The sequence below is a fragment of the Vibrio salilacus genome (genome assembly GCF_002811245.1).
Classification (GTDB): domain Bacteria; phylum Pseudomonadota; class Gammaproteobacteria; order Enterobacterales; family Vibrionaceae; genus Vibrio; species Vibrio salilacus.
The window spans coordinates 1-57671 of record NZ_NIVQ01000010.1; the positions used below are offsets into that span (position 1 = coordinate 1).

At 45.1% G+C, this 57671-nt stretch carries 49 protein-coding genes and 5 tRNA genes (1 of these 54 running past the window's edge); 31 read left to right on the plus strand and 23 right to left on the minus strand.

Annotated features, from left to right (window positions below; all coding sequences use genetic code 11):
• Nucleotides 1–690: 690 nt before the first annotated feature.
• Nucleotides 691–3486 carry a DNA polymerase I gene (polA, locus tag CDZ87_RS08815; RefSeq protein ID WP_100753212.1) on the plus strand — a complete coding sequence of 932 codons (2796 nt, stop codon included), beginning with the start codon at nucleotides 691–693 and terminating at the stop codon, nucleotides 3484–3486.
• Between the two features lie 193 nt (nucleotides 3487–3679).
• Nucleotides 3680–3727: a small protein SpfP gene (gene spfP / locus CDZ87_RS17630; RefSeq protein WP_438356636.1), complete on the plus strand. Its 48-nt coding sequence runs from the start codon at nucleotides 3680–3682 to the stop codon at nucleotides 3725–3727.
• Between the two features lie 499 nt (nucleotides 3728–4226).
• Here spfP and yihA read toward each other — a convergent pair whose 3' ends face one another.
• The gene (gene yihA / locus CDZ87_RS08820; RefSeq protein WP_100753213.1) at nucleotides 4227–4913 is read right to left on the minus strand and encodes a ribosome biogenesis GTP-binding protein YihA/YsxC; all 687 of its coding nucleotides are present in this window, start codon (nucleotides 4911–4913) and stop codon (nucleotides 4227–4229) included.
• A gap of 148 nt (nucleotides 4914–5061) precedes the next feature.
• Here yihA and CDZ87_RS08825 point away from each other — a divergent pair, with 148 nt between their 5' ends.
• From CDZ87_RS08825 to hemN, 5 genes are all read left to right on the plus strand, one after another.
• Complete coding sequence (locus CDZ87_RS08825; RefSeq protein WP_100753214.1) at nucleotides 5062–5679, plus strand: c-type cytochrome; 618 nt, start codon at nucleotides 5062–5064, stop codon at nucleotides 5677–5679.
• Nucleotides 5680–6392: 713 nt separating this feature from the next.
• Nucleotides 6393–7031 (plus strand): class I SAM-dependent methyltransferase, encoded by a 639-nt coding sequence (locus CDZ87_RS08830; RefSeq protein ID WP_172953570.1) that lies wholly within the window; start codon nucleotides 6393–6395, stop codon nucleotides 7029–7031.
• Complete coding sequence (gene yihI / locus CDZ87_RS08835) at nucleotides 7031–7591, plus strand: Der GTPase-activating protein YihI (protein ID WP_100753216.1); 561 nt, start codon at nucleotides 7031–7033, stop codon at nucleotides 7589–7591. The genes CDZ87_RS08830 and yihI overlap by 1 nt, the downstream gene beginning before the upstream one ends.
• Nucleotides 7592–7599: 8 nt before the next feature.
• A complete protein-coding gene (locus tag CDZ87_RS08840) occupies nucleotides 7600–8088 on the plus strand; it encodes a DUF2489 domain-containing protein (protein WP_100753217.1) in 489 nt (162 codons plus the stop codon).
• A gap of 175 nt (nucleotides 8089–8263) precedes the next feature.
• Nucleotides 8264–9652 (plus strand): oxygen-independent coproporphyrinogen III oxidase, encoded by a 1389-nt coding sequence (gene hemN, locus CDZ87_RS08845; RefSeq protein ID WP_100753218.1) that lies wholly within the window; start codon nucleotides 8264–8266, stop codon nucleotides 9650–9652.
• 91 nt (nucleotides 9653–9743) lie between these two features.
• Here hemN and ilvY read toward each other — a convergent pair whose 3' ends face one another.
• Nucleotides 9744–10634, minus strand: a complete 891-nt coding sequence (gene ilvY, locus CDZ87_RS08850) for an HTH-type transcriptional activator IlvY (RefSeq protein ID WP_100753219.1) — start codon at nucleotides 10632–10634, stop codon at nucleotides 9744–9746.
• A 143-nt stretch (nucleotides 10635–10777) separates the two neighbouring features.
• Here ilvY and ilvC point away from each other — a divergent pair, with 143 nt between their 5' ends.
• Nucleotides 10778–12262, plus strand: a complete 1485-nt coding sequence (gene ilvC, locus CDZ87_RS08855) for a ketol-acid reductoisomerase (protein WP_100753220.1) — start codon at nucleotides 10778–10780, stop codon at nucleotides 12260–12262.
• A 111-nt stretch (nucleotides 12263–12373) separates the two neighbouring features.
• Here ilvC and ubiK read toward each other — a convergent pair whose 3' ends face one another.
• The 4 genes from ubiK to CDZ87_RS08875 all read right to left on the minus strand — a co-directional run bounded on the left by ubiK (nucleotide 12374) and on the right by CDZ87_RS08875 (nucleotide 17612).
• Complete coding sequence (gene ubiK, locus CDZ87_RS08860) at nucleotides 12374–12625, minus strand: ubiquinone biosynthesis accessory factor UbiK (RefSeq protein WP_100753221.1); 252 nt, start codon at nucleotides 12623–12625, stop codon at nucleotides 12374–12376.
• A gap of 160 nt (nucleotides 12626–12785) precedes the next feature.
• Nucleotides 12786–15908, minus strand: a complete 3123-nt coding sequence (locus tag CDZ87_RS08865; RefSeq protein WP_100753222.1) for a multidrug efflux RND transporter permease subunit — start codon at nucleotides 15906–15908, stop codon at nucleotides 12786–12788.
• Between the two features lie 11 nt (nucleotides 15909–15919).
• Nucleotides 15920–17026 (minus strand): efflux RND transporter periplasmic adaptor subunit, encoded by a 1107-nt coding sequence (locus CDZ87_RS08870; RefSeq protein WP_100753223.1) that lies wholly within the window; start codon nucleotides 17024–17026, stop codon nucleotides 15920–15922.
• 19 nt (nucleotides 17027–17045) lie between these two features.
• On the minus strand, nucleotides 17046–17612 hold the full coding sequence (locus CDZ87_RS08875; protein ID WP_100753224.1) for a TetR/AcrR family transcriptional regulator: 567 nt from the start codon (nucleotides 17610–17612) through the stop codon (nucleotides 17046–17048).
• 231 nt (nucleotides 17613–17843) lie between these two features.
• Between CDZ87_RS08875 and rep the strand changes: the two genes are divergently transcribed.
• A complete protein-coding gene (gene rep, locus CDZ87_RS08880) occupies nucleotides 17844–19862 on the plus strand; it encodes a DNA helicase Rep (protein ID WP_100753225.1) in 2019 nt (672 codons plus the stop codon).
• Nucleotides 19863–19919: 57 nt separating this feature from the next.
• Here the strand turns inward: rep and CDZ87_RS08885 are convergent, their stop codons facing one another.
• Entirely contained in the window at nucleotides 19920–20333 is a 414-nt protein-coding gene (locus CDZ87_RS08885; RefSeq protein WP_100753226.1) for a c-type cytochrome, read from the minus strand.
• 310 nt (nucleotides 20334–20643) lie between these two features.
• Between CDZ87_RS08885 and CDZ87_RS08890 the strand changes: the two genes are divergently transcribed.
• The 5 genes from CDZ87_RS08890 (at nucleotide 20644) to CDZ87_RS08910 (ending at nucleotide 21508) form a co-directional block, all read left to right on the plus strand.
• A tRNA-Arg gene (locus CDZ87_RS08890) sits at nucleotides 20644–20720 on the plus strand.
• A gap of 34 nt (nucleotides 20721–20754) precedes the next feature.
• Nucleotides 20755–20830 (plus strand) — tRNA-His (locus CDZ87_RS08895).
• 154 nt (nucleotides 20831–20984) lie between these two features.
• Nucleotides 20985–21061 (plus strand) — tRNA-Pro (locus tag CDZ87_RS08900).
• A gap of 79 nt (nucleotides 21062–21140) precedes the next feature.
• Nucleotides 21141–21216 (plus strand) — tRNA-His (locus tag CDZ87_RS08905).
• 215 nt (nucleotides 21217–21431) lie between these two features.
• Nucleotides 21432–21508, plus strand: a tRNA-Pro gene (locus CDZ87_RS08910).
• A gap of 246 nt (nucleotides 21509–21754) precedes the next feature.
• On the opposite strand, the gene CDZ87_RS08915 is transcribed toward CDZ87_RS08910, so the two are convergent.
• From CDZ87_RS08915 to nagA, 6 genes are all read right to left on the minus strand, one after another.
• Entirely contained in the window at nucleotides 21755–22621 is an 867-nt protein-coding gene (locus tag CDZ87_RS08915; RefSeq protein WP_100753227.1) for a TraB/GumN family protein, read from the minus strand.
• 135 nt (nucleotides 22622–22756) lie between these two features.
• Nucleotides 22757–24148, minus strand: a complete 1392-nt coding sequence (locus CDZ87_RS08920; RefSeq protein WP_100753228.1) for a peptide MFS transporter — start codon at nucleotides 24146–24148, stop codon at nucleotides 22757–22759.
• A gap of 281 nt (nucleotides 24149–24429) precedes the next feature.
• Entirely contained in the window at nucleotides 24430–26094 is a 1665-nt protein-coding gene (gene asnB / locus CDZ87_RS08925) for an asparagine synthase B (RefSeq protein WP_100753229.1), read from the minus strand.
• 213 nt (nucleotides 26095–26307) lie between these two features.
• Entirely contained in the window at nucleotides 26308–27891 is a 1584-nt protein-coding gene (locus CDZ87_RS08930; protein WP_100753230.1) for a cation:proton antiporter family protein, read from the minus strand.
• Nucleotides 27892–27977: 86 nt separating this feature from the next.
• Nucleotides 27978–29192 (minus strand): DNA-binding transcriptional regulator NagC, encoded by a 1215-nt coding sequence (gene nagC / locus CDZ87_RS08935; protein ID WP_100753231.1) that lies wholly within the window; start codon nucleotides 29190–29192, stop codon nucleotides 27978–27980.
• 2 nt (nucleotides 29193–29194) lie between these two features.
• Nucleotides 29195–30331 (minus strand): N-acetylglucosamine-6-phosphate deacetylase, encoded by a 1137-nt coding sequence (gene nagA / locus CDZ87_RS08940; RefSeq protein ID WP_100753232.1) that lies wholly within the window; start codon nucleotides 30329–30331, stop codon nucleotides 29195–29197.
• Nucleotides 30332–30810: 479 nt separating this feature from the next.
• Between nagA and nagE the strand changes: the two genes are divergently transcribed.
• Entirely contained in the window at nucleotides 30811–32385 is a 1575-nt protein-coding gene (gene nagE, locus CDZ87_RS08945; RefSeq protein ID WP_100753233.1) for an N-acetylglucosamine-specific PTS transporter subunit IIBC, read from the plus strand.
• 285 nt (nucleotides 32386–32670) lie between these two features.
• The gene (gene glnS, locus CDZ87_RS08950; protein WP_100753234.1) at nucleotides 32671–34341 is read left to right on the plus strand and encodes a glutamine--tRNA ligase; all 1671 of its coding nucleotides are present in this window, start codon (nucleotides 32671–32673) and stop codon (nucleotides 34339–34341) included.
• An 82-nt stretch (nucleotides 34342–34423) separates the two neighbouring features.
• On the opposite strand, the gene fcrX is transcribed toward glnS, so the two are convergent.
• On the minus strand, nucleotides 34424–34870 hold the full coding sequence (gene fcrX / locus CDZ87_RS08955; protein WP_100753235.1) for a ferric iron uptake transcriptional regulator FcrX: 447 nt from the start codon (nucleotides 34868–34870) through the stop codon (nucleotides 34424–34426).
• Nucleotides 34871–35073: 203 nt separating this feature from the next.
• Between fcrX and CDZ87_RS08960 the strand changes: the two genes are divergently transcribed.
• Nucleotides 35074–35574: a DUF4442 domain-containing protein gene (locus CDZ87_RS08960; protein WP_100753236.1), complete on the plus strand. Its 501-nt coding sequence runs from the start codon at nucleotides 35074–35076 to the stop codon at nucleotides 35572–35574.
• A gap of 37 nt (nucleotides 35575–35611) precedes the next feature.
• Here CDZ87_RS08960 and fldA read toward each other — a convergent pair whose 3' ends face one another.
• The 3 genes from fldA to CDZ87_RS08975 form a co-directional block, all read right to left on the minus strand.
• On the minus strand, nucleotides 35612–36145 hold the full coding sequence (gene fldA, locus CDZ87_RS08965; protein ID WP_100753237.1) for a flavodoxin FldA: 534 nt from the start codon (nucleotides 36143–36145) through the stop codon (nucleotides 35612–35614).
• Between the two features lie 41 nt (nucleotides 36146–36186).
• Nucleotides 36187–36408: a DUF2788 domain-containing protein gene (locus CDZ87_RS08970; protein ID WP_038177182.1), complete on the minus strand. Its 222-nt coding sequence runs from the start codon at nucleotides 36406–36408 to the stop codon at nucleotides 36187–36189.
• A gap of 93 nt (nucleotides 36409–36501) precedes the next feature.
• On the minus strand, nucleotides 36502–37266 hold the full coding sequence (locus CDZ87_RS08975) for an alpha/beta fold hydrolase (protein WP_100753238.1): 765 nt from the start codon (nucleotides 37264–37266) through the stop codon (nucleotides 36502–36504).
• A gap of 93 nt (nucleotides 37267–37359) precedes the next feature.
• Between CDZ87_RS08975 and seqA the strand changes: the two genes are divergently transcribed.
• On the plus strand, nucleotides 37360–37899 hold the full coding sequence (seqA, locus tag CDZ87_RS08980; protein ID WP_100753239.1) for a replication initiation negative regulator SeqA: 540 nt from the start codon (nucleotides 37360–37362) through the stop codon (nucleotides 37897–37899).
• A gap of 87 nt (nucleotides 37900–37986) precedes the next feature.
• Nucleotides 37987–39633: a phosphoglucomutase (alpha-D-glucose-1,6-bisphosphate-dependent) gene (gene pgm / locus CDZ87_RS08985; protein WP_100753240.1), complete on the plus strand. Its 1647-nt coding sequence runs from the start codon at nucleotides 37987–37989 to the stop codon at nucleotides 39631–39633.
• A gap of 55 nt (nucleotides 39634–39688) precedes the next feature.
• On the opposite strand, the gene CDZ87_RS08990 is transcribed toward pgm, so the two are convergent.
• Nucleotides 39689–40444, minus strand: coding sequence for a DUF1853 family protein (locus tag CDZ87_RS08990; RefSeq protein WP_100753241.1), 756 nt, complete (start codon nucleotides 40442–40444; stop codon nucleotides 39689–39691).
• Nucleotides 40445–40569: 125 nt separating this feature from the next.
• On the opposite strand from CDZ87_RS08990, the gene CDZ87_RS08995 reads away from it, so the two are divergent.
• A complete protein-coding gene (locus CDZ87_RS08995) occupies nucleotides 40570–41328 on the plus strand; it encodes a Nif3-like dinuclear metal center hexameric protein (RefSeq protein WP_100753242.1) in 759 nt (252 codons plus the stop codon).
• A 98-nt stretch (nucleotides 41329–41426) separates the two neighbouring features.
• On the opposite strand, the gene CDZ87_RS09000 is transcribed toward CDZ87_RS08995, so the two are convergent.
• On the minus strand, nucleotides 41427–42713 hold the full coding sequence (locus CDZ87_RS09000) for a citrate synthase (RefSeq protein ID WP_100753243.1): 1287 nt from the start codon (nucleotides 42711–42713) through the stop codon (nucleotides 41427–41429).
• 395 nt (nucleotides 42714–43108) lie between these two features.
• Between CDZ87_RS09000 and sdhC the strand changes: the two genes are divergently transcribed.
• The 8 genes from sdhC (at nucleotide 43109) to sucD (ending at nucleotide 52804) form a co-directional block, all read left to right on the plus strand.
• Nucleotides 43109–43501, plus strand: a complete 393-nt coding sequence (gene sdhC / locus CDZ87_RS09005; protein WP_100753244.1) for a succinate dehydrogenase cytochrome b556 subunit — start codon at nucleotides 43109–43111, stop codon at nucleotides 43499–43501.
• Entirely contained in the window at nucleotides 43495–43839 is a 345-nt protein-coding gene (sdhD, locus tag CDZ87_RS09010; protein WP_100753245.1) for a succinate dehydrogenase, hydrophobic membrane anchor protein, read from the plus strand. Before sdhC ends, sdhD begins: the two co-directional genes overlap by 7 nt.
• Nucleotides 43840–45606 (plus strand): succinate dehydrogenase flavoprotein subunit, encoded by a 1767-nt coding sequence (sdhA, locus tag CDZ87_RS09015; RefSeq protein WP_100753246.1) that lies wholly within the window; start codon nucleotides 43840–43842, stop codon nucleotides 45604–45606. It begins immediately after the preceding gene.
• Between the two features lie 18 nt (nucleotides 45607–45624).
• The gene (locus CDZ87_RS09020) at nucleotides 45625–46335 is read left to right on the plus strand and encodes a succinate dehydrogenase iron-sulfur subunit (protein ID WP_100753247.1); all 711 of its coding nucleotides are present in this window, start codon (nucleotides 45625–45627) and stop codon (nucleotides 46333–46335) included.
• Between the two features lie 168 nt (nucleotides 46336–46503).
• Nucleotides 46504–49329 (plus strand): 2-oxoglutarate dehydrogenase E1 component, encoded by a 2826-nt coding sequence (gene sucA / locus CDZ87_RS09025; protein WP_100753248.1) that lies wholly within the window; start codon nucleotides 46504–46506, stop codon nucleotides 49327–49329.
• A 28-nt stretch (nucleotides 49330–49357) separates the two neighbouring features.
• The gene (gene odhB, locus CDZ87_RS09030) at nucleotides 49358–50557 is read left to right on the plus strand and encodes a 2-oxoglutarate dehydrogenase complex dihydrolipoyllysine-residue succinyltransferase (protein WP_100753249.1); all 1200 of its coding nucleotides are present in this window, start codon (nucleotides 49358–49360) and stop codon (nucleotides 50555–50557) included.
• A gap of 208 nt (nucleotides 50558–50765) precedes the next feature.
• Complete coding sequence (gene sucC, locus CDZ87_RS09035; protein WP_100753250.1) at nucleotides 50766–51932, plus strand: ADP-forming succinate--CoA ligase subunit beta; 1167 nt, start codon at nucleotides 50766–50768, stop codon at nucleotides 51930–51932.
• Nucleotides 51932–52804 carry a succinate--CoA ligase subunit alpha gene (gene sucD, locus CDZ87_RS09040; protein ID WP_038177165.1) on the plus strand — a complete coding sequence of 291 codons (873 nt, stop codon included), beginning with the start codon at nucleotides 51932–51934 and terminating at the stop codon, nucleotides 52802–52804. Before sucC ends, sucD begins: the two co-directional genes overlap by 1 nt.
• 125 nt (nucleotides 52805–52929) lie before the next feature.
• On the opposite strand, the gene CDZ87_RS09045 is transcribed toward sucD, so the two are convergent.
• Entirely contained in the window at nucleotides 52930–53214 is a 285-nt protein-coding gene (locus CDZ87_RS09045) for a hypothetical protein (RefSeq protein ID WP_100753251.1), read from the minus strand.
• Nucleotides 53215–53995: 781 nt separating this feature from the next.
• Between CDZ87_RS09045 and CDZ87_RS09050 the strand changes: the two genes are divergently transcribed.
• Nucleotides 53996–54514 carry a GNAT family N-acetyltransferase gene (locus CDZ87_RS09050; protein WP_100753252.1) on the plus strand — a complete coding sequence of 173 codons (519 nt, stop codon included), beginning with the start codon at nucleotides 53996–53998 and terminating at the stop codon, nucleotides 54512–54514.
• On the opposite strand, the gene CDZ87_RS09055 is transcribed toward CDZ87_RS09050, so the two are convergent.
• A complete protein-coding gene (locus CDZ87_RS09055) occupies nucleotides 54462–54761 on the minus strand; it encodes a DUF3301 domain-containing protein (RefSeq protein ID WP_100753253.1) in 300 nt (99 codons plus the stop codon). The genes CDZ87_RS09050 and CDZ87_RS09055 overlap by 53 nt on opposite strands.
• Nucleotides 54762–54763: 2 nt before the next feature.
• On the minus strand, nucleotides 54764–55801 hold the full coding sequence (locus CDZ87_RS09060; RefSeq protein ID WP_100753254.1) for a DUF3549 family protein: 1038 nt from the start codon (nucleotides 55799–55801) through the stop codon (nucleotides 54764–54766).
• A 75-nt stretch (nucleotides 55802–55876) separates the two neighbouring features.
• Between CDZ87_RS09060 and CDZ87_RS09065 the strand changes: the two genes are divergently transcribed.
• Both CDZ87_RS09065 and truC read left to right on the plus strand, forming a co-directional pair.
• Nucleotides 55877–56191, plus strand: coding sequence for a YqcC family protein (locus CDZ87_RS09065; RefSeq protein WP_100753255.1), 315 nt, complete (start codon nucleotides 55877–55879; stop codon nucleotides 56189–56191).
• Nucleotides 56191–56913, plus strand: coding sequence for a tRNA pseudouridine(65) synthase TruC (truC, locus tag CDZ87_RS09070; protein ID WP_100753256.1), 723 nt, complete (start codon nucleotides 56191–56193; stop codon nucleotides 56911–56913). Before CDZ87_RS09065 ends, truC begins: the two co-directional genes overlap by 1 nt.
• 74 nt (nucleotides 56914–56987) lie before the next feature.
• Here the strand turns inward: truC and dxs are convergent, their stop codons facing one another.
• Nucleotides 56988–57671, minus strand: the final stretch of a protein-coding gene (gene dxs, locus CDZ87_RS09075; protein ID WP_100753257.1) for a 1-deoxy-D-xylulose-5-phosphate synthase. Its footprint extends 1182 nt past the window's final position; 684 of the gene's 1866 nt are visible here — the last part of the coding sequence; its start codon lies off the right edge, out of view; it ends in the stop codon at nucleotides 56988–56990.

Genomic DNA, 57671 nt, shown 5'->3' on the forward strand with positions numbered 1-57671 from the left:
TCTATGTGCTACCGAAGTTGGACCGACTTGACCAATTAAATAATTAAATTGGTATTATTAAGTCATTTAAACAGTCTTAAAAATTAAATGAGACTTTTTCTCATTTAATGCTTGAATAATTAAATGAGAATGGTTATTATTTATCTCGTCTTAGGGAATGAGAGAAGTTCACAAAGACGTCGAATTACCCAATTCATTATTGAGCTTGGTAATGACACGGCACTTTACGGACTTACCCCAGTTCTTTTTGACACGACATTGCTCACATTGCTTCCAGTGTAATTTATAGCTTTATGGTAAAGCACCTCACTATGTATTTGCTTTAACCCTTTTTGCTAGGCGACATCTTTCGATGTCGCTTTTTTTATGTCTGCGATTTGGTAATGAACAAAAGGACACCACTAGTCTTTTCCACAACTCAAGATCAAAATAAGATCGATCTTAACGGGTTCGATCTTGTGGTTTGTTGTTATATTTCAGTATTTTATGTTTTGGTTCTCCTGCTTTGGACCCTTTTTTATAACCTGTGGGTAAATAGTATAAACAGAGTTATCCACAATGAGTGGCGTTGATCGAGAGCAGAATAAACCAACAAGAGAGCTAACGGTGACGGAGTTAAAATGGATTCACTGACGCAGTCATGGCATTCTAGGCAGATCTTTTTGCATTTTCTTTGGATACGTAAAGACTATGGCTCATATCCCTGATAATCCGTTAATACTCATCGACGGTTCTTCTTACCTTTACCGCGCTTTTCATGCTTATCCTGGCACCATGAGTAATGGTGATATACCGACCAACGCCGTTTACGGTGTGGTTAATATGCTGCGCAGTATGATGCGTCAATTTGCGTCGGATCGTATGGCCGTGGTGTTTGATGCCAAAGGTAAAACTTTCCGTGATGATATGTATCCGGAATATAAAGCCAATCGTCCGCCGATGCCGGATGATCTACGTTGCCAAATCGAGCCTTTACATAATGTTATCCGTGCCATGGGGCTTCCCTTGATTTGTGTTCCAGGCGTTGAAGCGGATGATGTGATCGGTACTTTAGCCCATCAAGCATCTCAAAATGGTGTCCCTGTGCTGATCAGTACTGGCGATAAAGATATGGCCCAACTGGTGGATGAGAACGTTACTTTGATCAACACCATGACGAATGTTGTACTTGATCGTGCAGGGGTGATTGAGAAGTTTGGTATTCCTCCCGAATTGATCATCGATTATCTAGCCTTGATGGGCGATAAAGTCGATAACATTCCGGGCGTTCCGGGGGTTGGCGATAAAACCGCGACGGCTTTGTTACAGGGCATTGGCAGCCTAGAGAAAATTTATCAAAATCTCGATGATATTGCGGCGCTTGGTTTCCGTGGTTCCAAGACCATGGCGAAAAAACTCATCGACAATAAAGACAATGCGATGCTCTCGTATGAGCTAGCGACCATCAAATTGGATGTTGAGCTAGAGCAAGACTACGACGCGTTGCTCAAGAGCGTGCCGAACAAAGACGAGCTGGTTAAATTGTACGGTGAGTTGGTATTCAAGTCATGGCTCAACGAGCTACTTGAAGGTGGCACTGGTGTGGTTGAAGCCGACGAAAAGTCAGGTGCAATGCGTAACTCGGGGTCAGTGACAAACGCGCCTGAGCTCAATGTCTCAGCAGTCAACATCGATCGTAGCCAATACCAAACGATTTTAGATCAAGAGACGTTCAATATTTGGCTCGATAAGCTTAAAGCGGCGGATGTGTTTGCCTTCGATACCGAGACCGATAGCCTCAACTACATGGTGGCTAATCTCGTCGGGGTTTCGTTTGCGGTTGAAGAGGGGATGGCTGCGTATGTACCCGTGGCGCACGACTACCTAGATGCCCCGCAACAGCTTGACCGTGATTGGGTTCTGGCACAACTCAAGCCGATCTTAGAAGATGACTCGCAAGCCAAAGTAGGGCAAAACCTCAAGTATGATGCAAGCGTATTGGCTCGATACGACATTGAATTGAAAGGTATCAAATACGACACCATGCTGGCTTCGTATGTTTACAATAGTGTTGGCGGTAAACACGACATGGACAGCTTAGCGCTGCGCTTTTTGCAACATAGCTGTATTTCTTTCGAGCAAATCGCAGGCAAAGGCAAAAAGCAGCTCACCTTCAATCAAATTGAACTCGACCAAGCCGCGCCTTATGCGGCCGAAGATGCAGATGTGACGCTACGTTTGCACAAGCGCTTAATGGAAAACATCGATCAGGACGAAAAACTCAAAGCGGTTTATGAGCAAATCGAAGTCCCTTTAGTGCCTGTACTTTCACGTATTGAACGTACTGGTGTATTGATTGATGATATGAAGCTGGCCACGCAATCACAAGAGATCGCTCTGCGTCTTGATCAGCTTGAACAAAAGGCTTACGAGGTTGCCGAGCAAGAGTTCAATATGAATTCTCCCAAGCAACTGCAAGCGATTTTGTTTGAGAAAATGGGACTTCCCGTAGTGAAGAAGACGCCATCAGGTACGCCATCGACCAACGAAGAGGTGTTGCAAGAGTTAGCACTTGATTACCCACTACCAAAGCTGATTTTAGAATATCGTGGTTTAGCCAAGCTAAAGTCGACCTATACCGACAAATTGCCGAAGATGATTAACCCTGAAACTGGGCGTGTTCACACCTCATATCATCAAGCGGTTACAGCGACTGGGCGTCTTTCATCGACCGATCCAAACTTGCAAAATATTCCAATTCGTAATGAAGAGGGGCGCCGCATTCGCCAAGCATTCATTGCCCCGCATGGTTATAAGATCATGGCCGTCGACTATTCGCAAATTGAACTGCGCATTATGGCCCACTTATCGGGCGATAAGGCACTGTTGGAAGCGTTCCAACAAGGTAAAGATATTCATACCGCCACCGCCGCTGAGATCATCGGTGTTGATATTGAACAGGTCACCAGCGAACAGCGTCGTCGTGCTAAAGCGGTTAACTTTGGTTTGATTTATGGCATGAGTGCGTTCGGTCTGGCCAAACAGTTGGGCATTCCACGCGGTGAAGCGCAGCACTATATCGATACCTATTTTGAACGTTATCCTGGTGTTATGCACTATATGGAAGACACGCGCAGCGCAGCATCGGAACAAGGTTACGTTGAAACCATTTTTGGTCGCCGTTTACACCTGCCAGAAATTAAGTCACGTAATGGCATGCGCCGCAAAGCGGCTGAGCGCGCGGCGATTAACGCTCCTATGCAGGGAACAGCAGCGGATATCATTAAAAAGGCGATGTTGCTGGTTGCTGACTGGATTGAGCAACATGGCGATGGTCGAGTGAAATTACTGATGCAGGTACACGATGAGCTGGTTTTTGAAGTTAAAGAGTCAGCTTTGGCCGAAATTGAAAGTAAAGTACAACAATTGATGGAGTCTGCCGCACAACTAAAGGTTCCATTGGTGGCTGAGTCAGGCCACGGTGACAACTGGGATCAGGCCCACTAGACATAAAAGTCGTAAAAATAGCGCAATAATATGAGCCAGTGCACAAACACTGGCTTTTTTTACACCTAAAAGAAGTTACGCATCTGCTGGTTGATATGTAGTTTAACAAAACTATCATGAAAAAAAGTTACAAAAGTGGTTTTCATTTCTGACCACTTGTTGTACATTATTCGACGTAGGGTACAGAGGTAAGATGTTCTATCTTTCAGACCTTTTGTTTCACGTTATTGGATTAGGCTGATTCAGCCGCCCCAGTCAGCTTTTGACTGGGGCGTTTTTTATTGGGCCAAAGAAAGCTTTTTATACGACTTTTCACCGCAATCCCCTCTTCTAACGCTACGCTTGCCAACGCTTATTTACTTTTCCTAATATCGACTCCTGTTCTGTGTGAATGTGTAATTTTGCAAAACTTTGTAACTTTATACCAATCACACTTTAGTTATTTTGATTCGAAAATCAAAGTGGCTCAATCGGCAAGAAAAGTCGTAAACCATAAATAAAGATAAATTTATCAGTGGGTTAGTCTACAACTAATGAAGAGGTTATCGTGAGGGGGGGGTAATCTAGGTGATTGATTTACATCGCGAGATGCATAATGCTTAGCAGATAATAACTAATAACGATTATTTCTCTCCCATTGCCCCGCCAGGATGGTGGGGCTCTTTATTTCTTTAGCAATAAACATGAGCAACAAAAAAGCCCCACCAAAATTGGCAGGGCTAAGATTCTATAGCATAGCGTTATTGTTGTTCGTCGTTATCCACTGACTCTGTTCCATCCACTAACTCTGCTTCGATAACATCATCCGTCATTTGCGCAGCAATCGCGGGTGCAAACCAAGTATCAAGCTTATTGCGTAACACATCCACGCCGATGCCTTTAAGTGATGAGAATGGGGCAACGTTGACATCGCCACCAAAGCCGATGGCCTCTTGCTGAATTTTTAGCACCTGTGCTTTACGTGCGCCGCTTTTCAACTTATCTGCTTTCGTTAATAGCACCTGGACTGGAATGCCGCTGTCAACTGCCCAGAAAATCAGCTGTTGGTCGAGGTCTTTCATTGGGTGACGAATATCCATCAATACCACTAAGCCCTTTAAACTCTGGCGCTTTTGTAAATACTCACCGAGAGATTTTTGCCATTTCTTTTTCATCTCGAGTGGGACTTGCGCAAAGCCATAACCCGGTAAATCAACAATATGGCAACCTTCAGTCACTTTAAATAAGTTGATTAATTGAGTACGACCAGGGGTTTTACTGGTTTTAGCTAAGTTGCGCTGATTGGTCAGGCGATTTAGAGAGCTTGACTTACCGGCGTTGGAGCGCCCTGCAAACGCAACTTCGATGCCTTCATCTTCAGGCAAATGACGAATATCAGGTGCGCTGGTGATGAAATGCGTGTTTTGATAATGAATTTTTACGCTCACTGTTAACTCCATCTCGACTTTGTGTAGTCGATTGATTACTTTTTTGTGAAATTGTGTAAAATAACCGTGCTCGGCATAAGGTCGCCTATTGTACCATGAGTGTTAACGCAGAGTGGTACCGGAAGCTTGATAATTATAATGGAATGTCATGAAGAAATTAGCGCTAATCTTGAGTCTTTTAGCCAGCTGCTCTGTGTGGGCCCAAGGCAGCATTGAAGCTGGTAAAGCAAAATCCCAAACGTGTGTTGCCTGCCACGGTGCTGATGGCAACAGTCAACTCGCTATGTACCCTACACTTGCAGGTCAGCATGCTAAGTACCTAGAAAAGCAGCTCAAAGACCTCAAGCTAGGTATGACTAGCAATGGTAAGCAAGGTCGTTACGATCCCGTGATGAGTGGTATGGCTATGCCACTGTCTGAGCAAGATATGCAAGATCTTGCGGCTTATTACGCTTCTTTGCCAATTTCTAGCAACTCAACGCCAGAAAATGTTGTCAAAAAAGGTAAGGTACTCTACACAGCCGGTGATGCAGAGCGTGGTTTAGCCGCATGTATCGCTTGTCATGGTCCTCGTGGTAACGGTACTGAGCTTTCAGGTTTTCCTAAAATCTCCGGCCAACACGCCGACTACATCAAGGCTCAGCTAGAAAAATTCCGCGATGGAAATCGTGGCAACGATATGAACGAGATGATGCGTGATATCGCTAAGAAGCTGACTGATGAAGATATCGATACACTTTCTAAATACGTTGGTGGCCTACACTAAGCCCTACTTATTTGTTCGAGCACAAAGTTGTACTGAAAAAGCCCAAACTTAGGTTTGGGCTTTTTCATGCGTGCTCGCTCACAGTTAGAGAGTTCTCTCGGTGAGGAATCTAGCGATTGTACTTGTAAGAGATCGTCCATAGTTGTTACTTGATACGACGCGCTTTGATTGATAAATAATTGAAAAATAAAGGTCTAAAATTCGGCTGGAAAAAAATAGTGGTTTTTTGCTATTCGTGGATTGTATCAAGTTGCTAACGCGATAAAGTTAAGTTACCGGCAGGGCGCTGATAGAGGAATTCAGACTAGGATGTCTTCAAGGATTGCGAGTCACGGAGATTCGATAGCATTAAAGGATTAAGAGTCAGCAGGAAGCTGTCTCGATACGGATGGTCAACTCGTCTAATGGTTCAGACAGGTAACGGATCAGGCTAAGGGATAGCCCAGGTATCAGGAAGTAAAAGGAAAGCCAAAATTCACCAGGATGGTGGCAAACAACACCTTTTGGCAGGGAAAGCACAAAAAACAAATGGAATATTGGAGCACACCAGTCTGTGCAACACAGTTTTGCCAATCGGCATTTAGGAAGCGATAGAGATACTCTATCGCTTTTTTTATTGCTATTTTTTAATAATTGCTGATTATTTGCGCAATAGTACTCCACTCTGACCTGACTTTCTGGTATGTTTCGCATCCCTGTTTGAGGATGTATTCATGCACAATTGTCCCCTTTGTCAAAGCTTGGACACAGAGCACTATTTTGCAGATAAGCGTCGTGCCTATCTTCAATGTCAGCAATGTGCTTTGGTGTTTGTCAATCCAGAGCAACGTCTTGATGCAAAGCAAGAGAAAGCACACTACGATTTGCATGAGAATGATCCAAATGACGCTGGGTATCGAGGCTTTTTATCACGAGTTGCCGACCCGATATTAACGCGCATTGAGCCACATTCTCACGGGTTAGATTTTGGTTGTGGCCCTGGTCCAGCATTATCGTTAATGTTGCAAGAGCAGGGACACACCATGAGTTTGTACGATATCTACTATCACTCAGATACTGAGGTATTGCAGAAAACGTATGACTTTATAACTGCCACCGAAGTCATTGAGCACTTATATGAGCCCAACAAAGTGTGGCAGCAATGGTTGAATTTAGTTAAGCCAGGAGGCTGGATTGGTCTAATGACCAAGATGGTTAAGGATGTAGAAGCGTTTGCGGCATGGCATTATAAGAATGATCCCACCCACGTGGTGTTCTTTAGCCGAGCAACGTTTCACTTTCTGGCAGAGCGGGATCAGCTCGAGCTTGAATTTATTGGTAATGATGTAATTTTACTGAGGAAAGCCCAGTAATGAGCCGTAGTAAAAAAGCAAGATCAGGCGGTAATGGCGACGTAGTCGTAGTGCGTAACCGCTCGCAATCCGATGTTGAAGGTCGTTTGCGTAAAAAAGATAAAAAGCGCAAAGGTTTAAAAACGGGCAACCGTCACTCCGACGCACAAAGTGAACAGCAGCACTCTGCAGGTCAAAAACGTGACCCACGTTTGGGCAGCAAGAAGAAAATTCCACTGATTGTTGAAGCGGCGAAGAAACCAACTAAGGTTGAGCGTCGTATAAGTGCAGAGAAAGAGCTGGAAGTATTGGAAAACGATGCACAACTCAACGTATTGCTTGATCGTTTAGACAATGGTGACAAGCTCGGTGTGGGTCTGCAGAAGTACGTTGACGAGAAGCTTGCTCGTATCGAAGTATTGATGAGGCAACTTGGTATTTACCAAGAAGAATCACAAGACGAAGTTGAACCAGAAGTCGTCGTACCTGCTGCGGCGAAGAAACCGAGCAAAAAAGCCGACTCTGATGAAGCATTATTGTCTCAGTTCGAGAGTTTAGACCTGAATCAATTTAAAGGGTAAAGAGCACTATGAATGTAACCTTATTAGCCATTGCTGGCGGAGCGATTATTCTCGGTCTGACCGTTTATGCGGGTTACCTTCTGCTCCAGCTTAAGAAGCAAAAGGATTTGCAGTTGCAGCATCACCAGCTTGCCATTGAGAAGCGTAATGCCAATATCTTTGAAAGCGTGAGTGTGCTTTGCTTAGCCGGCATCCAAGAGCAGTGTGACCTGTCGGAAATCAGTATTCGTGTTTATAACATCATGGACTATGTTCAGGGTGAAGACCGTGTCGATTTCGACCAAGAGTTTCCTGCGACTTCAGAGCTGTTCCATATCGTTAAAGATATGCCACGCGGTGAAGAAAGACAGCAACTTGACAAGCAACAGCGCATGAAGCACAACCTTGAGCGCCACAAAGCAGAAGCGCGTCTTCAACAAGATATTATTGAAGAACTTAAGCGCCTGCAGAAAAAGATTCAGCCACTGAACAATCAGATCAACATTCAAATGATCTAAGCGTGTCTCGATCACTCACTCTAAAAGGGTAGTGATCGAGTTATCACTTCTGAGTATTGCTTGTTAAAAAGCAGACTGCCCACCTTCGCGTTCGCATCAGGTGTGGCAAAATAGCCTGCTAATGACATGGCGCCTTGCGCCCAATAAGCACCATAGCCCAAACGGAAATACCAACATGTCGCAGCCTGTCGTCGCAAGCCAGCAAATCGTCTGGGATCAAGCCATCCTAGATAAGTACAACTATTCAGGTCCTCGTTATACCTCATATCCGACTGCCTTAGAGTTTCACGAGGCGTTTACGGTAGCGGACTATGACATGGCATGTGCTCAGTATCCGGACAGGCCACTGTCGTTGTATATTCACATCCCATTCTGCCACCAGCTTTGCTACTACTGTGGTTGTAATAAGGTGATCACTCGTCACGCCCATAAAGCGGATGAGTATTTAGATGCGCTTGAACTTGAGATCCGCACTCGCGCGGCTTTGATACAACAACGCACAGTCACTCAGCTTCATTTCGGTGGCGGTACGCCCACATTCCTCAGTAAAACGCAGATTAGCCGCTTGATGGCCATTTTACGTGGTGAATTCTACTTTGAGGCCGATGCGGAGATCAGCATTGAAGTCGATCCACGTGAGATTGAACTCGATGTCCTTGACCATTTGCGTAGTGAAGGCTTCAACCGCTTGAGCATTGGTGTCCAAGACTTCAACAAAGAAGTGCAGAAGCTCGTCAACCGAGAGCAAGATGAAGCGTTCATTTTTGCCATGGTTGAGCGAGCGAATCAGCTCGGTTTCCGCTCGACTAACCTAGATCTTATCTACGGTTTACCTAAGCAAACCAAGCAGTCATTTGCGAAGACACTAGAACAAGTACTCGAGATGCAGCCAGGTCGTCTATCGATCTTTAACTACGCTCATATGCCGCAACTGTTTGCAGCGCAGCGTAAGATTAAAGATGAGGATCTCCCTGCAACTGATGAAAAAATGGCGATTCTTCAAGATACCATTGCCACTTTGACCAATGATGGTTACCAATTTATTGGTATGGACCACTTTGCTAAGCCGGATGATGAACTCGCGGTTGCTCAGCGTCAGGGTATTTTGCATCGAAACTTCCAAGGCTATACCACCCAAGGTGAGGCGGATTTGGTCGGTTTCGGCGTGTCGGCCATCTCTATGGTGGGTGATGCTTATGCGCAGAACCAGAAAGAGCTGAAAAAGTACTACGCGCAAGTCAGTGAACAGCGCCACGCATTATGGAAAGGGGTCGCTTTAGATAGTGATGACTTACTTCGTCGTGAAGTGATTAAGCAGCTAATTTGTAACTTTAAGCTCGACAAAACGGCGATCGAATCTGAGTTTGGCGTCAACTTTAATGGTTACTTTAAGCAAGATCTCGAGTTGCTGCAGACCTTTATCAATGACCAATTGGTTGAGATTGACGATAACGACATTCGCGTGACGTTGCGTGGACGTTTGTTGATTCGCAACATCTGTATGTGTTTTGATAAGTATCTAAGAGCGAAGGCGAGGCAGCAGCAGTTCTCTCGCGTTATCTAAGTTTTCTTCGTATTTAAACGCTGCAAGTATCATAAGCCACCGTCTTTCTCTATTTCTGAAAAACGGTGGCTCTGTTGTATCTGGCGTGGGCTTATGGCGCGATATAGGTATCGTGGGCGGTGTCCCACAATGCCTTGACCAGCGGGTTATCCAATTGAGATCGTTTGCAACATACCCCGAGACTAAAGGGCTTAATCGACGCCACTTTTAAACGCTCAATTTTCTCTTTTACTGGGCTGTTATTGATCACCACGTCTGGCGCGATGCCAACTCCGCATCCAAGCGCAACCATACTGACAATCGCTTCATGACCAGAGACTTGCGCATAAATATTGGGCTTAATTTTCATTGCCTTAAACCACGTGTTGGCCCGCTCTCGCGCGGTACCTGACTCTGGCACAATAAACGGAATTAATGACCAGTCAGGTTTATCTTGTTGCAGCACTTTGGCGAAATTACTGACTCCAGCTGGCGCGATGACCGAAAGTGGAATTTCGCTAATGGTCTCAAACTCTATTCGCGCGGGAAGTTGTTCTGGCTTCGCCGCTATTGCCATATCGACATCATCGGCAAGCACTCTATCGATGGCTTGAGCCGGGTCACCTGTCGAAAGTTTAAACTCAATAAAAGGGTGCTGGAGGCGAAACTCAGACAGCAATTCAGGCAGATGGCTATAGCTGGCGGTCACGGAACAGAACAGGCGAATTTCACCACGTAATTCCTGCTCATGGCCTTTAATGTGAGCGTTGTAATCTTGCCATTCACCTAAAATGTTGAGTGCGACAGGGAACAGTTTTTTCGCGGCAGGTGTCAGCTCAACACAACGGTTGTCACGCACGAACAGTACTTGCGTGGTGTCCGCTTCTAATTTTTGAATCTGGCGACTGAGCGCTGACGGGCTGATGTGCATCGCAGAGGCGGTTTTAGCAAAGCTTTTACTATCACACAGATGAATGAATAGCTGCAGGCTCTTAATGTTCATAAAAGCGTCATATCCTTGTTGCATTTATTGCAATAACTAATTGTGAATATATCACTTTAAGCAACTTACTGTCTGATTTAGTATGAACTCATTCGGTACAAAGCGACCGACCTTCAATGGACAAATTCTTAAAGGAGCGCCTAATGGCTAACTATTTCAACACGTTAAACCTACGTGAGCAGCTTGACCAACTTGGTCGTTGTCGTTTTATGGACCGCAGCGAATTCGCCACGGAAGCGGATTACCTTAAAGGTAAGAAGATTGTCATTGTTGGTTGTGGTGCTCAAGGTCTAAACCAAGGCCTAAATATGCGTGATTCAGGCCTCAACGTTGCGTATGCATTGCGTCAGGCTGCGATTGATGAACAGCGTCAATCATACAAAAACGCCAAAGAGAACGGCTTTGAAGTGGCAAGCTACGAAACTCTGATCCCACAAGCGGATCTGGTTATCAACCTAACACCAGATAAGCAACACACTAATGTGGTAGAAACGGTGATGCCACTGATGAAACAAGGCGCTGCCCTTGGTTACTCGCATGGCTTCAATGTGGTTGAAGAAGGCATGCAAATTCGTAAAGACATCACGGTTGTGATGGTAGCACCTAAGTGTCCAGGTACCGAGGTACGTGAAGAGTACAAACGTGGCTTCGGCGTTCCAACCCTGATTGCGGTTCACCCAGAGAACGATCCACAAGGTGAAGGTTGGGATATCGCTAAAGCATGGGCTGCGGGTACAGGTGGTCATCGTGCTGGTTGTCTAGAGTCTTCATTCGTTGCTGAAGTAAAATCAGACTTGATGGGTGAACAAACTATTCTATGTGGCATGCTGCAAGCGGGTTCTATTGTCTCTTACGAGAAGATGATTGCTGACGGTATTGACCCAAGCTATGCCGGTAAATTACTGCAATACGGTTGGGAAACCATCACTGAAGCACTGAAGTTCGGTGGCATTACACACATGATGGACCGTCTATCAAACCCAGCTAAAGTGAAAGCCTTTGAACTGTCTGAAGAGCTGAAAGAGCTAATGCGTCCACTGTACAACAAGCACATGGATGACATCATCACGGGTGAGTTCTCAAGCACCATGATGGCTGACTGGGCCAACGACGATGCGAACCTACTTGGTTGGCGTGAAGAGACGGGTGAAACTGCGTTTGAAAATTACCCAGAGTCAGATATCGAAATTTCAGAGCAAGAGTATTTCGATAACGGCATCCTACTCGTAGCGATGGTTCGTGCGGGTGTTGAGCTTGCGTTCGAAGCCATGACCGCATCAGGCATCATTGATGAGTCAGCGTATTATGAATCATTGCATGAGCTTCCACTTATCGCTAACACAGTGGCACGTAAGCGCCTATACGAAATGAATGTGGTTATCTCAGATACCGCAGAGTACGGTAACTACCTATTTGCCAACGTCGCGACTCCGCTATTGCGTGAGAAGTTCATGCCTTCGGTCTCAACGGATGTGATTGGTAAAGGTCTAGGCGAAACGTCTAACCACGTTGATAACGCAACACTCATCGCCGTAAACGATACTATCCGTAACCACCCTGTTGAGTACATTGGAGAAGAACTTCGTGGTTATATGACGGATATGAAAAATATCGCGGTAGGTGGCTAAATTAGTCAACAACTCCAGCTAGGTTGGGGTCAATAAATACACAATAAACACAGCACCTAATAAAAAGGCTTGGTCACCGTTGACCAAGCCTTTTGTTATTCTAGCGTTGCATTACTTATCCGCGACCTTCTCTTCTAGAGCCGCCAGTTTCTGCTCCATCTCTGTCAGCTTTTGGCGTGTACGCAATAGCACTTGAGTTTGTACGTCGAACTCTTCACGGCTTACCACATCCAATTTATTCAGTTGGCCTTGAATAACTTGGCGTACTTTCTGGTCAACATCGGCGCCAAGCTCTTTAACTGGCGCTGGCATTGAGTCATGAATCTGTTTAGCGATTTGTTCTAACTTCTTTGGGTCAAACATAGTGTCTAAAACTCCTTTCAATTTGCTCTAATTCTAAGTAATTGATACGGGAAAGTCGCTACTTGGATAGCAAAAAGTCGAACTAACGTTGAGCAATGAGGTGAGCGAGTTGTGATAGGGATAAAAAAGGCCACCGAAGTGGCCTATGTCGAGCAAGGGATTAACGATTGTCGGCCAAGTCGCGACACGCGGCTTTTGCTTCATCAATTCTTGCTAGCTTTTCGAGGTCTTTATCCTCCACAAATACCGGTAAGGGTTTGTGTTTTTCTGCTAGATAACTGTAAATAACAGGCAATACGAACAAGGTAAAGATGGTACCAATCGTCAAACCCGCCACGATAACAATACCGATGCTGAAACGCTGCGCTGCGCCAGCACCTGTTGCGTACATCAGCGGGATAAGACCTGCAATCATCGCCGCGGTTGTCATAAGAATTGGACGAAGACGAACTTTCGCCGCTTCCGTTACCGCTTCCATGCGAGACTTTTTGTTATGTAGCTGCTCTTCTTTCGCTACTTCACAAATAAGAATACCGTGCTTGGTAATCAGACCGACCAGTGTGATCAAACCGACCTGAGAGTAGATGTTCATCGTCGCAGCACCCCATGCCAGAGCAATTAATGCCCCACAAATAGCAAGCGGTACGGATACCATGATCACCAATGGGTCTTTGAGTGATTCAAACTGAATAGCCAATACCAAGAAGATGATCGCCAGTGCCAGACCAAAGGTCGCATACAGCGCACTTCCTTCTGTCACAAATTGACGAGCTTCACCCATATAGTCATGGTTATAACCAGCAGGCAGTTTGGTTTGTGCGGTGTTTTCAAACCAAGCAATTGCATCGCCCATGGCAGTACCTGGTGAGGGAACTGCGCCCACGGTTGCTGAATTCAACTGGTTGAAGTGAGGCAGTGATAATGGCTCTGCTACTACATCAATCGAGATTAAACTGCCCAGTGGTACGGCTTCGCCATTTGCTGAACGAACATAGTAGTTGTTCATTGACTCTGGATTCAGACGCCACTTACGTTCAACCTGAGGGATAACCTCATAAGAACGACCGTTTAAGTCGATACGGTTAACGTAGCCATCAGACATCATGGTACTTAAAGTAATACCGATATCTTGCATGGTCACACCATAAGCTCCCGCTTTATCTTTATCGATATTAATCTTCATCGTCGCCGAATCGTAGTTTAAATCGAGGTTTGAATAAACGAAGAGCGGGCTTGCTGTTGTTTCTGCAAGTACATCAGAGGCAACAGTAAATAAGCTTTCAAACGCATTGGGTGTGGTAATAACAAACTGAATTGGCAACCCAGCACCTGCACCAGGTAATTCTGGCATTTGGAAGGTCGTTACCGCCATACCAGGGATATTAGTGACTAACTCGCCAATACGATTGGTCACTTCTGCCTGACTTGCTTCACGCTCACTCCATGGAACCATCGAAGCGATACCAAACGCTTGGTTGGAATTAGGCACACCAGTAAATACTTGCGCAAATGCAACTTCTGGTTGAGCAGACAGAATCTCGTTGACTTCATTCATGGTGTTTTGCATGTAATCTAAGTTCGAGTTTGAAGAACCCGTACCGATCATCATCACCACGCCTTTATCTTCGGAGGGCGCCAGTTCACTTGGAATGAACTTAAATAATAAAGGTAAACTCATAAACACGATAACAGCAAACGCTAAAACCACCGGTCTGTGAGTAAGAACGGCGCGCAACATTCCCTCGTAGCGATTGGTCATGCGTTCCAATACTGAATGAACGGTGCTTTCAAATTTACTTGGCTTTTCGTTTGCTTTAAGCATTTTTGAACACATCATTGGTGACAGTGTTAATGCAATAATGCCGGAGACAAACACTGAACCTGCAAGAGTGAGGGCAAATTCTTTAAACAGTGAGCCGGTAATGCCGCCCATTAATGCTATCGGTGCATATACTGCGCCTAGGGTTAGTGTCATCGCAATAACAGGTACTGCAATTTCACGAGTACCAATAATTGCAGCGCGGAACGGTGATTCACCTGCTTTAATGTGTCGATCGACGTTCTCAAGAACAACGATGGCATCATCAACGACCAAGCCGATAGCCAGAACCATCGCCAGTAGAGTCATCAGGTTCCACGAAAAGCCCATGGTTTGCATAACCATTGCCACACCAATAAGTGATAGCGGAATAGTAACAATAGGGATGATAACGGCACGAAATGACCCTAAGAACAGCGTGATAACCACCAAAACGATCAAAGCGGCTTCCGCAATCGTCTTAATAACTTCATTGATAGACTCATTGATTGCAATGGTTGAGTCATACATGATGTTCATGGTGATGTTACTAGGAAGGTTGCGCTGTAAGTCCGGCAACATATCCCGCACGCTAGCGGCGATATTAATTGGGTTAGCACTAGGTGCCGCGTTAATCGCTGCTACTACGGCTTCATTACCATTTGCTGTGGCGCGATAAACATCGTGACTTTTTTCCAATGTGACTTTGGCAATATCACCTAAACGAGTGATTTGGCCATCATTGGATTTAACCACTAAGTTTTCAAGTTCAGTAACATTGGATACTTGAGTATTGGCGCTGCCATTATAGAGAACAAACTCTCCGGTTGCTTGTCCCGTCGCGGATTGATAGTTGTTGGCATTGAGGACACCCATCACATCTGTTGCAGTGAGTTTCAATGCGCCCATCTTTTCAGGATCAAGCCATACACGTAACGCATATTTCAGACCGCCATAAAGATCGATACTGGCAATACCATTGACGGCGTATAGCTGAGGGTTAACAACGCGTTCCAAGTAGTCGGTAATTTGGCTCGACTTTAAATCATTACTGGTAAAGCCAATGTACATTACCGCGGTTGTTGAGCCAGTCGACATGGTTACGGTTGGGTCTTCAGCTTCTTTTGGTAGCTGAGAGCGAACCGAGTTCGATTTAGCTAATACGTCAGACAGTGCCGCATTTGGGTCGGTATTGAGTTTCATATTGACCGTAATGGTTGATTTACCTAGTACGGACGATGAAGTCATATAGTCAATGTTATCGGCTTGTGCGACCGCTTGTTCCAATGGCTGAGTAATAAAGCCTTGAACCAAGTCAGCACTTGCACCGTAGTAACTGGTGGTGACCGTTACTACCGTATTCGTCATTTCAGGGTATTCACTGACCTGCATTTTGAACATTGCTTGCAAACCGAGCAAGGCTATCAAAAAGCTGATAGATACCGCCAAAACTGGACGTTTAATAAAAACATCAGTAAAGCGCATGATTCCTCCGGTTAAAGCATTGGTGTTTCAGCTGGTGGAGTGGTTGCATCACTTTCTACAACGCGTACTTTGACTCCATTACTTAAACGAACTTGACCTGATGTCACCACCACGTCTCCAGCTTTCACGCCTTCAAGAATGTGCGCGATGTCTGCTGTCCGTTCTCCAACCTTCACAACGCTTTGTTTCACGCGTTTTTCACCATTATCTTCTGTGATGATATAAACATTATCACCGTAGAGAGTGAAGGTAATCGCGGTTTGTGGCAGTGTGATTTGGTTGCTCAATTTAGGCAAAATAATGCTCGCACGGGCAAACATGCCGCTGCGAAGCTTGCCATCATTGTTGGGAATATCAGCTTGAACTTGAATTAAACCACTTTGAACACTGACCGCCGGTTCAATAGCTGTGATTGAGCCTTTAAATAGTGATTCTGGGTAAGCATCAACAAAAATATCAACCTCTTGATCGATTGAAATGCGAGAAATGTCGGTTTGTGGGACCGTAAAACGTAAGCGCATGACACTGGTGTCTTCCAGGCGAACGATGTCAGTACCTGACTGTAAATATTGACCTAAATACACATTACGAATACCAACCACACCAGCAAATGGGGCTTTGATTTCACGACGATCGATAGATGCTTTCAAGCTTTCAATGTCGGCTTTTAAAGAGAAATAGTTCGCTTCTGCATCATCGTAAGCCTCTTTAGAAATTGAACCTTTCTTAAATAGACCTTGATAGCGTTTGTATTTGGCTTCGGCAGCAGGCAATTTGGCTTGTGCACTCTTGAGGTTCGCTTGCTCGACTTCAGAATCGAGTTGAACCAGCGGTTGACCTTTTTCTACGAGAGTGCCCGATTCGAAGGTAATTTTATCAATGACACCACTGGTTTCGTTGGCTACTGTAACGCCTTGGTTTGGCTCGATAAAACCAATCGCATCAATAACCGGCACCCAATCTACCGCTTCGACTTGAGTGACTGTCACGGGAAATTCAGGTTCAGGCCGGTTCGCCATGTATTCAGCAATCTTCTGCTGCTTAAAGAGATTAAAACCTATCACACTGCCAAAAAGCAGTATCGCGATAAGTAACATAAAAAATGTCCATTTTTTCATTCTGACTAGAACTCCAAATTTAGTGTGTTGTAATTGCATCCCAACTGGCCTCGATGGCCGCTTCGATGGCCTCTTGATCCAGATGGTAGTATCCGAGAGATTGTTTACGTGCCAATGTAACACTCACTTCCAAACTCAGTGCTGCTAACACCGAATTATCTAAAGATTTGAAAACTCGCTGATCGCGTCCTTCTGAAAACATTTTATCGATTTTATGGAACATCTGACTTTCGATCTCTTTGGTTTCATGGCTGCGAACACAAGGCAAAGAATCATATTGAGCTCGATTCTTTAAGGACTCGATATTCGACCTTGAAAGATCGAAAATGTTTAACCACATTTTGCGAAAGCGTTGTTTGAGCGGCATATTGTCATCAACATCGCGCTGAATAATTTCAGCGTTGCGTTGACAAACCGTCAAACGAACTTGTTGCAATAAGTCTTCTTTGTCTGAGAAATAACGATAAATGGTGCCGGCAGCAACCCCAGCCTCTCTAGCTAGCTTGTGCATTGAGAGTCCTTGAAAGCCTGATTCGGCGATCAGTTTTTCAGCAGCATCAATAATTTTTTGTCTTTTATCTTCCATAGGATGAAACCTAGACATGGTCCATATAGAACAGTTGGTGAATGAACGTTCATTCATTATAGTCGCAAAGCACACCTAATATGCAACAAACTTTCGCACGAAATGAGTAAAATTTTCTCAAAGCGGCACTTTGAGACAGATTTAGATATACGTCTATTGGGTATAAACATAGCAATCTAATGATTGCACTATTATTATAGGCGCCACTGTATTCCAACTTCTGAGATAGCCATGAAGCTGAACCCCAATCAAGATCAAGCGGTTAAATACGTATCTGGACCTTGCCTTGTGCTCGCGGGTGCTGGCTCAGGCAAGACGCGTGTTATCACCAACAAAATGGCGTACTTGGTTCAGCAGTGTGGTTACAAGGCACGTAACATTGCAGCGGTGACGTTTACCAATAAAGCGGCGCGAGAAATGAAAGAACGTGTCGGTCAGGCGCTGGGCAAAAGCGAATCGAAAGGCTTTATGGTATCGACGTTTCATACCTTGGGGCTCAATATCATTAAGCGAGAGTATAAGGTGCTGGGCTTAAAGTCTGGATTTTCGCTGTTTGATGACCAAGACCAATTGGCACTGCTCAAAGAGCTCACCGAACAGCAGCTTGATGGTGATAAAGACTTACTGCGTCAATTGCTCAGTACGATTTCCAACTGGAAAAATGACATGCTGACGCCTGATCAAGCTAAAACACAGGCTCAAGGCGAGCAGCAACAGTTATTTGCTTTCTGTTTTGAAATGTACCAAAAACAGATGAAAGCGTATAACGCACTCGACTTCGATGACTTGATTTTGCTGCCCGTACTCTTGTTACGCACCAATCAAGAGGTGCGTCAGCGTTGGCAAAACCGTATTCGTTATCTATTGGTCGATGAGTATCAAGATACCAACACCACTCAGTACGAATTAGTGAAGTTAATTGTTGGTGAGCGCGGACGCTTGACGGTGGTAGGTGACGACGATCAATCGATTTATTCATGGCGTGGTGCTAAACCGCAAAACTTAGTCTTGCTCGGCGAAGATTACCCGAATTTGCGCTTGATTAAATTGGAACAAAATTATCGCTCAACCAGCCGTATTCTGCGCGCTGCTAATATCTTGATTGCCAATAATCCCCATGTGTACCAGAAGTCGCTATTCTCCGAAATCCCTGATGGTGAGAAACTCAAAGTACTGTTGGCTAAAAATGAAGAGCATGAAGCTGAACGTGTGACGGGGGAGCTTATCGCCCACAAGTTCCTCAACCGCACCGATTATAAAGATTACGCCGTGCTTTATCGTGGCAACCATCAATCGCGTTTGATTGAAAAGTCGCTGATGCAAAACCGCGTGCCTTATAAGCTGTCGGGCGGTACATCTTTCTTTGCTCGCGCTGAGATAAAAGACATCATGGCTTATCTGCGTGTGCTGGTGAACCCAGATGATGACAATGCGTTTCTGCGTATTGTGAATACGCCGCGCCGTGAAATTGGCCCAGTCACTTTAGAGAAACTGGGTAGTTATGCCAATATGCGCGGTAAGAGTTTGTTCGAGGTCAGCTTTGAGATAGGACTTGAACAGAGCTTATCGGGACGCGGCTTAGAAAACTTACGTCGCTTTACCACTTGGTTGGTGAAAATTGCTGATCAAGCGGAACGGGGCGACACTGTTGAAGCGGTACGTTCACTTGTGCGTGATATTAATTACGAAGATTGGCTGTATGAGACATCAACCAGCCCCAAAGCTGCAGAAATGCGGATGAAAAACGTGTCGGACCTCTATTCTTGGATTGTTGCTGATCTTGAGGGTGACAACTACGACCAAGAAGAGAAGAGTTTAAAAGAGGTGGTTCAGCGATTGACCCTGCGTGACATGATGGAACGCGGCGAAGATGATGAAGATAGTGATGCAGTGCAGTTAATGACGCTGCATGCTTCAAAAGGCTTGGAGTTTCCTTACGTTTACTTAATCGGTGCAGAAGAGGGGATCTTGCCCCATCAAACCAGCATTGATGAAGAGAATGTCGAAGAAGAGCGCCGTTTGATGTATGTCGGTATCACCCGTGCTCAACGCGAACTGACTTTTACTATGTGTAAAGAGCGTCGTCAGTTTGGTGAGTTGATTAAACCGAGTCAGAGCCGATTCTTAGATGAACTGCCATTTGACGATGTTGACTGGGAACAGACCAAAAAGCCCGTGACTCAAGAAGAGCGGATGGCGAAAGGGCAGGCACATATTGCCAACCTAAAAGCGATGTTTAACAAGAAATAGACAAAAAAAGGCTTGTTGGCCACCAAGCCTTTCTTCTCTATCTATTATAGAAGGCAGTTACAGGTCGGCAATCATATGCTCAATGGCCGCGATGATTTCATCATCGGAACAATCCATACATGAGCCGCGCGCTGGCATGGCGTTAAAACCATTAATTGCATGGTTAGCCAGTACATCTTTACCTTGCGCAATACGCGGAGCCCAGTCGTCTGCGTTACCTGTTTTCGGCGCGCCAGTCACGCCTGTTGCGTGACAAGCCGTACAGAAGGTAGCGTAAACGGTCGCGCCATCACGTGGCCCTGTTGGTTCCGCTTTTACTGGCTCTGCACCGGCGAGGTAAACATCACCGACAGGTTTAATGCGTTCTGCAATAGCGTCATATTGTTCTTGGCTTACATTGGCTGCAAAAGAGGCGCTAGAAAAGGTGATTGCAGCGACCAAAGCGGTTAACATTTTTCGAGACATATCCATTAAACTCACTTTACATTCCTGAAGGTAAGTGCGTGCTTACCCGTTATTAGAGTGGGATTTGATCAACATCGAACCAAAGTGCGTGAAACACAGGTGTTGCTGTTAAATCAATGTAAATAATGGGTGATTATATCCTGTTAACTTGTTGCAATAAACAACAAGTTACTGGCTTTATGGCGGTTATCTAATGGGAAATAGGGGTTTATCACACTTTAATTGCCCAAAAAGGCACCAAACGATAAAAAAACTTTAAAAAGTACTAGACGGCATAGTGTGAACTACGTATTATTCCACTCCGCCGATGGGGCATGCGCCCGTAGCTCAGTTGGATAGAGCGTTGGCCTCCGGAGCCAAAGGTCGAAGGTTCGAATCCTTTCGGGCGTACCATTCGCCAAAGGTTTAATCGGTAGAAGTTTCAATGGTGGCTATAGCTCAGTTGGTAGAGCCCTGGATTGTGATTCCAGTTGTCGCGGGTTCAAGTCCCGTTAGCCACCCCATTATTCAGGTAGCTTTGCTTCCTTTCTTGAGTGAAAATCAAGGAAAAACATATCGTCGGTGAATAGCGCGTTTGTAGCGCATCTCGGCTTTTGGAATAAGCGGGACCAGAGGGTTGACCTTCTATAACGTAAACCAAGTAAAAAAATATATCGTCGGTGAATAGCGCAGCTTGGTAGCGCATCTGGTTTGGGACCAGAGGGTCGGGGGTTCGAATCCCTCTTCACCGACCACTAATACTACAATTCTGCATCAGCGGGATTAGAGTTGGGTTTATAGCTAGACTTGGCAGTAAACGACAACAATTTGATGGTGGCTATAGCTCAGTTGGTAGAGCCCCGGATTGTGATTCCGGTTGTCGCGGGTTCAAGTCCCGTTAGCCACCCCATTCTTCATTAGAAAGAATGAATATTCCGTGAATAGCGTAGCACAGCTCGGATTCTGGAATAAGCGGGACCAGAGGGTTAAACTCTGGAAACATAGAACAAATAAAAACATATTATCGGTGTGAATAGCGCATCTTGGTAGCGCATCTCGTACCTTGGAATAAGCGGGACCAGAGGGTTAAACTCTGGAAACATAGAATAAATAAAAACATATTATCGGTGAATAGCGCAGCTTGGTAGCGCATCTGGTTTGGGACCAGAGGGTCGGGGGTTCGAATCCCTCTTCACCGACCATATTTAGAAAGCCTGCTTACACAAAGCAGGCTTTCGTCGTTTCAGGGCTATGTAGATTAATAGGCTACGTATAATGACCCCGAACCCGAGAGGGGTTCGTCTGATGTTCAGGAATGTCTCTTCACCGACCATATTTAGAAAGCCTGCTTATATAAAGCAGGCTTTCGTCATTTCAGGGTTATGTAGATTAATAGGTCACGTAAACGTAGATTAATAGGCTACGTAAACGACAAGTTGACTTGGTGGTCATAACTTAAATTCACAGCGGGCTGGTTCGCTGTTAGATAACTGCTTAACCTTGAAGCCGTCTTCGGCCAATAGCGCTAACACACTTTGTTGACCAATCAGATGTAAAGTACCGACAACGACCACGTAAGTGCCTGTTTGCTCAGGTAGCCATTGTGGATCTGATAATTTTTTCGCCCAACCCAGATTTCGTGCTGTTAGAAACTCGTGCTCTAATTTAGGTGACATCTTCGTTAGGTTGGCAAATTCGTTGAGCTTTTCTATATCACCGCTTTTCCAACTGGTAATCAAGCAACGCATCGCGTCTTCTGAATGGTCAAACTCATCAAGAATACTGACCAACATCTCTTTACCTGCTTGCGATTGACCCGTTAATAAGTCAATTTGAAATTGCACCGATTCCAGACTGAGAGTGGGAACATCCCAAAGGGTGGCTTTATTCATCAGTCGAGAATCGACCCCATCCGCTGCGGAATAGCCTAAATAATCAATTTGTCGCATCTGAATGGTTAAAGCGGCTGCCCAAGGAGGCATCTTCAGTAAGTCTTTGCTGTTAAGCTCAAGCAAATTGGCCAGTCCAAGCATGTTATTCTGCTGATCCTGGTTAAGGACATCTTGAGTTGAGATGGTCACTTGCGGATAAACGACCCCACGGTTTTCTCTGATGTCAGTTTCGACGATCAGACCTCGGCTATTTTTAAGGTTATTAAACAGAGGTTGTGGCAGTGGGTACATGCTTTCATCACCGACGTGTATTGAACCGATGACAATGTATTTTAATCCTCCTTTTTGTACCTGCCAGTAGAGAGGCTCTGCGTAAGACTGTACACAAAAAAGTAATAGACATGTGATAATACGTTTACGCATAGAACTTCCTTTCGTTTGCGTAAAAATGGTGAAGTACCGAATTTTAACGGATGTTGATGAAGTGACCTTAAGATGTATAGCACATTCAAAAACGCCTGATCAAATTGATCAGGCGTTTTATTTGAACAACTAGCGTTAAGCAATTTGTGTTTGTGGCTGTTCGATTGGTTCGGCTTGGCTAACTGGTGATTCTGCACCGTGCATCCAACGAACTAGGGTATTTGCGAATAACAGTAGCACCACGCCACTGATTATTGCCGTCACGGCTATACCACTAAAGATAGCAAAAGCACCGAGTTCACCGACGTGAGAACCAACGTAACCTGCAACATAGTTTGCGATTGCGTTACAACCGAACCATGCACCCATCATCAACGAAGCAAGACGTAATGGAGCAAGTTTAGTGACTAGAGATAGACCTATTGGAGATAAGCACAGTTCACCAAGAGTATGAAAGAAGAAAGCGCCTACTAGCCACAGCATGGATGTTTTCACTGCAGTGTCGCCGCCTTGTTCCATTACTGCGCCAACCATGCATAAGAAACCGAGTGCTAAGAAAAACATCGCGAATGCAAATTTCTTTGGTGAGTTAGGTTCATGTTTACCAAGCTTCACCCATAGAACAGCTAATATAGGTGCAAGAGTGATAATGAAGAATGGGTTTAACGACTGAAACCATGCAGCAGGTACTTCAAACCCACCGATCATACGATCAGTGTACTGTTGAGTGTAAATGTTCATTAGACCGCCAGCTTGTTCAAAGCCTGCCCAGAAAACGATAGTAAACAAACTCATCACAAGAATAACCTTGATGCGGTTCATTTCTGATTTTGTAAGAGGTTCTTTTTTATCTGACTTTTTCAGTTTTAGGTCACGTTTAACGGCTGGTTCTCGTCCAATATTGCCTAACCATGATTGAGCCATGGTCATTTGCATGACAAGGCTGACAATCATGCCAATACCTGCAGCTACGAAGCCTGCTTTCCAACCAAATGAGTTGGTCACGGAGCCAGATACTACACCAGCAAGTAATGCGCCTAGGTTAATACCCATATAGAAGATAGTGAACGCCCCATCACGACGGTTATCCCCTTCATTATATAGATCGCCTACCATTGTTGAGATGTTTGGTTTAAAAAGACCATTACCAGTTATTAGCAGAGCTAGCCCAAGGTAAAAACTGTGTACAGTGCTCAAGCCGAGCATATCTGCCGGTAATGCCAAGGTAAACTGACCAATGGCCATCAGAGTACCACCAATCATGATCGAGCGACGTTGACCAAGATAGTTGTCAGCCAGCCATCCACCGAGCATTGGCGTGATATAAACTAATCCGGTATAGATACCGTAGAGATCGAGTGCCTCTTTGGTTGTCCAGCCTAAGCCGCCGTTAAGTGTGGTGTCAGTGAGATAAAGAACCAGAATCGCTCGCATTGCATAATACGAAAAGCGCTCCCAGAGTTCTGTACCGAATAAAAGAAATAGCCCGCGAGGATGGCCTAAAATTTGATGTTGTTGGTTTGCCATAAGTTATATTAATGCTGTCAATTAAGTTTTTTATATGTGATTAGATATACTACTTAGAGTAATTAACTGCAATGACGGAAAAATTTAGCTCCTTAAATAAATTGCTTGTAACTAATTGAAAATATTATGGAAATTTTCCATGTCATTAGATGAATGGCGTGCTACAAACTAAGTTTTCAAAAAAGAGAAGTTTTCAAAAAGAGAAGTTTGCAAAAAGAGAAATTTTGGGCAAAAAAAGAGGTGCCATGGGCACCTCTTGTAATCTTGGTTATTTGACCATGTTAATAAGCGTCGTTATGAACACTCTTAACGGCACGACCTGATGGATCGGCCATGTTCTTGAATGACTCGTCCCACTCAATCGCTTTTGCTGATGAGCAAGCTACAGACGGGCCTCCAGGAACACACTCGGCCGCTGATGGTAGCGGGAACAACTCTTCGAAGATCTCACGGTACGCGTAACCCTCTTTGGTTGTTGGTGTGTTGTATGGGAAACGGAATTGTGCTGTTTCCATCTGTTGATCCGTCACTTTTGCTTCTGCAACTTCTTTTAAGGTATCAATCCAGTTGTAACCTACACCGTCAGAGAACTGCTCTTTTTGACGCCATGCGATAGATTCTGGCAAGTAATGTTCAAAACATTCACGCAGGATATGTTTTTCCATCTTGCCGTTGCCACACATTTTGTCTTCTGGATTAAGGCGCATTGCTACATCAATAAATTCTTTGTCTAGGAAAGGTACACGACCTTCGACACCCCATGCTGCCAATGATTTATTAGCGCGAGCACAGTCAAACATGTTGAGTGCGAGTAATTTGCGTACCGTCTCTTCGTGGAATTCTTTGGCATTTGGTGCTTTATGGAAGTAGAGGTAGCCACCGAAAATTTCGTCAGCGCCTTCACCAGAAAGAACCATTTTGATGCCCATTGCTTTGATCTTACGTCCCATTAGGAACATTGGCGTTGAGGCACGAATGGTAGTGACATCGTACGTTTCGATGTGATAAATCACGTCACGAATGGCATCAAGACCTTCTTGGATGGTGTAAGTCATTTCGTGGTGAACGGTACCAATTTGGTCTGCGACTTCACGTGCCGCTTTTAGATCCGGCGCGCCCTCTAAACCAACAGCAAACGAGTGTAACTGTGGCCACCATGCTTCTGATTGATCATCATCTTCAATTCGCATCGCTGCAAAACGTTTAGCAACGGCAGAGGTAATTGACGAATCTAGGCCTCCAGACAATAAGACGCCGTATGGAACATCGGTCATTAGTTGGCGTTTAACCGCCGCTTCTAGTGCCTCGGTCAACTCTTCTTTGCTGGTGCTGTTACCTTGAACTGCGGCGTACTCATTCCAATCGCGGATATAGTAACGTTGTGGTTTGCCATCCGTTGAGCTGAGGTAGCTGCCAGGAGGAAACTCGCTGACTGTTTTGCAAACGGGCACTAGTGCCTTCATCTCTGATGCAACATAGTAGTTACCATGCTCATCATGGCCTTGATAAAGCGGGATTATGCCGATGTGGTCACGACCAACTAAGTATTGATCTTTCTCTTCGTCATAAAGCACGAAAGCAAAGATACCGTTGAGCTCTTCAAGTAGGTCGGCACCCATCTCTTGATAAAGTGCAAGAATCACTTCACAGTCAGAATCAGTTTGGAAGTCGTATTTGCCTTCGTAACGCGCACGCAGCTCTTTATGGTTGTAAATTTCGCCGTTAACCGCAAGGATGTGTTTTTTATCGGGGCTGTATAAAGGCTGGGCACCACTATTAAGACCAACAATGGCTAAACGTTCATGTGCGAGGATCGCTTTCTGAGATGAATAAATGCCTGACCAGTCTGGGCCACGATGGCGAAGCATCTTAGACATTTCTAACGCAACAGGTCGCAATGCCTCAGCATCGCTCTTTATGTCAAGAATACCGAAAATCGAACACATACCACTTCCCTTTAAATAAATATCAATCTGTTGAGTTCAATTTGCCATTCTGATTAAAAAAATCAACCGTAATTAATAAAAAGAATTAAAGAAAGGCCTAGTCGTTAAAATTCATTCACTAAAATAACAATTTTAGTGAATGAAAGCTAGGTTGCGTTCTTTTTTTGTTCACTTTGGTGAAAAGGTGGCGAAACGCTACCTAAAGAAAAGTGACTATTTAGAAAACTTCGGTTGCAGTTGGTCGCAAACATGGCGAGCAAAACCACTACCTGCCTCACGATAAATGTTAAAGGCGGCGTCGACACCTCCTTCAATTAGCGTATCCATTTGATCTGGATATTCAGCAATAGCGGCAATTTGGCCTTGGAAGTGTCGGCTCTTTAACTGTTGCAATGCGATCTGGTTACCTTGGTGATGTGGCATTGCTAATAAAACCAACTTAACATTCGCGGTATCTAAAATGCGCTCCCAGAAATCTGGGTCGGTTGCATCGCCAGCAATCACATTACGCCCGAGCGCTTTGTGTTCGTGCGCTGCATCTTCGCGTACTTCAATACCCAAGCTGATTTTTCCATAACGATGTCGCAGTTCGTCATAAGCGCCAGTTCCTATTCGACCCATACCTAAAATGAGCACTTGAGCATGGCCAGGGTTGATCAGCTGATCGCGCGTATTGAGTTTCTCTGCGGCATGTTCTCGTAGCCAACGGCCAGAACGTTGATAGAGCGTATGCCCATGGCGGTTAAGTGGGGCTGAGACGATAAAGGAAATGGATACCGCCATCGCAAGAGCGACCAATATATCACCACTCAGCCACCCCATATTAAATGCTAGGCCACCGACAATTAGGCCAAATTCGCTGAAGTTAAACAGACTTAATGAAGCTAATAGAGAAGTGCGTACGCGGAATTTAAATCCGTTGAGCACAGCAAAATAGAGCACGCCCTTGATTGGTAGCAATAGTAAAAACAGCAGTGCCATGGCAAAGCCAGACAGAGTTGGCTGGGCGGATAAACCAATATTTAAGAAGAAGCAGACCAAAAAGAGTTCTTTGAGATTAAATAAAGATTTTGAGAGCTCCGAGGATTTTTTATGATCCGCTAACAGCATCCCGAGGATTAGAGCGCCAAGATCGGGCTTCATGCCCACTAACTCAAATAACCCCGCACCAACCACTAGAGCAAAGAAAATACCTAGTAATACTAACATTTCCCCGTGGCCAACCCAGTCGAGCAATTTATACAGTAGCGGGCGTATTAATGGCAATGCGAATAAACCGATCGCGTACCATTCAGGTAATTTACCCGTTGACGCGGTTAAGAATACCACGGCAAAGATATCTTGCATGACCAAAATGCCAATAGCGATGGTACCGTAAGTGGCGTTCAGTTCACCCTTCTCTTGCAGTGACTTAACGGCAAATACTGTGCTTGAGAAAGAGAGGGCGAAGCCAAGTAGTACAACTTGATCAATCGACATCTCTGTCAGTGAACTGACCCCTAAGAACTTGAAGAACATCAGGACAGCACTAAAGAGTATCGTCGACAATAGATTGTGTAAGGTTGCGCCTGCCCAAATCTCTTTAGACAATAAGGTCTTGATATCAAGCTTTAAACCGATAGTGAATAGCAGAAGGGTGACACCGAGATCGGCTAACGTGATGATGGTCTGGTTGGTTTGCAATCCAACAGCATGCAAACCAAAGCCTGCCAATAGGAAGCCAACAAGTGGTGGAAGATCGCATTTAAGTGCGATAAAACCAGCGAGAAATGCCGTTGAAATTAAGATCAGTTCCATATTGATGATGTTTCATCCTACAAAAACGGGCCACATGTGTGTAGCCCGATATTCTAACTCAATTAGTTGCTTACTGGTTAAGAAGATTAATCTTCTAACAATTTTTGTAATAACACACCATTGAGCATAGCACGCTTAATCATGGCAAAGGCGCCAAGAGTCGGTTGTTTATCGATCTTTGAGGCAACGATAGGTAAACCACAGTGGAAGGCTGTGAGTGATTGATTTTCAACGTTGCGGCGAATAGCAGGGAAAAGAATATCTTCACATTGGGTAACATCACCAGCGATGACCACTTTTTGTGGATTGAATAAGTTAATCGTAATCGCTATCGCTTTACCAAGTTGGTTGCCAACGCGCACAAGACTTTGTTTGGCAAGCTCATCACCCAGATTCGCGTGCTCACAGACATCGGCAATACTAATAGTGTCTAGTCCGGATAAACTCGATTGATACCCTTGGTTGATCAATTTATTGACACGTTCGACAATAGCGGGGTTAGCGGCAACGGTTTCAAGGCATCCAAAGTTACCACATTGGCATTGCTCGCCAAGTGGATCGATTTGGATATGGCCGATTTCACCAACGTTGCGATTAAAACCAAGAAATACCTGACCATTGACGATGATCCCGGCTCCCGTGCCACGGTGAACACTGACTAAAATAGAATCTTGGCAATCTTTGCTCGCGCCGAAATAGTGTTCAGCTAATGCCATGCCACGTACGTCATTACCAACAAAACACTCGACGTGGAAACTCTTTTGGATAATGTCTGCCAGTTCAAGGTTATCAATCGAGATGTTTGGCATGTACTCAACCACGCCCGTCTCGGGATTAACCAAACCAGGTAGCGAGATTCCGATCGCGATTAATTGGTTAATCATGCTTTGGTTGGCATGAATAAAGTGTTTGAGTTGCGACAACAGACCGTCAACCAGCTCTTCTTGAGCGGTATAGAAAAATTCAGTGTAATCTTCAGCCAGCGCTTTGCCGCCCAAGTCGTATAGAGTGAACTGAATGTAATCACGACCAATACGGATAGCAACCGAATGAAACGGCTCAACTTCGGTCGTGAGTGAAATAGCACGTCGACCGCCCGTTGATGCTTGTTGCGCCACTTCTTTAATTAGACCGCGCTCAAGTAGTTGACGGGTGATTTTTGTAACACTGGCAGGAGCCAGTTGACTGACGTCGGCAACTTGAATCCTTGAAATTGGACCTTGTTGATCGATCAGTCTGTACACTGCTGCACTATTTAGTTGTTTTACTAAATCTACGTTACCTATTTGTCCGCCATTCATACTTAATTTTGCTCGTATTGTCCGTTAACAACAGTCGCTTGGACGTTGAAGTCACGATCAAAAACAGTGAGGTTTGCAACTAAGCCTTTCTTAACACGGCCAAGTTGGTGGTCAACACCGATTGCTTTCGCAGGATACAAAGTAGCCATACGAAGTGCTTCATCCAGAGCGATACCGACGTGCTCGACAGTATTTTGTACTGCCTCAATCATGGTGAGGGCTGAGCCGCCTAGTGTGCCATTTTCATCAACACACTTACCCTCTCGGTAATATACTTTCTTACCAACAAAAATAAAGTAATCCATGTCAGCGCCTGCAGGAGCTGTGGCATCGGTCACTAATACTAATTTCTCGCCCTTAATTTTGTGCGCAATTCTGATATTGGCATAGTCGACGTGGAAGCCATCGGCGATGATACCCGCATACACATCTGAGGTATCGTAAATGGCACCAACTACACCCGGTTCACGACCTACCATTGGCGTCATAGCGTTGAATAGGTGCGTGGCAAAAGTGATGCCGGCTTCAAAGCTTTTACGTGCTTCTGTGTATGTCGCATTAGTGTGGCCAATTGATACGACAATACCTGCCGCTTTTAAGCGTGCGATATGTGCTTGATCATTGTGTTCAGGCGCTAGGGTAACTTTAGCGATCACATCGGCATTGTCACAGATGAAGTCAATCATACTGTCATCGGATGGGCGGATGTAATCGACACTATGGATACCTTTCTTCATCACGTTGAGGTAGGGACCTTCAAGGTGCAGACCTAGAGATTGGTTTTTATACTTAGCATGGTATTCACGCGCAGCAGTGACAGATTGACGCATATCTTCATCAGAAGAGGTAATTAGCGTCGGTAGGAAACTGGTGCAGCCCGACTTGAGGTTAGCTTGATGCATGGTTTGCATAGTTTCAGCACTAATTTCGTCATTGAGCATCACACCGCCACAGCCATTTAACTGCAGATCGATAAAGCCGGGGCTGACATTTGCACCGTTAAGGTCGCGTACCTCAATTCCCTCTGCCAATTGATCGGCAGGGCAGACTAATTGTATAAGACCGTTGTCGATGATAATGGCGTGTTCGGTTAAAACATCACTGCCGGTAAATATCTTACAGTTAGTTAGCGCATACATGGTTAGCTAATCCTTATAGGTTAGATTCATAATACTTTTAGTCCTCGAACTTAAGCATTTAAGTAACAATAATATACTTTATTTGTAAGCTTCAATTAGTTCGGGAAAAATTTCTAGCAAACGAAAAAAGTCATAAAAAAATCGTTGTAAAACCCAACAGCTGCAAGCTTGTAAAATCAATGACCGGTGACTTATATCGTCTTGTAATGCCTTGGCTTACAACGTTAAAGGCTCTTGTATATAGGACAAGAGTAACGTGAATTTGACTGACATATCGCTATTTTTTTTCATTGTAAAATAAGTTTTATGATCTCGCTAGCAAAAACCTTGAATATTGGCCGTTTCTGGTGATTATGATCACAAATGATAAGGTTTTAATTTGCGGAGCAAAATTAATGTCATAAACTGAACAGGACTAAATTGAGCGACTAAAAAAAGTAGCTCTACGAATACAAAAAATCCTATAGGGGGAATTTAAGGTGAATATTCTCGGATATGCGCAGAAGTTAGGCAAAGCTCTTATGCTACCTATCGCAACGCTTCCCGTTGCAGCGCTGTTATTACGTTTAGGTCAAGGCGACTTGCTTGACATTCCATTTATGGCGCAAGCTGGTGGTGCTATTTTCGGTGAACTCCCACTTCTGTTCGGTCTTGGTATCGCGATTGGCCTTTCTAAAGACGGTCAAGGTGCTGCTGGCCTAGCAGGTGCGGTTGCTTACTTTGTGTTAACCGCAACAGCAACAACAATTAACGCTGATATCAACATGTCATTCTTTGGCGGTATCATCGCTGGTATCATTGCTGGTCACTCTTATAATGCTTTCCATGCAACTCGTCTTCCTGAGTGGCTCGCCTTCTTCTCTGGCAAACGTCTCGTTCCAATTATGGCCGGTCTGTTTGCGCTAGTAGCTGGTGCGATAGCCGGTGTGGTTTGGCCCTCTATCCAAGGTGGCCTTGATGCACTTGCACATGCAGTATCAACGTCTGGCTCTGTTGGTCAGTTTGTTTATGGTACGCTAAACCGTGCGCTTATCCCTGTCGGCCTACACCACGTTCTGAACTCATATTTCTGGTTCGGTATGGGTACCTGTCAAGAAGTGCTAGTCACTGGCGCGCAAGCGGCAGGTAATGCACTTCCTGCACTTCAACAATTGTGTGTCGACCCTGCGCTAGCGAAAACGCTTGTAGCTGGTCAAACTCATACATTTGAATTCGCTAACGCTGTCACTCCTGAAATCACTGCAACAGTGAAGGAAGTAACTGAAACAGTTAAATCTGGCGACTTGCACCGTTACTTCGGTGGTGACAAATCTGCTGGCGTATTCATGAACGGTTTCTTCCCTGTGATGATGTTTGGTCTACCAGGTGCGGCGCTTGCCATGTACTTAGCAGCGCCTGCTGAAAAACGTAGCCAAGTTGGTGGCGCATTGTTCTCAGTTGCTTTCTGTTCATTCTTAACCGGTATCACTGAGCCGCTAGAATTTATGTTCGTATTCCTAGCTCCAGCCTTATACGCAATGCACGCGGTCTTCACAGGTCTTGCTCTAGTGGTTGCTAATATGTTTGGTACGCTGCACGGCTTTGGTTTCTCTGCAGGTCTTATCGACTTCATACTAAACTGGGGGCTCGCAACGAAACCAGTTACGCTACTTATTATCGGTCTAGCATTTGGTGCTCTATACTTCTTCACCTTTACCTTCGCAATCCGCGCTTTCAACTTGAAATCGCCAGGCCGTGAAGATGATGACGAAGAAACATCTGTAGCATCAGCTGCTGATGCGAAGAAAGGCGAGCTAGCGCGTCAATACCTTAAAGCGCTTGGTGGCCATGATAATCTGACTTCGATTGATGCGTGCATCACCCGCTTACGTTTAACACTTAAAGATCGCTCAGTTGCTGATGAAGCGGTACTTAAGAAACTTGGCGCTAAAGGGGTCGTAAAACTGGGTGAAAACAACCTTCAAGTTATCCTTGGACCTCTAGCTGAAATCGTTGCTGGCGAAATGAAAGCCATCAGTGCGAACGATGACTTGTCTGATGTAAAACTACCATAATTATTTCATTGTGAACTCGGTAGTCACCAAAGCCTCCTTCGGGAGGCTTTGTTATGTTAAGTGGTAAACGTTGCACAAATGCGTTTCAGCATTCGCTTGAGAGGCTTAGTCGAGTTAGTTTTGCGCTTTATCAAAGTAATTGATGGATTATTTACGCTTTAACGTGCGGTTGTAGTTGTGTATTACTAAAGAATTGTGGATCATTACTCGCCATGTGCTCTGAGCATTTTAACGCCTTCAGAGCGGAATTTATCTGACAATACTAAAATAATTGAGGTGCTATAGATGAGTGAAGCTGAAGCTCGTCCATCGAATTTCATTCGCCAAATCATCGATAAAGATTTAGCGGATGGTAAATACACAAGCGTGCATACTCGTTTTCCCCCAGAGCCAAATGGCTATCTACACATTGGTCACGCTAAGTCAATTTGCTTGAACTTTGGTATTGCTCAGGACTATCAGGGTAAGTGTAACCTTCGTTTTGATGACACAAACCCAGAAAAAGAAGACGTTGAATACGTTGAGTCAATTAAGAATGATGTAAGTTGGTTAGGCTTCGAATGGGATGGTGAGATTTGTTACTCATCAAACTACTTCGATAAGCTCTACGGCTATGCAGTGGAATTAATTAACAAAGGCTTAGCGTACGTTGAAGAGCTAAGTCCAGAGCAGATCCGTGAGTACCGTGGTACGTTGACACAACCGGGCAAACCAAGCCCATATCGTGATCGTACGCCTGAAGAAAACCTCGCACTATTTGAAAAAATGCGCGGTGGTGGATTTGAAGAGGGCAAAGCGTGTTTGCGCGCTAAGGTTGATATGAGCTCTTCGTTCATGGTGATGCGTGATCCTGTGATCTACCGTGTGCGTTTTGCAACTCACCATCAAACCGGTGACAAGTGGTGCATTTATCCTATGTACGACTTTACTCATTGTATTTCGGATGCACTTGAAGGGATTACACACTCACTGTGTACTTTAGAATTCCAAGATAACCGCCGTTTATACGACTGGGTATTAGAAAATATCACGATTGATTGCCAGCCTCGTCAATACGAGTTTAGCCGCCTGAACCTTGAATATACCGTGATGTCAAAGCGCAAGCTAAACCAACTCGTGACTGAGAATTTGGTTAATGGTTGGGATGATCCACGTATGCCGACCATTTCAGGTCTTCGTCGTCGTGGTTTTACACCGGCGTCTATTCGTGAGTTTTGTAAGCGAATTGGTGTTACCAAGCAAGAGAACATGATCGAGTTTAGTTCATTAGAATCGTGTATTCGTGATGACTTGAACGAAAACGCCCCTCGTGCTATGGCTGTGCTAGATCCGGTCAAAGTTGTGATTGAAAACTTTGCTCAAGATAGTGTTGAAACGTTAACGGTTGCTAATCATCCGAATAAGCCTGAGATGGGTGAGCGTCAAGTTCCGTTCACTCGCGAGGTATGGATCGAGCGTGAAGATTTCCGTGAAGAAGCAAACAAAAAATACAAACGCCTTGTTTTAGGTAAAGAAGTACGTCTTCGTGGTGCGTATGTGATTAAAGCTGAGCGTATCGAGAAAGACGATCAAGGTAATATCACAACGATCTTCTGTAGTTACGATGCTGACACTTTGGGCAAGAACCCAGAAGATGGTCGTAAGGTAAAAGGCGTGATTCACTGGGTATCGGCTGATAAAGGTCTACCGGCAGAAATTCGTCTCTACGATCGTTTGTTTACTGTGCCAAACCCAGCGGCTGCCGATAACTTTGCCGACACGATTAACCCTGAATCACTGCTCGCAGTTAACGGTTATGTAGAACCGAGTTTAGCCAGCGCACAAGCGGAAAAAGGCTATCAGTTTGAGCGTATGGGCTATTTCTGTGCTGATGGTAAAGATTCTAAGCCACAAGCATTAGTCTTCAACCGTACGGTTGGTCTACGTGATACTTGGGCTAAAATCGAGTCTAAATAACGTTAAAAAGATAAATGCCAACGTTGAGCTGGCATTTACTCGATTAAACTAGTCAAAAAAGGCGCTGATGAGCGCCTTTTTACTATCTTGCTTTATGGGCGTTAGGATCGTTTTTGCAACTGCCATCAATACACTTGCCGTACAAATATAGGCTGTGATTGGTTAGAGTTACGTTATATCTTGCCGCGATCTCTTTTTGACGCTCTTCAATTAGGTCGTCTGAAAACTCAATGACCTCACCACAATCTAGACAGACTAGGTGGTCATGATGGTGCTGAGTTGATAGTTCGAATACTGACTTACCACCTTCAAAGTGATGGCGTGTCACGATACCGGCATCATCAAATTGGTTTAAGACACGGTAAACGGTGGCAAGACCGATCTCTTCTCCTAGATCAATCAGCTTCTTATATAAATCTTCAGCGCTAATATGTTGGCATTCTGGTTGCTGTAGTACTTCTAAAATCTTGAGTCTTGGTAGAGTAACCTTAAGACCAGCATCCTTTAGCGCTTGGTTATTGTCTGACATATACTTTCCTGTTGATGATCTGCAGTAATTAACAGAATTCAATATTGCTATCATTATAGGGCAGTAACCACTAACAATAAACCACGAACTTCAAGGGGTTACTACTCTTTTTTTATAAACTAGTGTGAGGTCACTGATAAATGACATCGGACCAGTTACAATTATGCAACATTTATTGAGTAAATCATCTTTAGGAATCAACGATGAATAAATCATTAGCAAAAGTCTACAAGCCTGGCGTGGTTAAGTTTGCGCTCAATTCGTGGCCACCATTTTGGGGGGCAGGGATCAAAATCCTTTCGATCAGTGATGATTTTCGTCAAGTGAAAATGCAGCTTAAGCTACGCTGGTGGAATAAAAATGCCAATCGAACCCAGTATGGAGGAAGTATTTTCTCACTCACAGATCCTGTTTACTCTTTAATGTTAATGGGGATATTGGGTGAGCGCTATTACGTGTGGGATAAAGAAGCAAGTATTAACTTTATCAAGCCAGGACAAAGTGACTTGTATGCCGAGTTCTGTGTCACTCAAGATCAGTTGCAAGATATTTTGGCCAAAACCGCTGAAGGAGATAAGTGTTTCCCTGAATTTATTATCTATGTCAAAGATAAACACGGTGGCGTCGTTTCCGAAGTGCAGCGTAAGTTGTATGTGCGCAAAAAACCACAGTTTAGAGAAGAAGAACAGCAACAAACGGCATAAAAAAACCTCCCAGAGGAGGTTTTTAATCGATGAGGTATTAGCCTTCTAGTTCAGCTAGACACATCTCATCATAAATTTGCTTACACCAGTTTTTCACACGTTCGTCAGTGAGTTCTGGTTGACGGTCTTCATCGATACATAGACCAACGAATTGGCTATCATCGCTTTCTACCAGACCTTTAGATGCTTCGAATTCATAGCCTTCGGTTGATGTGTGACCTAGAATTGTACCGCCTTTCGCTTCAACGATATCGCGTACAGTACCCATTGCGTCACAGAAGTACTCTGCGTAATCTTCTTGGTCACCACAACCAAAAATTGCCACTAGCTTGGTCGAAAAGTCAATTTGTTCAAGCTCTGGGAAGAAATCATCCCAGTCACATTGCGCTTCACCGTAATACCAAGTAGGGATGCCAAGAAGCAGAAGATCAAAGTTGTCGATATCTTCTTTACTGCTTTTGGCAATATCTTGAACGTGAACCAGTTGTTTACCCAGTTGCTTTTGAATCATCTTTGCTACAGCTTCAGTATTACCTGTATCGCTACCAAAGAAGATGCCTACACTTGCCATAAATTCGTTACCTTTACTCAATTATGTTGTGACTGTGGCCATCAGCCTATGCCACCACCTTCCCAGCTCATCTGAATAATGCCTTTGGCAATAAATCCAGCGCAGCCTAGAAATAGGACTAACCACACAATGCGACGACCGAAAGGGGGGACATTTCCCGCTTTTAATACATCTTTTATCGCCATCCCTATTAAGAAAAAGATAGACGCAAAAAGTAGATCGAGACCAATAGACTCGAGCATATTCATGTAGTCGTAAAGCATGCAATCCCTTTGTGCTAAATTACTTGGGCAGAACTATACCATTGTTGCTAGATAAAGTTAACGGCCAGAGCACTACGGATCTCTCATTCTGTTTTACGCAATAAATTTGCGGATTGCACGCACTACTTCTGTGGGTTTTTCAGCGTGTAACCAATGACCTGTATTGGCAATGACGTGCGCTTTGGCGTGACTAAACTGCTTTTGAACCTCTGGTTGGTGCTCTGCAGTTAGGTAGTCAGAATCGCCTCCTTTGAGGAACAGTGTTTCAATGGCTGTTGCTTTTATCGGTTGCCAATCGAGAATATTCCAGTAGTTTTTGGCTAAGCTCTCGACATTAAACCGCCATGCTAAATGTTGACCTGAGTTATAGAGAGATTTACTGAGAAATTGGCGCACACCTTCAAGTTCAATGTGCTCGGCCAAAATTTCGAGTGCATGTTTACGGCTGCTTGGCTTGCGCTCGATTACCGCATGTAGGCCATCAAATACATTATCATGGCGGCTTTGGCTGTATTGAACAGGTGCCATGTCCAAAACCAATAATTTGCCGATCTGCTCACCTGCAATCTCAGCTAATTTCATTGCAACCTTGCCCCCCATCGAGTGACCAATTACTATGGTATTGGTGAGTTCGAGGTGTTTAAGTAGCCGTTGTACATCCAGTGCCATCGAGGCGTAGTCGTGTTGCGGTGAATGGAACGATGCGCCATGATTGCGAAGATCTAAGCTGATCACGCGGTGATCGGCTTTAAGATCGCGAGCAAGTAGGCCAAGGTTGTCCAAATTACCAAATAATCCATGGATCAGAATGATAGGTTGACCCTGACCTTCTTCTTTATAGTTGAGCAGTTGTGACATTTTTATTTTATTCGTGACAGGTTAACCGTAGAGTCTCTTTAAAGATCTCGCTATAATCCCTCAGAGTTTAAACATAGAGATTGTGAAAAGCGAATGAAAACAATTGAGGTTGATGAGGATCTATACCGTTACATCGCAAGTCAAACCCAGCATATTGGTGAAAGTGCCTCGGACATTTTGCGTCGTTTATTGATGACAGACGCACCTGCCCCAGTTGCTCAGCCGCAGGAGATGACACAAGCAAAAGGTGTGGTGGTGAGTAAAGACGCAATAAAAGAAGAAACGTTCGACGGCGTTAAGGAAATGCGTACGTTACTGATTTCCGATGAATTTGCTGGTCTTAAGAAAGCGATTGATCGCTTTATGTTGGTTTTATCCACGCTGCATCGCATTGACCCAAATAGCTTTTCTGAAGCGACTCAAGTGAAAGGTCGTAAACGTGTTTACTTCGCTGACAACGAGCAAATTTTGCTAGCGAATGGCAACACTACTAAGCCAAAGGCTATTCCTGCTTCACCTTTTTGGGTAATCACTAATAACAATACCAGTCGCAAAAGACAGATGGTTGATCAGTTGATGGCAAGAATGAATTTCCCAGCCGATTTAATTGAGAAAGTGACGAACTCAATTTAAATAATTCTGATTGAAACCTCATAATGCGGGATTTGATTATCGTATTATGAGGTTTTTTGTTTTTGTAATTTAAGAAAGGATGTCAACATGGCGATGCACCCACGAGCGGGACAAAAAGCTCAGCAACAAGATCTTCATAATATTCCAGCCCTAGTTTCTAATTACTTCCTTCTCCAACCAAATCCAACCAAGTTAGACCATAAAGTTGAATTTGGTACCTCCGGACACCGTGGCAGCTCAGATAAGTCGACCTTTAATGAGCATCATATTTTAGCGATTGCTCAGGCGGTGGCAGAAGTTCGTGCAGAAAAGGGCACTACAGGGCCGTTATTTGTTGGCAAAGATACTCACGCACTCTCAGAGCCTGCTTTCTCGACTGTGGTTGAAGTTTTGATTGCGAATGGCGTGACCGTGATTGTTCAACAAAATAATGGTTACACACCAACGCCAGGGATTTCGCACGCTATTTTGACTTACAACTTGCAACATGATGCGAAGGCCGATGGGATTGTGATAACACCGTCGCACAACCCGCCGCAAGATGGGGGGATTAAATACAATCCAACTCATGGTGGTCCGGCAGAAGGTGAGCTGACAGAGGAGATTCAAAATCGTGCCAATGCGTTGATCGCAGCTGGTTTAGTGGGTGTCAAACGCATGCCGCTCGACCAAGCAAAGGCCAGTGAGCTATTCGTCGAAATGGACTTGGTTAAGCCGTATGTTGATGATCTGGTTAACGTCATTGATATGGAAGCGATTCAGAAAGCGAACTTGAAACTGGGCGTTGATCCGCTCGGAGGCAGTGGCATTGATTACTGGCGTCAGATTGGCGCAGCTTACCATTTAGATTTGACGCTTGTCAGTGAAGCGATTGACCCATCATTCCAATTTATGTCTCTCGACAAGGACGGCGTCGTACGTATGGACTGCTCGTCTCCTTATGCGATGGCTGGTCTACTGGCGCTAAAAGACCAATACGATTTAGCGTTTGGTAATGACCCTGATTACGATCGCCACGGCATCGTGACACCAAAAGGGTTAATGAACCCGAATCACTTCCTGGCTGTGTGCATTGATTACTTGTACCGTCATCGCCAAGGTTGGGGCAAAGAGGTTGCCGTCGGTAAAACACTGGTATCGAGTGCGTTAATTGACCGTGTGGTCGCCGATCTTGGCCGTGAGCTTTGTGAAGTTCCGGTGGGCTTTAAATGGTTTGTCGATGGACTCTATCAAGGTAAGTTTGGCTTTGGTGGCGAAGAGAGTGCAGGGGCGTCGTTCCTGCGTAAAGATGGCACGCCTTGGTCTACGGATAAAGACGGTATCTTGCTTTGCCTACTTGCGGCCGAAATTACCGCTGTCACTGGTAAGAATCCGCAGCAGTACTATGAAGAGTTGGCGGCCAAACATGGTGCGTCTGAGTACAATCGTATTCAGGCGGTGGCTAATGGCGCGCAGAAAGAGGTATTGAAAAAGCTTTCTGCTGATATGGTGACAGCGCAAACCCTTGCCGGTGAGGCGATCACGGCGCGTTTAACGCATGCTCCAGGTAATGGGGCCGCGATTGGAGGCCTTAAGGTAACGACACAAAACGGCTGGTTTGCCGCTCGACCTTCAGGTACCGAAGATATCTATAAGATCTACTGTGAAAGCTTTAAAGGTGCGGAGCACTTGAAGCAGATTGAAGCTGAAGCGCAAGAGATCGTTAATCAAGTATTTACAGCCGCAGGTCTTTAAGCGCGTTCACGCATCAGAATTTCAAGGGCTGACCATATGTCGGCCCTTGTTGTTTTTATGTCTTTCCCGGCCAACTATCTGGCACCACAAACCAAAACTGGCCACTTTCGGTCTGGGCGTGAATAAAGCGACCATTGGGTTTTTCGACGGGCTTAGTCACCTCGGCCAGGCCTATTGCCCACAAAGATTTATTGAGCTCGTATAGTGGTTCGCCAATTTGCTCCCACTGATGTTGATAACACCAATGACCTGAAATCTGACTTTGGTTGAGTTTGAGACCTAAACACTTATCTGGAACCGCTTCTGGTGAAAATGGGTTGGTATAGAGTCTGCCTTGCAGCAACAGGTGTTCAGATAACCCAGTTTGTTGTGGATACTGAGCTAAGAACTCAGGTGTGGTGCTCATTTTAAGTTGGTGGGTTAACATCCGCTTAAGCTTTTTGTCGAGCTGATCATGTGCGTTAGGTCCGAACCAGGTTCCTTGATGAAGTAGGTAGAACTTTATCGCGACTTCCCAATGCTCTTGGCGGCGAGTTTGATGGTTATTGAGGATCAAATCGATCGCCCCTAAGGTCTGACCGTTGTCTTTATTGATCTGCACTTCTTCTAGTTCAACAGAATAAGTCGAGGTATTGGTGAGCAGCTCGGTACATAAATGCTGATAGAGAAAGCCAAGCCTTGGGTTTCCGGAGTAGTCGCTGGTGTCGGTAGGGGAAAACGCCAGCTCTTGTAGAGACTCAAACGGGGCAATGCACTCGAATAGAGGGGGTGTCGTTGCGATCCAGTGATAGAAGCGTTGGTAAGGGCTCATCCTTTTACCTTAGTAAAACCAGTTATCACTATTGTAACCAGACCCTAGCATCACTGCTATGGTTGGAATACACTTTGCGACATAGAATCAAAGAGCGAGACGCTCATAAGTGATTGGAAGCTAAAATGAACATCTTACAATTAGAAAAAATATTAAATGAGAAACTATCGCCTCAGTTGATTAAAGACTACGCACCGAATGGATTACAGGTTGAAGGTAAACCAACGATTAAGCGTATTGTTACTGGTGTAACGGCTTCACAAGCGTTGATTGATAAAGCCGTTGAACTTAATGCTGACGCGCTGTTAGTTCACCATGGTTATTTCTGGAAAGGTGAACCTGAGCCGATTCGCGGTATGAAAGGTCAACGTATTCGTACACTAATCAAGAACGATCTCAATTTGTTCGGTTATCATTTGCCGCTTGATATCCACCCACAGTTGGGTAACAACGCGCAACTGGCTCGTTTACTGGATATCCAAGTTGAAGGTGGTTTAGAAGGGCATCCTCAATCTGTTGCCATGTATGGCCGACTAGCCCAACCAATCACAGGCGCTGAGTTAAGCGCCAAAATCAATCGTGTGCTCAATCGAGCGCCACTGCATATTGCACCAGACAATGTGGATAAGTTGATCGAAACGATCGGTTGGTGCACAGGTGGCGGTCAAGACTACATAGAGTTGGCAGTAAAACATGGCCTTGATGCCTTTATTTCGGGTGAAATTTCAGAACGTACGACCTATTCAGCTCGAGAGCAAGCAATTCACTATTTTGCCGCTGGTCATCACGCTACCGAGCGTTATGGGGTAAAAGCGTTGGGGGAATGGTTGGCCAGTGAACATGGTCTAGAGGTTGAGTTTATTGATATTGATAACCCGGTTTAAATCAGCAATGCTATTTGCCACTAACATTGTCAATTTGATATAAAAACAAAGGGTTGATGCTTACACATCAACCCTTACTTTGTTTAGCCTTTAGTTAATCACCGCTCATGCATTGGCGAAAATTCACGTTGAGCTTCACCAGTATAGAGCTGACGAGGACGGCCGATACGGTTAAGTGGGTCGCTATGCATTTCGTTCCAGTGTGCAATCCAGCCAATAGTACGTGATAGGGCAAAGATTACAGTAAACATTGAAACCGGAATACCAATCGCTTTCAAGATGATACCTGAGTAGAAATCTACGTTAGGGTAGAGTTTCTTCGACACAAAATATTCATCTGATAATGCAATCCGTTCTAGTTCCATTGCAACGTCAAGCAATGGGTCTTGGATATTAAGTTCTTTAAGCACATCGTGACACGTTTCGCGCATTACTGTCGCGCGAGGATCGTAGTTCTTGTAGACACGGTGCCCAAAGCCCATCAGGCGGAATGGATCGTCTTTGTCTTTCGCACGCTCAATGTACTCTGGAATCTTATCAACGCTGCCAATCTCTTCTAGCATCTTCAAACATGCTTCGTTAGCGCCGCCGTGAGCAGGGCCCCAAAGTGACGCGATACCCGCGGCGATACAGGCGAACGGGTTAGCGCCTGAAGAACCTGCAAGACGAACTGTAGAGGTAGATGCGTTTTGTTCGTGGTCTGCGTGTAGAGTGAAAATCTTATCCATCGCACGTGCTACAACAGGATTGACCTCATATTCTTCACATGGATTAGCGAACATCATGTGCAGGAAGTTTTCTGCGTAGTTTAGATCATTGCGTGGGTAAATAAACGGCTGACCGATAGAATATTTGTAACACATCGCAGCAAGCGTTGGCATTTTCGACAGTAGTCGGTATGCGGTAATCTCGCGGTGAGTGTCGTTATTAATGTCGAGTGAATCGTGATAGAACGCTGCAAGAGCGCCAACAACACCACACATAACGGCCATAGGGTGAGCATCACGGCGGAAACCGTGGAAGAAACTGGCAATTTGCTCATGGACCATTGTATGACGAGTGACGGTTGTCTTAAAATTCTCGTATTGTTCACGTGTTGGGGCTTCACCATAAAGAAGGATATAACATACTTCTAAATAATCAGCGTTATTCGCTAACTGATCAATAGGGTAACCGCGGTGCAAAAGAATCCCTTTGCCGCCATCGATATAGGTGATTTGAGATTCACAGGATGCAGTGGCAAGAAAACCTGGGTCAAACGTAAAGTAACCATTTGCTCCCAGTTTACGAACATCAATTACAGGGGTACCTAGCGCACCTTCCATAATCGGCAGCTCGATAGGCGCTTGACCTTCGACATGAAGGGTAGCTTTCTTATCTGCCATAACAATCTCCTTTGTTTATTATTTAATCCGTCCAGGATGTTTGTGTGACATTTTTGTACGTGTGTTCGTTATCAAAGTCAATTTTTCTCCTCCGATGTGTGCACTTGTTATGGTTTTTTGAACGTATAAGGTTAAAAATCTGGTCTGTGTAACAAAAATTGTTACACCAATTGTATTAGAATGTTGCCAGCCGTATAGTGGCGCAGTAAATTTTGGTGAAAACCTTATAAATTCAAGGCTTGAAACAAATGTGAGGTGAAGTTTTAATCCTTGTTGTTAACAAATATTTTACAAAATGCTCGGCAAATTGTCGCGGGTAAATGTTAAGTAAGTGTTAACTTTTGTAGGTTTGCAATCAAAATTCGTTTATAACTATAAATGCTCAATGGAGCTGAGTGAGCAAGCCCGTGAAAGAAAGAAAGTCAAGACCTGTTAATCTAGATTTACAGACCATTAGCTTTCCGATCACTGCTATCGCATCAATCTTACACCGTGTTTCTGGTGTAATTACGTTCGTCGCGGTCGGAATACTACTTTGGTTGTTATCCATTTCGTTATCATCACCAGTGGGTTACGCGCAAGCGGTTGACCTTGTAGATGGTTTCTTCGTGAAGTTCATTTTATGGGGCATCCTGACGGCATTGGCCTACCACATTGCTGGTGGTATTCGTCACCTTCTGATGGATATGGGGCATTTTGAAGAGCTGGAATCTGGCGCAATGAGCGCTAAGGTTGCATTCGCAGCAACAGCCGTTCTGTCTCTACTGGCGGGGGTCCTGGTATGGTAAAACACATTTCATCTTTTGGTCGTAATGGTGTGCATGATTATTTACTGATTCGTGCTACCGCTATCATTATGACGCTCTACACTGTCTATCTGGTTAGTTTCTGTGCTTTTACAGATATTTCTTACCTCTCTTGGACCCAGTTCTTTGGTGGCTCTTTCACCAAGGTTTTCACTATGCTCGCGCTAATGTCGGTATTGATTCACGCATGGATCGGCTTATGGCAAGTACTGACTGACTATATTAAGTGCGCCAAGCTTCGTGGTGGCCTTCAGCTAGGCGTTATCGCTGTGCTATTTGGTTACTTCTTCTCTGGTCTATTTATTCTGTGGGGTGCGTAAGTGTCTATTCCAGTTCGTGAATTTGATGCCGTAGTAATCGGCGCTGGTGGTGCAGGCATGCGCGCTGCACTGCAAATCTCTGAGCAAGGCCTGTCATGTGCATTGCTTTCGAAAGTATTCCCAACACGTTCTCACACTGTTTCTGCTCAAGGTGGTATTACGGTTGCGCTAGGTAATGCGCACGAAGACCATTGGGAGCAGCATATGTACGATACAGTTAAAGGTTCCGACTATATTGGTGACCAAGACGCGATCGAATACATGTGTAAAAACGGCCCTGAATCTGTGATTGAGTTAGAAAAAATGGGCCTTCCGTTTTCTCGTTTTGATAATGGTAGTATCTACCAACGTCCTTTTGGCGGCCAATCGAAGAATTTCGGTGGTGAGCAAGCGGCACGTACTGCAGCAGCAGCTGACCGTACTGGTCATGCTCTTCTTCACACGCTTTACCAGCAAAATATCAAGCACAAGACAACGATATTCTCTGAGTGGTATGCACTTGACATCGTTAAAAATGAAGACGGTGTGGTTTTAGGTTGTACTGCGCTTTGCATGGAAACGGGCGAAGTATGCTACTTCAAATCGAAAGCAACCATCTTAGCTACTGGTGGTGCGGGCCGTATTTACGCATCGACAACTAACGCTCACATCAATACTGGTGATGGTGTTGGTATGGCGCTGCGTGCGGGCGTTCCAATGCAAGATATGGAAATGTGGCAGTTCCACCCAACGGGTATTGCTGGCGCAGGTGTTCTTGTCACGGAAGGTTGTCGTGGTGAAGGTGGTTACCTTCTTAATAAAGATGGTGAGCGATTCATGGAGCGTTACGCGCCGAATGCTAAAGACTTAGCTGGCCGTGATGTGGTTGCTCGTTCAATGATGATCGAAATTCGTGAAGGTCGCGGTTGCGATGGCCCATGGGGTCCTCACATTAAACTGAAACTCGATCACTTAGGTAAAGAGACTCTAGAGTCACGTCTACCAGGCGTTTGTGAGCTGTCTCGTACCTTCGCACACGTTGATCCAGTCAAAGAGCCGATTCCAGTTATTCCAACTTGTCACTACATGATGGGTGGTATTCCAACTCAAGTTTCTGGCCAGGCGATTAAGCAAACTGCAGATGGCAGCGATGTTGAAGTACAAGGCCTATTCGCATGTGGCGAGATTGCATCAGTATCGGTTCACGGCGCTAACCGCTTGGGTGGTAACTCACTGCTCGATTTAGTGGTATTTGGTCGTGCGACAGGCCTGCATCTTGGCGAAACACTGCTGAAACAAGCTGAAGCTAAGCCAGCAACTGAAGCTGATATTGAGCGTTCACTAGAGCGTTACAACCGTTGGGAAAACAGCACTGACGGTGAAGATCCTGCTCAGATTCGTAAAGACCTGCAGCAATGTATGCAGAACAACTTCTCGGTTTTCCGTGAAGGTGATGCAATGGCAAAAGGTCTAGAAGAGCTGAAAGTTATCCGTGAGCGTCTGAGAAATGCTCACCTGTCTGATAAGTCGACCGAGTTCAACACGCAACGTATTGAATGTCTAGAACTTGAAAACTTGATGGAAACTGCTTTTGCGACGGCCGTTGCGGCGAACTACCGTACTGAGAGTCGTGGTGCTCACGCTCGTTTTGACTTCCCAGATCGTAACGATGAGCAGTGGCTATGTCATTCGATCTACAATCCGGAAACAGAGTCAATGGCTAAGCGTGGTGTCAACATGGAACCCGTCCATCGTGAAGCATTTCCGCCAAAAGCACGTACGTACTAAGGAAAGGAGGGCAATATTATGAAACTGAATTTCTCTTTGTACCGCTACAATCCTGATGTCGACCAAAAGCCGTACATGAAGGACTACACACTAGAAGTAGAAGAAGGATCTGACATGATGCTTCTTGATGCGTTGATTCTGCTTAAAGAGCAAGATCCTAGCATCTCTTTCCGTCGTTCTTGTCGTGAAGGTGTGTGTGGTTCTGACGGTCTGAACATGAACGGTAAAAATGGTTTGGCGTGTATCACACCCCTTTCAGCGCTGAAAGGTGACAAGATTGTGATTCGTCCACTCCCTGGTCTGCCTGTTGTGCGTGACCTTATCGTTGATATGACACAATTCTACGATAACTACACGAAAGTTAAGCCTTTCTTGATTGATGATGGCGCCTTGCCACCGTCTCGTGAAAACTTACAATCGCCAGAAGATCGTGCTCATCTTGATGGATTGTACGAATGTATCATGTGTGCATGTTGTACAACGTCTTGTCCGTCATTCTGGTGGAATCCTGATAAATTTATCGGTCCTGCAGGTCTTTTAGCGGCTTATCGTTGGTTAATTGATAGCCGTGATACTGCAACAGACGAACGCTTGTCAAATCTTGATGATGCATTCAGCGTTTTCCGTTGCCATGGTATCATGAACTGTGTCAGTGTTTGTCCTAAGGGATTGAATCCGACCAAAGCGATTGGTCACATTAAGACCATGTTAGTCAATCGCTCGGTTTAAGTTACTCGGTATCTAAATAGAGTCGGCTCTGGCGGTCATGTATCGCCGAGCCGAAGCTCGACACAGATAGAGTAAAAAAATAGTAAAATTGCCGGCCTATTCTGGGTCGGCTCTTAATAGCTCGGCATAGACCGAAGCAAACGTGAAAACTACTGGTTAAGGGAAAATATGCACAACGGCGTGATGAAGGCGTGGCTCGAGTCTTCACACTTGGCTGGCGCCAATGCAACGTATGTAGAGGACCTCTACGAACTGTATCTAAGTGACCCCGATCTGGTAAGTGAGGAGTGGAAACGTGTTTTTGAGGGCTTGCCTAAGTCTTCACAAGAGGTGGTTGAACAGCCTCATTCACGTGTCCGTGACTACTTCCGACGACTCGCTAAAGAAACGAAGCATTACAATGTCCAAGTTAGTGATCCTGATGTCGACGTTAAACAGGTAAAAGTACTTCAATTAATTAACGCTTACCGCTTCCGTGGTCATGAAGCGGCGCAGCTTGACCCTCTCGGTTTATGGCAACGTCCAACGGTGGCGGAGCTAGACCCTGCATTTCACAATCTCACTCAAGACGATTTAGAAGAAACTTTCAACGTGGGTTCGTTTGCCATTGGCAAAGAAACCATGAAACTGAAAGATATTCACTCTTCATTGAACAAAATCTACTGTGGCTCTATCGGTGCTGAATACATGCACATGACAGACACTGAGCAAAAACGTTGGATTCAACAACGTTTAGAATCAGTGGTTGGCCAACCATCGTTCAGTCATGAAGAGAAGCGAGAATTCCTTGAAGAGCTGACGGCTGCAGAAGGCCTTGAGCGTTACCTAGGGGCTAAGTTCCCGGGGGCTAAGCGCTTTTCATTGGAAGGTGGTGATGCACTGATACCGATGACTAAAGAGTTGATTCGCCATGCTGGTAAGAGCGGTATGCGCGAAGTGGTTATTGGTATGGCGCACCGCGGCCGTCTCAATATGCTCGTCAACGTGCTGGGTAAAAAGCCTCAAGACTTGTTTGATGAGTTTGCAGGTAAGCACGGCGAGTCATGGGGTACTGGTGACGTAAAATATCACCAAGGTTTCTCGGCTGACTTTGCCACACCTGGTGGTGATGTTCACCTTGCTTTGGCATTTAACCCATCTCACCTTGAGATCGTCAACCCGGTTGTTATAGGTTCTGTTCGCGCTCGTCAAGATCGTCTAGGCGACCAAGATGGTGCGACTGTTCTACCTATTACCATCCATGGTGATTCAGCGATTGCTGGTCAGGGTGTGGTTGCTGAAACATTTAATATGTCGCAGGCACGCGGTTTCCGTGTTGGTGGTACTGTCCGTATTGTGGTTAACAACCAAGTTGGCTTCACTACGTCAAACCCTAGCGACACGCGTTCAACCATGTACTGTACTGATATTGCCAAAATGGTACAGGCACCGATTTTCCACGTTAACGCTGACGACCCTGAAGCGGTTGCGTTTGTTACTCGTATCGCGCTTGATTACCGTAACGAATTTAAACGTGATGTGGTTATCGACTTAGTTTGTTACCGTCGTCATGGTCACAACGAGGCCGATGAGCCAAATGCGACTCAGCCTTTGATGTATCAGAAAATCAAAAAGCATCCAACACCGCGTAAGCTCTACGCTGATGTACTAATGGAGCGCGGTGATTTCGGTATTGATACTGCTACTCAGTTCGTCAACGAGTATCGCGATGCACTTGATCGCGGCGATGTGGTCGTCAAAGAGTGGCGTCCAATGGTGCTACATTCGGTCGATTGGTCGCCTTATTTAGGTCACGATTGGGATGTAGACTGGGATAATGAGTTCAACCAAGAGCGTTTGATTGAATTGGGTCGCCGTATCTGTCAGTACCCAGAGAGCCATAAGTTACAAAGCCGAGTCAACAAGTTATATAACGATCGTATGTCGATGTTGAGCGGTGAAAAAGCGATCGACTGGGGAATGGCTGAAACCCTCGCTTATGCAACTCTAGTTGATGACGGTAAACGTATTCGTATCTCAGGCCAAGATTCAGGTCGCGGTACTTTCTTCCATCGTCACTCTGTACTACATAACCAAAATGATGCCAGCACGTACGTCCCTTTAGCGAATGTTCATGATAAACAAGGGCCGTTTGAAGTCTTTGATTCGGTGTTATCTGAAGAAGCCGTACTTGCATTTGAATACGGTTACGCGACTGCTGAACCTAGTGGCCTGACGCTTTGGGAAGCACAGTTTGGTGACTTTGCCAACGGCGCGCAGGTAGTCATTGACCAATTTATTTCATCTGGTGAGCAAAAGTGGGCGCGTCTCTGTGGCCTGACTATGCTTCTTCCTCATGGTTATGAAGGTCAAGGTCCTGAACACTCATCAGCACGTCTTGAACGTTACCTTCAGCTGTGTGCTGAGCAAAACATGCAAGTGGTTGTTCCTTCAACACCAGCTCAGGTTTACCACATGATTCGACGTCAGGTTGTGCGACCAATGCGCCGCCCACTGATCGTTATGTCACCGAAGTCATTGCTACGTCACCCGCTGTGTACTTCTTCAATTGAAGATCTTGCACAAGGAACGTTCCAAGCGGCGATTGGTGAAGTGGATAATCTTGAACCTGCGAAGGTCAAACGTGTTGTCTTCTGTTCAGGCAAAGTTTATTTCGATTTGCTAGAACAGCGTCGAAACAATGAACAAGACGATGTCGCAATTGTTCGTATTGAGCAGCTTTACCCGTTCCCAATGGATGAAGTGACCGCTGCTATCGAGCAATACACTAATGTAGAAGACTTTGTTTGGTGTCAGGAAGAGCCACAGAACCAAGGCGCTTGGTACTGTAGCCAACACAACTTCCGTGCTGCAATCCCTGCAGGTGCAGATCTTAAGTACGCTGGTCGTCCAGCATCAGCATCACCTGCCGTTGGTTACATGTCAGTACACCTGAAACAACAGAAAGCGTTGGTAGAAGACGCACTTACCGTGAATAAAAAAACTTCGAACTAAGAACTAGAAGTTAAAGGAAGAAACAGATATGACAATTGAAATTCTGGTTCCAGATTTACCTGAATCCGTCGCTGACGCTACAGTGGCAACATGGCACAAACAACCAGGTGACGTCGTTGAACGTGACGAAGTGTTGGTTGACATTGAAACTGACAAAGTTGTTCTAGAAGTTCCGGCTCCAGAAGCGGGTGTACTAGAAGCTATCCTTGAAGTAGAAGGTGCGACAGTACTTTCTAAACAGCTGCTCGCTAAACTCAAGCCTGGTGCTGTTGCTGGTGAACCAACGACAGACAAAACAGATGAGTCACAAGCATCGCCAGATAAGCGCCATAAAGCGTCGTTAACAGAAGAGAGTAATGATGCGCTCAGCCCTGCCGTACGTCGTCTTCTTGCTGAGCACGGCCTTGAAGCGAGCCAAGTCAAAGGCTCTGGTGTTGGTGGTCGTATCACTCGTGAAGATATTGATGCACACCTTGCCAACGCAAAAGCTGCACCGCAAGCGGCAGCATTAGAAGCGCCAGTAGTGGCTCGCAGTCAGAAACGTGTTCCAATGACGCGTTTACGTAAGACAGTAGCTAACCGCCTACTTGAAGCGAAAAATAACACCGCCATGTTGACGACGTTTAATGAAGTTAACATGAAGCCAATCATGGACCTTCGTAAGCAGTACAAAGACCAGTTCGAAGAGCGTCACGGTACGCGTCTAGGCTTTATGTCTTTCTACGTTAAAGCGGTGACCGAAGCACTAAAACGCTTCCCAGAAGTCAATGCGTCTATTGATGGTGAGGAAATCGTTTACCACAACTATTTCGACATTAGCATGGCGGTTTCAACGCCGCGTGGTCTCGTGACTCCAGTTCTTAAAGACTGTGACACGTTAGGCTTTGCTGATATCGAAAAAGGCATTAAAGAGTTAGCGATTAAAGGTCGTGATGGCAAGTTAACGGTTGATGAGCTGATGGGCGGCAACTTCACTATTACAAACGGTGGTGTATTTGGATCGCTAATGTCAACACCAATCATTAACCCACCACAGTCAGCTATCTTGGGTATGCACAAGATTCAAGATCGCCCAATGGCAGTGGATGGCAAGGTAGAAATCCTACCTATGATGTACTTGGCACTTTCTTATGACCACCGTCTCATCGATGGTCGTGAATCTGTCGGCTTCCTTGTAACCATTAAAGAGTTACTTGAAGATCCAGCTCGCCTGCTATTAGACGTTTAATATCGCTGAAACGTCTAGTTGGCATAGGCTGCTAGACGTTTGATAGTTTCAATGGCTAGACTAGCTCAACGGTTTAGCCTTCACCTAAATCGCTTCTGTGCCATGAGCAAGTAGCGATTTATTTGAGAAGTCCCTACAGACGTTTGCAGATCTCTGCTGCGTTATGGAAATAATAATCCCTTAAAGGGAAAATAAACGGAATATCAAAATGAATTTGCATGAATATCAAGCCAAACAGCTGTTTGCAGAATTCGGTTTGCCTGTACCGGAAGGTTACGCGTGTGATACCCCTAATGAAGCGGTTGAAGCGGCAGGTCGTATCTCAACGGAGAAGAAAGTCGTTAAATGTCAGGTTCACGCAGGTGGACGTGGTAAAGCGGGTGGCGTCGAGCTACACGATACTAAAGATGGCGTGAGAGAGTTTGCACAAAAGTGGCTAGGTAAGAATCTCGTGACTTACCAAACTGACGCAAATGGTCAGCCTGTAACTAAAATCTTAGTTGAAGAAGCATCAAACATTGCAAACGAACTGTACCTAGGTGCGGTGGTAGACCGTGCAACACGTAAGATTGTATTCATGGCATCAACCGAGGGTGGGGTTGAAATCGAAAAAGTTGCTGAAGAAACACCAGAGTTGATTCATAAAGCAGCAATCGATCCATTGGTTGGCCCTCAGGCTTATCAAGGCCGTGAACTCGCATTTAAACTAGGCTTAGCTGGCGATCAAATTAAACAATTTGTTAAGATCTTTATGGGTCTTGGCACTATGTTCTCTCAGTATGACCTTGCGCTACTTGAGATTAATCCACTGGTTGTAACAGCCGAAGGCAACCTGCTTTGTCTTGATGGTAAAATCAACATCGACTCAAATGCTCTATACCGCCAACCTAAGTTACGTGAGATGCACGATCCTTCCCAAGAAGATGAGCGCGAAGCTCACGCAGCTCAGTGGGAACTTAACTATGTGGCATTAGACGGAAATGTTGGTTGTATGGTAAACGGTGCTGGTCTTGCGATGGGCACCATGGACATCGTCAATCTCCATGGTGGTAAGCCAGCTAACTTCCTAGATGTTGGCGGCGGTGCGACCAAAGAGCGTGTTGCAGAAGCATTTAAGATCATCCTTTCTGACGACAATGTGAAAGCGGTTCTTGTTAACATCTTCGGCGGCATTGTTCGTTGTGACATGATTGCAGAAGGCATCATCGGCGCAGTGAAAGAAGTGGGTGTTGCTGTTCCTGTTGTTGTTCGTCTAGAAGGGACTAATGCAGACCTTGGTCGCGAAGTTCTTGCTAATTCTGATGTTGATATCATTGCTGCTGAGTCACTAACTGATGCAGCTCAGAAAGTTGTTGCTGCTGCGGAGGACAAATAATGTCTGTACTAATTAATAAAGACACCAAGGTAATCTGCCAGGGCTTCACTGGTGGTCAAGGGACGTTCCACTCAGAGCAAGCGATTGCATACGGTACGCAGATGGTGGGTGGTGTTTCTCCGGGTAAAGGCGGTCAAACGCATCTTGGTCTACCTGTGTTCAATACAGTACGAGAAGCCGTTGAAGTGACTGGCGCGACAGCAACAGTTATCTATGTACCAGCACCTTTCTGTAAAGATGCGATTTTAGAAGCAATTGACGCAGGCATCAAACTGATCGTCACGATCACGGAAGGCATTCCTACTATCGATATGATCGATGTAAAAGTGAAGCTAGAAGAAACGGGTGTGCGTATGATTGGTCCTAACTGTCCGGGTGTTATCACTCCGGATGAGTGTAAGATCGGTATCATGCCTGGCCATATCCATAAGAAAGGCAAAGTCGGCATCGTCTCTCGCTCAGGAACGCTAACGTACGAAGCGGTTAAGCAAACCACTGACGAAGGTTTCGGCCAGTCCACATGTGTTGGTATTGGCGGTGACCCAATTCCAGGTTCAAACTTCATTGATATTTTGAAATTGTTCCAAGAAGACCCTGAAACAGAAGCGATCGTCATGATCGGTGAAATCGGTGGTACCGCAGAAGAAGAAGCGGCTGCGTTTATTAAAGAAAACGTGACTAAGCCAGTTGTTTCTTACATTGCAGGTGTAACTGCTCCTCCAGGGAAGCGTATGGGTCACGCCGGCGCTATCATTTCAGGTGGCAAAGGTACGGCGGAAGACAAATTTGCGGCACTAGAAGCGGCTGGCGTTAAAACCGTTAAATCTCTTGCTGATATCGGTAAAGGCCTACGTGAAGTCACTGGCTGGTAAGTATCGATTGAAATGAAAAAAAGCTTGGCTAATTTGCCAAGCTTTTTTATACATTGCTTTTATTCATCAATAGGCTAAGCATCAATAGTCACCTGTTGACTAAGCGTTGGACTCGAGAGAGCGATTTAGCGTAGTTGCCGTTCCAATACGGTCAATCTCGCGGTTAATGCTTCTACTTGTTTTTCGAGCTGAGCGATTTTATCACTGTCATTCGCTTGTTCAGGCGCCGCGATTTCTATTTTCGGTACGCGTTGGGCACTTTTCCAACTTTTAATCGTCGTGATCAAAGCAGGCATTGGCACTGATGTTGATAAGCGGGCTTTAACCAAAGCGATGCTCGGCTCTTTACCTTCATGTTGTAATTGTTCAAGTACCTGTTTTAGCTCTTGGCTAACATCTTGGGTCAGCATATAACCTCCTTTTGCTTTGATATTGGTATTTTACTGCTCAGCGAGCTAATAGGCGAATGGTAAATTAGGCATTTAGCTGTGAGATATCTCTTACACCAAGTGTGCGAGAATGGATTTTTTTTGCGCGGCAATATCAGTAAGAACACCTTAGGTTGCTGTTTTATATTGAAAAGTTAAATTGTTGCACACTTGTTTCGAGCGTTTTTTCCTGCTGTATCTTGTCTTTAATCGCCAAAAGCGTAAATTAATAACTGTCGGAAGGATGCTGACACGGAACAGGAAATACCACGGATAGGAAAACTTCAGGATGAAGGTTGGTTGACGAGGAAAGTCAGTCAAGCAGGGAGCGAAAGGACATTGTACGGATACAATCACTGACAGGATGTGAGTGACTAAGGAAAGCAATGGACACCTCTAGATTGAGGTAGGACAGTATCAGGATGATACTAGGGACACCGCTCAAGGAACAAGTGATGCAAGCTAACTAGGATAGTTGGCTATCAGGATGAATAGGACACCGCTAGGACGGCGACGTAAGGATATTGCTGAAGGATTCAGTAACTATTAAGGAAGATGCATGGAGCACCTTTTGTAGCTGGACTGCTGCGAGTAAGACTATAGCCCTGATACTCACGTGTCGGGGCTTTCTTTGATCTCACCGTGGGAAAAGACGCATAACATCCCAATAATCACAACCCAGATCAATATCGGTTGTTGCCCGTTGGTTTAATTTTTCGGCTTTGTTTTTCAAAACAATTTTAGCTGCTAACAAGGATGTGTCATGACTATTGTGACTCGCCGTTCGTTATTAGTCCCTTATAACGAATCACTACAATCAGAATTTCTCATGCTGAATTGTTGTGGTATTAATCGTGCCCAAATGAATGGTGCTCATACCGTTTCGTCGGCAAAACAATTATTTGAGAAAACGCTCAATGACCCTAACCTGTATGCGATGGCTGTTTTAGACAGTCGTAGCCGTGCTTATGTGGGGCATATTTTTATTTGTGCTCTTGATAGCGAGCCTGAGTTAGGTTTTATCTTTGATAAGTTATATTGGGGAATCGGCTTTGCCAGTGAAGCCCTACAGGCATTTTTTCCAAAAGTAGTCAGAGACTTAAGCTTAACAAATGTCGTTGCCACGGCTAATATTGACCATCAGCCGTCGATACGAATTCTGAAAAAATTGGGCTTTCAGTTTAAGGTCCGCAAGCAAGACGCGTTCGGTCCATATAACGAATATCTATTTACATCCGATGTGGCGGTAGATCAACCTTCGCTAGCTGAAATCCTTGCATGATGATGTTGCCTTGATAGCAATCATCGCCGAGTGATGAAAATTCAAATTGATAAACAGAATGCCAACGCCAGACTCCGTCTGGCGTTTTTAATTTGTGACCTTTTAAAGCAACGCTGATAAGTTGCAAATCCAGCTGTTTACACTGGCGGGTAGCAATCGTTTTGACTAACTCTGCTTGGCGACGTTGTTGCCAAAAGAGTAAGCACAGACATACCAAACCGAGAATGGCGAAGAGGTCACTGATCATAGTTAGGCCTTGGCTGATTGTTGCAGGCGAATCAGCGCATCAGCTAACTCTGGTGATGGACTGGAGTGCAATAGCGGCAGTAATACCATCCGCAGTTCAGGTAGCATGACTAAGTCAGCAAACAATTGGTTGAATAGTGCTTGGTCACCAGTTTGAGCTAAGCGCAGTAAGAATTGCTCGGCTGTACTTGCATCGCGTAACCAATGCCAGCAACGGCCTGCAATCCCGATCAGCACTTCTTGATGGCTCAGTCTCGGGCTGGCTAAAATCGCACAATAAATCGATTGTGTAATAGATGTAGAAGCACCAGAGAGTGCACGCGTTAATGCCGAAAGTAAGAAAAGGTCAGGCTCACCACTGTCAATTTCGACCTGCGCCATTTGGGCGATACGTTGTGCGAGTTTGTCTGATAATTCGGTATGTTCTAGCGCACCAAGTAGGGCGTACAGGGGTTCATTAGGTAGGTGTTTTAATGCTTTACGCAGGTTAACACCATTTTGCTCTTGGCCGAGTCGGGCACAGATGTCAGTAACACCTTGTAAGCCGACGCTATGCCACTTCTCCCAGTCAAGCTCACCTGAAAAATAGTGTTGTGCGTGCTCATAGTATTGGCTGCAGGCTAAGTTTAGCTCTGCACGAACTTGACTATGAAACACTGCCATTTTGTCTTCAGCAGGCTTAAAAGTGTAGGGATTATTCGCGAGCTTATGTTGTTGCTCTTCAGTCATCTCTTGACTAAGTCGCGTGCCCATTGCTTCAAGTACATATTTGATAAAGTTACCAACATCGGCTTGTTTCAACAAGCCACGTTCATCAAGGTCAAATTTAAGAAACCAGATCCAAGGTTGCTGATCTTGATTCCAATAGACGATCGCTAGATGAGCTTTGCGCTGCATCGGGTAGGGGTAGGCCACTTGCCCCTGTTCGGTGTCGGCAAACATCTTCGCGTCGATTTTCTTGATTTTTCTTCCCAGATCATAGATTTGGTATTGGCAATCACTGTTGGTGAGCAATTGGGTAAGGGTATGAATGGTTTCCATTAGCGATTTGTCCTAACTTTCTTTCCTTTATAAATGGTATTCTTGAGGCTATTTTCAAGGTCAGAAACAAGATTAATGTTGAAACAGAACCAATTAATTGAATTGCTTAATCAGCTCCAAGCCGACATGCAAGCGCTTGAACTTTGGCAACCGCAGCCACCAAGTTTTTTGGCACTGCAAAGTGAACAGCCATTTGCCGTTGATACTCTGGCACCAGAGCAGTGGCTACAATGGGTTTTTATTGGCCGCATTCGCAATATGATCGATGCTAATCAACCACTACCAAGTGGTTTCGCGATTGCCCCTTATTTTGAACAATGTTGGCAGCAATACCCAGATTACTCACCATTGTTGGCGCGATTGACACTAATTGATGAGGTGTGTGCTTGATGTTAGAGATTGTTTTCCAAGATGAGTATTTTGTTGCGGTCAACAAGCCTGCAGGAATGCTAGTGCACCGCAGTTGGCTTGATAAACACGAAACGCAGTTTGTGATGCAGACATTGCGTGATCAGATTGGCCAGCATGTGTTTCCGCTTCATCGGCTTGACAGACCGACCTCTGGGGTATTGATCTTTGCCTTGTCGAGTGAAGTTGCGTCGCAAGTGATGCCGATGTTTGCCAATCATGAAATGGAAAAAACCTATCATGCGATTGTGCGTGGTTGGATTTTGCAACCTGGCCGGCTCGATTATGCGCTCAAGGTTGAGTTAGATAAAATCGCCGATAAGCATGCCAGCCAAGAGAAAGAGGCGCAGGAAGCAGTGACGGACTACCAGCCATTGGCTCAGGTTGAGGTTGCGCACTCAACGGGTAAGTTTCCAACCACGCGCTATGGTTTAATCGAAATGAGGCCGCTGACTGGCCGTAAGCATCAATTGAGGCGGCATATGGCACACCTCAGGCATCCCATTGTCGGTGATACGACCCATGGTGACGGAAAACATAACAAGCTGTTTAGAGACGTTTATGACTCACATCGGCTGCTGTTGCACGCATCGAGATTAGCCTTTGTCCATCCGTTTACTGGCCAGAACGTGTTGATCAGCGCCAGTGTTGACCCAACGTGGCAAGCACTGTGCGCTGAGTTTGATTGGCAAGTACCTCAGTAACATTGACTGAAAAAAGGAATTGAAACAAAACAGCCCTCAAAAATGAGGGCTGTTTATTGGTATACACACTGAGTCTACTTTTTAAGGTATTGACGAATCGATGCTTCGATTCCTTTGGCGTCTAAACCGAGTTCTTGATGCAGTTCATCTTGTGTTCCTTGAGCAATGAACTGATCAGGCAGGCCTAAAGTGAGGACAGGTTTGACCTGTTTCTCCTGCATCATAAACTCAATAACCCCAGCTCCCGCGCCACCCGCAATGGCATTTTCTTCTAGAGTAACAATAACGTCATGCTCTGCGACAAGTAGTTTGATTAACGCTTCATCAAGCGGTTTAACAAAACGCATATCGGCGACCGTCGCATTGAGGGACTCTGCAGCCTCAAGCGCATTGGCTAAGAAGGTACCAAAACTTAAAATTGCGACTTTCTCGCCTTGACGAACTAAGCGGCCTTTGCCAATTTCGAGGGCGGTAAATTCAGTTTGAATATCGGTACCTATGCCATTACCACGAGGATAACGAACTGCCGATGGACCGTTATGCTTATGGCCTGTGTAGAGCATTTGACGGCATTCGTTTTCATCACTTGGCGCCATAATCACCATATTTGGTATGCAGCGCATAAAGCTCAGGTCAAAGGCGCCTTGGTGAGTTTGACCATCGGCACCGACCAGTCCGGCGCGATCAATAGCAAACATCACAGGCAAATCCATAATCGCCACATCATGAATCAACTGATCGTAGCCACGTTGCAAGAA

Coding starts and splice junctions, on each gene's coding strand:
- CDZ87_RS08840 (WP_100753217.1), top strand. CDS start 7,600: ATGAATGTAACCTTATTAGCCATTGCTGGCGGAGCGATTATTCTCGGT.
- yihI (WP_100753216.1), top strand. CDS start 7,031: ATGAGCCGTAGTAAAAAAGCAAGATCAGGCGGTAATGGCGACGTAGTC.
- CDZ87_RS08960 (WP_100753236.1), top strand. CDS start 35,074: ATGAATAAATCATTAGCAAAAGTCTACAAGCCTGGCGTGGTTAAGTTT.
- CDZ87_RS08885 (WP_100753226.1), bottom strand. CDS start 20,333: ATGGATATGTCTCGAAAAATGTTAACCGCTTTGGTCGCTGCAATCACC.
- CDZ87_RS08915 (WP_100753227.1), bottom strand. CDS start 22,621: ATGCGTAAACGTATTATCACATGTCTATTACTTTTTTGTGTACAGTCT.
- sucA (WP_100753248.1), top strand. CDS start 46,504: ATGCACAACGGCGTGATGAAGGCGTGGCTCGAGTCTTCACACTTGGCT.
- ilvY (WP_100753219.1), bottom strand. CDS start 10,634: ATGAACATTAAGAGCCTGCAGCTATTCATTCATCTGTGTGATAGTAAA.
- fldA (WP_100753237.1), bottom strand. CDS start 36,145: ATGGCAAGTGTAGGCATCTTCTTTGGTAGCGATACAGGTAATACTGAA.
- sucC (WP_100753250.1), top strand. CDS start 50,766: ATGAATTTGCATGAATATCAAGCCAAACAGCTGTTTGCAGAATTCGGT.
- CDZ87_RS09050 (WP_100753252.1), top strand. CDS start 53,996: ATGACTATTGTGACTCGCCGTTCGTTATTAGTCCCTTATAACGAATCA.
- ilvC (WP_100753220.1), top strand. CDS start 10,778: ATGGCTAACTATTTCAACACGTTAAACCTACGTGAGCAGCTTGACCAA.
- rep (WP_100753225.1), top strand. CDS start 17,844: ATGAAGCTGAACCCCAATCAAGATCAAGCGGTTAAATACGTATCTGGA.
- nagC (WP_100753231.1), bottom strand. CDS start 29,192: ATGAATGGCGGACAAATAGGTAACGTAGATTTAGTAAAACAACTAAAT.
- CDZ87_RS08970 (WP_038177182.1), bottom strand. CDS start 36,408: ATGCTTTACGACTACATGAATATGCTCGAGTCTATTGGTCTCGATCTA.
- CDZ87_RS08865 (WP_100753222.1), bottom strand. CDS start 15,908: ATGCGCTTTACTGATGTTTTTATTAAACGTCCAGTTTTGGCGGTATCT.
- seqA (WP_100753239.1), top strand. CDS start 37,360: ATGAAAACAATTGAGGTTGATGAGGATCTATACCGTTACATCGCAAGT.
- CDZ87_RS08975 (WP_100753238.1), bottom strand. CDS start 37,266: ATGTCACAACTGCTCAACTATAAAGAAGAAGGTCAGGGTCAACCTATC.
- CDZ87_RS08990 (WP_100753241.1), bottom strand. CDS start 40,444: ATGAGCCCTTACCAACGCTTCTATCACTGGATCGCAACGACACCCCCT.
- CDZ87_RS09055 (WP_100753253.1), bottom strand. CDS start 54,761: ATGATCAGTGACCTCTTCGCCATTCTCGGTTTGGTATGTCTGTGCTTA.
- hemN (WP_100753218.1), top strand. CDS start 8,264: ATGTCGCAGCCTGTCGTCGCAAGCCAGCAAATCGTCTGGGATCAAGCC.
- nagA (WP_100753232.1), bottom strand. CDS start 30,331: ATGTATGCGCTAACTAACTGTAAGATATTTACCGGCAGTGATGTTTTA.
- asnB (WP_100753229.1), bottom strand. CDS start 26,094: ATGTGTTCGATTTTCGGTATTCTTGACATAAAGAGCGATGCTGAGGCA.
- CDZ87_RS08830 (WP_172953570.1), top strand. CDS start 6,393: ATGCACAATTGTCCCCTTTGTCAAAGCTTGGACACAGAGCACTATTTT.
- CDZ87_RS08825 (WP_100753214.1), top strand. CDS start 5,062: ATGAAGAAATTAGCGCTAATCTTGAGTCTTTTAGCCAGCTGCTCTGTG.
- CDZ87_RS09020 (WP_100753247.1), top strand. CDS start 45,625: ATGAAACTGAATTTCTCTTTGTACCGCTACAATCCTGATGTCGACCAA.
- CDZ87_RS09045 (WP_100753251.1), bottom strand. CDS start 53,214: ATGCTGACCCAAGATGTTAGCCAAGAGCTAAAACAGGTACTTGAACAA.
- CDZ87_RS08920 (WP_100753228.1), bottom strand. CDS start 24,148: ATGGCAAACCAACAACATCAAATTTTAGGCCATCCTCGCGGGCTATTT.
- glnS (WP_100753234.1), top strand. CDS start 32,671: ATGAGTGAAGCTGAAGCTCGTCCATCGAATTTCATTCGCCAAATCATC.
- fcrX (WP_100753235.1), bottom strand. CDS start 34,870: ATGTCAGACAATAACCAAGCGCTAAAGGATGCTGGTCTTAAGGTTACT.
- polA (WP_100753212.1), top strand. CDS start 691: ATGGCTCATATCCCTGATAATCCGTTAATACTCATCGACGGTTCTTCT.
- sdhD (WP_100753245.1), top strand. CDS start 43,495: ATGGTAAAACACATTTCATCTTTTGGTCGTAATGGTGTGCATGATTAT.
- CDZ87_RS09000 (WP_100753243.1), bottom strand. CDS start 42,713: ATGGCAGATAAGAAAGCTACCCTTCATGTCGAAGGTCAAGCGCCTATC.
- CDZ87_RS09060 (WP_100753254.1), bottom strand. CDS start 55,801: ATGGAAACCATTCATACCCTTACCCAATTGCTCACCAACAGTGATTGC.
- CDZ87_RS08875 (WP_100753224.1), bottom strand. CDS start 17,612: ATGGAAGATAAAAGACAAAAAATTATTGATGCTGCTGAAAAACTGATC.
- truC (WP_100753256.1), top strand. CDS start 56,191: ATGTTAGAGATTGTTTTCCAAGATGAGTATTTTGTTGCGGTCAACAAG.
- odhB (WP_100753249.1), top strand. CDS start 49,358: ATGACAATTGAAATTCTGGTTCCAGATTTACCTGAATCCGTCGCTGAC.
- CDZ87_RS08995 (WP_100753242.1), top strand. CDS start 40,570: ATGAACATCTTACAATTAGAAAAAATATTAAATGAGAAACTATCGCCT.
- CDZ87_RS09065 (WP_100753255.1), top strand. CDS start 55,877: ATGTTGAAACAGAACCAATTAATTGAATTGCTTAATCAGCTCCAAGCC.
- ubiK (WP_100753221.1), bottom strand. CDS start 12,625: ATGTTTGACCCAAAGAAGTTAGAACAAATCGCTAAACAGATTCATGAC.
- CDZ87_RS08930 (WP_100753230.1), bottom strand. CDS start 27,891: ATGGAACTGATCTTAATTTCAACGGCATTTCTCGCTGGTTTTATCGCA.
- sucD (WP_038177165.1), top strand. CDS start 51,932: ATGTCTGTACTAATTAATAAAGACACCAAGGTAATCTGCCAGGGCTTC.
- pgm (WP_100753240.1), top strand. CDS start 37,987: ATGGCGATGCACCCACGAGCGGGACAAAAAGCTCAGCAACAAGATCTT.
- CDZ87_RS08870 (WP_100753223.1), bottom strand. CDS start 17,026: ATGAAAAAATGGACATTTTTTATGTTACTTATCGCGATACTGCTTTTT.